This window comes from Pseudomonas kairouanensis (genome assembly GCF_004682055.1).
GTDB classification, from domain to species: Bacteria; Pseudomonadota; Gammaproteobacteria; order Pseudomonadales; family Pseudomonadaceae; genus Aquipseudomonas; species Aquipseudomonas kairouanensis.
The window spans coordinates 288,358-344,694 of sequence record NZ_QUZU01000001.1 but is presented as its reverse complement, the minus strand read 5'-3'; the positions used below and the strand labels follow the sequence as shown (position 1 = coordinate 344,694).

General features: G+C 61.1%; 55 protein-coding genes (2 of these 55 cut by a window edge). 27 read left to right on the top strand and 28 right to left on the bottom strand.

The window, feature by feature from the left end; genetic code table 11:
* Both lptG and lptF read right to left on the bottom strand, forming a co-directional pair.
* A protein-coding gene (gene lptG / locus DYL59_RS01595; protein WP_135287577.1) for an LPS export ABC transporter permease LptG crosses the window boundary here: on the bottom strand, window positions 1-91 show its beginning. It extends 989 nt beyond the left edge of the window; only the first 91 of its 1,080 coding nucleotides appear in the window; the start codon lies at window positions 89-91; its stop codon lies beyond the left edge, outside the window.
* Window positions 84-1,202, bottom strand: a complete 1,119-nt coding sequence (gene lptF, locus DYL59_RS01590) for an LPS export ABC transporter permease LptF (protein ID WP_135287576.1) — start codon at window positions 1,200-1,202, stop codon at window positions 84-86. Before lptF ends, lptG begins: the two co-directional genes overlap by 8 nt.
* A gap of 284 nt (window positions 1,203-1,486) precedes the next feature.
* Here lptF and DYL59_RS01585 point away from each other — a divergent pair, with 284 nt between their 5' ends.
* From DYL59_RS01585 to rlmF, 5 genes are all read left to right on the top strand, one after another.
* Window positions 1,487-2,977 (top strand): leucyl aminopeptidase, encoded by a 1,491-nt coding sequence (locus DYL59_RS01585; protein WP_135287575.1) that lies wholly within the window; start codon window positions 1,487-1,489, stop codon window positions 2,975-2,977.
* Window positions 2,978-3,106: 129 nt separating this feature from the next.
* Window positions 3,107-3,535, top strand: a complete 429-nt coding sequence (locus DYL59_RS01580; protein WP_135287574.1) for a DNA polymerase III subunit chi — start codon at window positions 3,107-3,109, stop codon at window positions 3,533-3,535.
* A gap of 7 nt (window positions 3,536-3,542) precedes the next feature.
* Window positions 3,543-3,896: a DNA polymerase III subunit chi gene (locus DYL59_RS01575; protein ID WP_135287573.1), complete on the top strand. Its 354-nt coding sequence runs from the start codon at window positions 3,543-3,545 to the stop codon at window positions 3,894-3,896.
* A 212-nt stretch (window positions 3,897-4,108) separates the two neighbouring features.
* On the top strand, window positions 4,109-6,955 hold the full coding sequence (locus DYL59_RS01570; protein ID WP_135287572.1) for a valine--tRNA ligase: 2,847 nt from the start codon (window positions 4,109-4,111) through the stop codon (window positions 6,953-6,955).
* 157 nt (window positions 6,956-7,112) lie between these two features.
* On the top strand, window positions 7,113-8,132 hold the full coding sequence (gene rlmF / locus DYL59_RS01565) for a 23S rRNA (adenine(1618)-N(6))-methyltransferase RlmF (RefSeq protein ID WP_135287571.1): 1,020 nt from the start codon (window positions 7,113-7,115) through the stop codon (window positions 8,130-8,132).
* 178 nt (window positions 8,133-8,310) lie between these two features.
* Here the strand turns inward: rlmF and DYL59_RS01555 are convergent, their stop codons facing one another.
* Window positions 8,311-8,592, bottom strand: coding sequence for an HU family DNA-binding protein (locus tag DYL59_RS01555; protein WP_135287570.1), 282 nt, complete (start codon window positions 8,590-8,592; stop codon window positions 8,311-8,313).
* 396 nt (window positions 8,593-8,988) lie between these two features.
* Here DYL59_RS01555 and yejK point away from each other — a divergent pair, with 396 nt between their 5' ends.
* Both yejK and DYL59_RS01545 read left to right on the top strand, forming a co-directional pair.
* Window positions 8,989-9,993: a nucleoid-associated protein YejK gene (gene yejK, locus DYL59_RS01550; protein ID WP_003171997.1), complete on the top strand. Its 1,005-nt coding sequence runs from the start codon at window positions 8,989-8,991 to the stop codon at window positions 9,991-9,993.
* Window positions 9,993-10,343, top strand: coding sequence for a glutaredoxin family protein (locus DYL59_RS01545; protein WP_135287569.1), 351 nt, complete (start codon window positions 9,993-9,995; stop codon window positions 10,341-10,343). Before yejK ends, DYL59_RS01545 begins: the two co-directional genes overlap by 1 nt.
* Before the next feature lies 1 nt (window position 10,344).
* Here the strand turns inward: DYL59_RS01545 and DYL59_RS01540 are convergent, their stop codons facing one another.
* The 5 genes from DYL59_RS01540 to DYL59_RS01520 are packed head-to-tail and all read right to left on the bottom strand — an operon-like array spanning window position 10,345 to window position 14,107.
* Entirely contained in the window at window positions 10,345-11,322 is a 978-nt protein-coding gene (locus tag DYL59_RS01540) for a FecR family protein (protein ID WP_135287568.1), read from the bottom strand.
* Window positions 11,319-11,897: an RNA polymerase sigma factor gene (locus tag DYL59_RS01535; RefSeq protein WP_135287567.1), complete on the bottom strand. Its 579-nt coding sequence runs from the start codon at window positions 11,895-11,897 to the stop codon at window positions 11,319-11,321. Before DYL59_RS01535 ends, DYL59_RS01540 begins: the two co-directional genes overlap by 4 nt.
* A gap of 9 nt (window positions 11,898-11,906) precedes the next feature.
* Window positions 11,907-12,233 (bottom strand): DUF3325 domain-containing protein, encoded by a 327-nt coding sequence (locus DYL59_RS01530; RefSeq protein ID WP_135287566.1) that lies wholly within the window; start codon window positions 12,231-12,233, stop codon window positions 11,907-11,909.
* Entirely contained in the window at window positions 12,234-13,808 is a 1,575-nt protein-coding gene (locus DYL59_RS01525) for a PepSY-associated TM helix domain-containing protein (RefSeq protein ID WP_135287565.1), read from the bottom strand.
* Window positions 13,805-14,107: a DUF3649 domain-containing protein gene (locus DYL59_RS01520; RefSeq protein ID WP_135287564.1), complete on the bottom strand. Its 303-nt coding sequence runs from the start codon at window positions 14,105-14,107 to the stop codon at window positions 13,805-13,807. Before DYL59_RS01520 ends, DYL59_RS01525 begins: the two co-directional genes overlap by 4 nt.
* Window positions 14,108-14,277: 170 nt before the next feature.
* Here DYL59_RS01520 and DYL59_RS01515 point away from each other — a divergent pair, with 170 nt between their 5' ends.
* The 3 genes from DYL59_RS01515 (at window position 14,278) to fecA (ending at window position 18,131) form a co-directional block, all read left to right on the top strand.
* Window positions 14,278-14,766 carry a sigma-70 family RNA polymerase sigma factor gene (locus tag DYL59_RS01515; protein WP_135287726.1) on the top strand — a complete coding sequence of 163 codons (489 nt, stop codon included), beginning with the start codon at window positions 14,278-14,280 and terminating at the stop codon, window positions 14,764-14,766.
* Window positions 14,763-15,704, top strand: a complete 942-nt coding sequence (locus DYL59_RS01510) for a FecR domain-containing protein (protein ID WP_135287563.1) — start codon at window positions 14,763-14,765, stop codon at window positions 15,702-15,704. Before DYL59_RS01515 ends, DYL59_RS01510 begins: the two co-directional genes overlap by 4 nt.
* Before the next feature lie 90 nt (window positions 15,705-15,794).
* Window positions 15,795-18,131, top strand: a complete 2,337-nt coding sequence (gene fecA, locus DYL59_RS01505; protein ID WP_135287562.1) for a TonB-dependent Fe(3+) dicitrate receptor FecA — start codon at window positions 15,795-15,797, stop codon at window positions 18,129-18,131.
* On the opposite strand, the gene DYL59_RS01500 is transcribed toward fecA, so the two are convergent.
* Window positions 18,128-19,000 carry a LysR family transcriptional regulator gene (locus DYL59_RS01500; protein ID WP_135287561.1) on the bottom strand — a complete coding sequence of 291 codons (873 nt, stop codon included), beginning with the start codon at window positions 18,998-19,000 and terminating at the stop codon, window positions 18,128-18,130. The genes fecA and DYL59_RS01500 overlap by 4 nt on opposite strands.
* 104 nt (window positions 19,001-19,104) lie before the next feature.
* On the opposite strand from DYL59_RS01500, the gene DYL59_RS01495 reads away from it, so the two are divergent.
* Window positions 19,105-20,616: an MFS transporter gene (locus DYL59_RS01495; protein WP_135287560.1), complete on the top strand. Its 1,512-nt coding sequence runs from the start codon at window positions 19,105-19,107 to the stop codon at window positions 20,614-20,616.
* A gap of 59 nt (window positions 20,617-20,675) precedes the next feature.
* Here the strand turns inward: DYL59_RS01495 and DYL59_RS01490 are convergent, their stop codons facing one another.
* Both DYL59_RS01490 and DYL59_RS01485 read right to left on the bottom strand, forming a co-directional pair.
* Complete coding sequence (locus DYL59_RS01490) at window positions 20,676-21,086, bottom strand: HPF/RaiA family ribosome-associated protein (protein WP_012722380.1); 411 nt, start codon at window positions 21,084-21,086, stop codon at window positions 20,676-20,678.
* 211 nt (window positions 21,087-21,297) lie between these two features.
* Window positions 21,298-22,245 carry a LysR substrate-binding domain-containing protein gene (locus DYL59_RS01485; protein ID WP_071494031.1) on the bottom strand — a complete coding sequence of 316 codons (948 nt, stop codon included), beginning with the start codon at window positions 22,243-22,245 and terminating at the stop codon, window positions 21,298-21,300.
* Between the two features lie 137 nt (window positions 22,246-22,382).
* Between DYL59_RS01485 and DYL59_RS01480 the strand changes: the two genes are divergently transcribed.
* From DYL59_RS01480 to DYL59_RS01455, 6 genes are all read left to right on the top strand, one after another.
* Complete coding sequence (locus tag DYL59_RS01480) at window positions 22,383-23,759, top strand: L-serine ammonia-lyase (RefSeq protein WP_135287559.1); 1,377 nt, start codon at window positions 22,383-22,385, stop codon at window positions 23,757-23,759.
* Window positions 23,760-23,819: 60 nt separating this feature from the next.
* On the top strand, window positions 23,820-25,106 hold the full coding sequence (locus DYL59_RS01475; protein WP_135287558.1) for a serine/threonine transporter: 1,287 nt from the start codon (window positions 23,820-23,822) through the stop codon (window positions 25,104-25,106).
* 262 nt (window positions 25,107-25,368) lie between these two features.
* Window positions 25,369-25,683, top strand: coding sequence for a DUF3509 domain-containing protein (locus DYL59_RS01470; protein WP_135287557.1), 315 nt, complete (start codon window positions 25,369-25,371; stop codon window positions 25,681-25,683).
* Between the two features lie 68 nt (window positions 25,684-25,751).
* Window positions 25,752-26,267, top strand: a complete 516-nt coding sequence (locus tag DYL59_RS01465) for a sigma-70 family RNA polymerase sigma factor (protein WP_135287556.1) — start codon at window positions 25,752-25,754, stop codon at window positions 26,265-26,267.
* Window positions 26,264-27,235, top strand: coding sequence for a FecR domain-containing protein (locus tag DYL59_RS01460; RefSeq protein WP_135287555.1), 972 nt, complete (start codon window positions 26,264-26,266; stop codon window positions 27,233-27,235). The genes DYL59_RS01465 and DYL59_RS01460 overlap by 4 nt, the downstream gene beginning before the upstream one ends.
* A 100-nt stretch (window positions 27,236-27,335) precedes the next feature.
* A complete protein-coding gene (locus DYL59_RS01455; RefSeq protein ID WP_135287554.1) occupies window positions 27,336-29,741 on the top strand; it encodes a TonB-dependent siderophore receptor in 2,406 nt (801 codons plus the stop codon).
* A 12-nt stretch (window positions 29,742-29,753) separates the two neighbouring features.
* Here the strand turns inward: DYL59_RS01455 and DYL59_RS01450 are convergent, their stop codons facing one another.
* The 3 genes from DYL59_RS01450 to DYL59_RS01435 all read right to left on the bottom strand — a co-directional run bounded on the left by DYL59_RS01450 (window position 29,754) and on the right by DYL59_RS01435 (window position 31,168).
* Window positions 29,754-30,203, bottom strand: coding sequence for a phosphate-starvation-inducible protein PsiE (locus DYL59_RS01450; protein ID WP_135287553.1), 450 nt, complete (start codon window positions 30,201-30,203; stop codon window positions 29,754-29,756).
* Between the two features lie 377 nt (window positions 30,204-30,580).
* The gene (relB, locus tag DYL59_RS01440; protein WP_135287551.1) at window positions 30,581-30,769 is read right to left on the bottom strand and encodes a type II toxin-antitoxin system RelB family antitoxin; all 189 of its coding nucleotides are present in this window, start codon (window positions 30,767-30,769) and stop codon (window positions 30,581-30,583) included.
* Between the two features lie 153 nt (window positions 30,770-30,922).
* Window positions 30,923-31,168, bottom strand: a complete 246-nt coding sequence (locus tag DYL59_RS01435) for a DUF6124 family protein (RefSeq protein ID WP_135287550.1) — start codon at window positions 31,166-31,168, stop codon at window positions 30,923-30,925.
* 480 nt (window positions 31,169-31,648) lie between these two features.
* Here DYL59_RS01435 and DYL59_RS01430 point away from each other — a divergent pair, with 480 nt between their 5' ends.
* A complete protein-coding gene (locus DYL59_RS01430) occupies window positions 31,649-31,900 on the top strand; it encodes a YebG family protein (protein ID WP_135287549.1) in 252 nt (83 codons plus the stop codon).
* A gap of 84 nt (window positions 31,901-31,984) precedes the next feature.
* Here DYL59_RS01430 and DYL59_RS01425 read toward each other — a convergent pair whose 3' ends face one another.
* The 3 genes from DYL59_RS01425 to DYL59_RS01410 all read right to left on the bottom strand — a co-directional run bounded on the left by DYL59_RS01425 (window position 31,985) and on the right by DYL59_RS01410 (window position 37,222).
* Window positions 31,985-34,363, bottom strand: coding sequence for a membrane-bound PQQ-dependent dehydrogenase, glucose/quinate/shikimate family (locus tag DYL59_RS01425; protein ID WP_135287548.1), 2,379 nt, complete (start codon window positions 34,361-34,363; stop codon window positions 31,985-31,987).
* Between the two features lie 790 nt (window positions 34,364-35,153).
* Complete coding sequence (locus DYL59_RS01415; protein ID WP_135287547.1) at window positions 35,154-36,155, bottom strand: LacI family DNA-binding transcriptional regulator; 1,002 nt, start codon at window positions 36,153-36,155, stop codon at window positions 35,154-35,156.
* 47 nt (window positions 36,156-36,202) lie between these two features.
* Window positions 36,203-37,222: a Leu/Phe/Val dehydrogenase gene (locus DYL59_RS01410; RefSeq protein WP_135287546.1), complete on the bottom strand. Its 1,020-nt coding sequence runs from the start codon at window positions 37,220-37,222 to the stop codon at window positions 36,203-36,205.
* Between the two features lie 188 nt (window positions 37,223-37,410).
* Here DYL59_RS01410 and DYL59_RS01405 point away from each other — a divergent pair, with 188 nt between their 5' ends.
* Window positions 37,411-38,214: a SirB1 family protein gene (locus tag DYL59_RS01405; RefSeq protein ID WP_135287545.1), complete on the top strand. Its 804-nt coding sequence runs from the start codon at window positions 37,411-37,413 to the stop codon at window positions 38,212-38,214.
* Between the two features lie 99 nt (window positions 38,215-38,313).
* Here DYL59_RS01405 and maiA read toward each other — a convergent pair whose 3' ends face one another.
* From maiA to hmgA, 3 genes are read right to left on the bottom strand one after another with little or no spacing between them, the layout of a single operon-like run.
* Complete coding sequence (gene maiA / locus DYL59_RS01400) at window positions 38,314-38,949, bottom strand: maleylacetoacetate isomerase (protein WP_135287544.1); 636 nt, start codon at window positions 38,947-38,949, stop codon at window positions 38,314-38,316.
* Window positions 38,950-38,962: 13 nt separating this feature from the next.
* Window positions 38,963-40,249, bottom strand: coding sequence for a fumarylacetoacetase (gene fahA, locus DYL59_RS01395; protein ID WP_135287543.1), 1,287 nt, complete (start codon window positions 40,247-40,249; stop codon window positions 38,963-38,965).
* A 3-nt stretch (window positions 40,250-40,252) separates the two neighbouring features.
* Window positions 40,253-41,536: a homogentisate 1,2-dioxygenase gene (gene hmgA / locus DYL59_RS01390; RefSeq protein ID WP_135287542.1), complete on the bottom strand. Its 1,284-nt coding sequence runs from the start codon at window positions 41,534-41,536 to the stop codon at window positions 40,253-40,255.
* 120 nt (window positions 41,537-41,656) lie between these two features.
* Here hmgA and DYL59_RS01385 point away from each other — a divergent pair, with 120 nt between their 5' ends.
* A complete protein-coding gene (locus DYL59_RS01385; RefSeq protein ID WP_135287541.1) occupies window positions 41,657-42,436 on the top strand; it encodes an IclR family transcriptional regulator in 780 nt (259 codons plus the stop codon).
* Between the two features lies 1 nt (window position 42,437).
* Here DYL59_RS01385 and dacB read toward each other — a convergent pair whose 3' ends face one another.
* The 8 genes from dacB to DYL59_RS01345 form a co-directional block, all read right to left on the bottom strand.
* Window positions 42,438-43,880, bottom strand: a complete 1,443-nt coding sequence (gene dacB, locus DYL59_RS01380) for a D-alanyl-D-alanine carboxypeptidase/D-alanyl-D-alanine endopeptidase (RefSeq protein WP_135287540.1) — start codon at window positions 43,878-43,880, stop codon at window positions 42,438-42,440.
* A gap of 149 nt (window positions 43,881-44,029) precedes the next feature.
* The gene (locus DYL59_RS01375) at window positions 44,030-46,453 is read right to left on the bottom strand and encodes a TonB-dependent siderophore receptor (RefSeq protein ID WP_135287539.1); all 2,424 of its coding nucleotides are present in this window, start codon (window positions 46,451-46,453) and stop codon (window positions 44,030-44,032) included.
* Between the two features lie 109 nt (window positions 46,454-46,562).
* Window positions 46,563-47,498, bottom strand: a complete 936-nt coding sequence (locus tag DYL59_RS01370) for a glutathione S-transferase family protein (RefSeq protein ID WP_135287538.1) — start codon at window positions 47,496-47,498, stop codon at window positions 46,563-46,565.
* Between the two features lie 75 nt (window positions 47,499-47,573).
* Window positions 47,574-47,849, bottom strand: a complete 276-nt coding sequence (locus tag DYL59_RS01365) for a GIY-YIG nuclease family protein (RefSeq protein WP_135287537.1) — start codon at window positions 47,847-47,849, stop codon at window positions 47,574-47,576.
* A 37-nt stretch (window positions 47,850-47,886) separates the two neighbouring features.
* A complete protein-coding gene (locus DYL59_RS01360; RefSeq protein WP_135287536.1) occupies window positions 47,887-48,357 on the bottom strand; it encodes a nuclear transport factor 2 family protein in 471 nt (156 codons plus the stop codon).
* Window positions 48,358-48,454: 97 nt separating this feature from the next.
* Window positions 48,455-49,099, bottom strand: coding sequence for a DUF1120 domain-containing protein (locus DYL59_RS01355; RefSeq protein WP_135287535.1), 645 nt, complete (start codon window positions 49,097-49,099; stop codon window positions 48,455-48,457).
* Between the two features lie 191 nt (window positions 49,100-49,290).
* Window positions 49,291-49,926 (bottom strand): response regulator, encoded by a 636-nt coding sequence (locus DYL59_RS01350; RefSeq protein ID WP_135287534.1) that lies wholly within the window; start codon window positions 49,924-49,926, stop codon window positions 49,291-49,293.
* A 179-nt stretch (window positions 49,927-50,105) separates the two neighbouring features.
* Complete coding sequence (locus DYL59_RS01345; RefSeq protein WP_238340586.1) at window positions 50,106-50,840, bottom strand: response regulator; 735 nt, start codon at window positions 50,838-50,840, stop codon at window positions 50,106-50,108.
* Window positions 50,841-51,283: 443 nt separating this feature from the next.
* Here DYL59_RS01345 and DYL59_RS01340 point away from each other — a divergent pair, with 443 nt between their 5' ends.
* From DYL59_RS01340 to DYL59_RS01310, 7 genes are all read left to right on the top strand, one after another.
* Complete coding sequence (locus tag DYL59_RS01340; protein WP_135287532.1) at window positions 51,284-51,913, top strand: DUF1120 domain-containing protein; 630 nt, start codon at window positions 51,284-51,286, stop codon at window positions 51,911-51,913.
* A complete protein-coding gene (locus DYL59_RS01335) occupies window positions 51,910-52,551 on the top strand; it encodes a DUF1120 domain-containing protein (protein ID WP_135287531.1) in 642 nt (213 codons plus the stop codon). The genes DYL59_RS01340 and DYL59_RS01335 overlap by 4 nt, the downstream gene beginning before the upstream one ends.
* 26 nt (window positions 52,552-52,577) lie before the next feature.
* Entirely contained in the window at window positions 52,578-53,201 is a 624-nt protein-coding gene (locus DYL59_RS01330; RefSeq protein ID WP_135287530.1) for a DUF1120 domain-containing protein, read from the top strand.
* A 38-nt stretch (window positions 53,202-53,239) separates the two neighbouring features.
* Window positions 53,240-53,863 (top strand): DUF1120 domain-containing protein, encoded by a 624-nt coding sequence (locus tag DYL59_RS01325; RefSeq protein ID WP_135287529.1) that lies wholly within the window; start codon window positions 53,240-53,242, stop codon window positions 53,861-53,863.
* An 84-nt stretch (window positions 53,864-53,947) separates the two neighbouring features.
* Entirely contained in the window at window positions 53,948-54,574 is a 627-nt protein-coding gene (locus DYL59_RS01320) for a DUF1120 domain-containing protein (RefSeq protein ID WP_135287528.1), read from the top strand.
* Window positions 54,575-54,603: 29 nt separating this feature from the next.
* Window positions 54,604-55,323, top strand: coding sequence for a fimbria/pilus chaperone family protein (locus DYL59_RS01315; protein WP_135287725.1), 720 nt, complete (start codon window positions 54,604-54,606; stop codon window positions 55,321-55,323).
* 135 nt (window positions 55,324-55,458) lie between these two features.
* Window positions 55,459-56,337: the 5' portion of a fimbria/pilus outer membrane usher protein gene (locus DYL59_RS01310; protein WP_135287527.1), read on the top strand. The gene runs 1,557 nt beyond the window's last position; only the first 879 of its 2,436 coding nucleotides appear in the window; its start codon is at window positions 55,459-55,461; its stop codon lies beyond the right edge, outside the window.

Genomic DNA, 56,337 nt, shown 5'->3' with positions numbered 1-56,337 from the left:
CAAACAACGAGGCAAGCCCCAGGATGATGCCCAATACCGCCAGGATGGCGATCAGTACGCTGCTACCAATGTAGCGATCGAGCTTAGCCACGAGCCAACTCCTTCTGGCCACGACGGCTCATCATTTTCAAACGGATCGGTTCCCAATAGAGCAGCCCCAGGCCAATCACCAGGAAGATCCCGTGCACCCACCACAGGCCCAGGGTCGGCGACAGCTTGCCCTTCTCAAGGGACCCACGGGCGGAAATCAGGATGGTGAGGTAGGCCATGTACAGCAGGATGGCCGGCAACAGCTTGAGGAAGCGGCCCTGGCGCGGGTTGACGCGAGACAGTGGCACCGCCATCAGGGTCACGATAAACACCAGCAGCGGCAGGGAAATACGCCATTGCAGCTCGGCCACGGAGCGCCGGTCATCGCTGCCCAGCAACTGCGACGTAGGAATGGCGTCGCGATCGGTGACTTCGTCGCTCACATCCGGACGGGCCAGCATCACACCGTAGGTGTCGTACTGGATGGCGCGGTAGTCGGCCTGGCCGGGGCTGCCGTCGTAGCGGTAGCCGTTTTCCAGGATCAGGTAGCGGCTGCCGTCGGGGCGCACTTCCTGGCGGCCCGAATCGGCCACCAGCACGGAAATGCCACGGTCTTTCTTGTCTTGCCCCAGGCGTTTTTCGGAGATGAACACGCCGCCGAGGTTGGCGCGGTCTTCGGTGAGGGTCTCGGTATAGGTCACGCGGGTGCCGTCATTGAGCGCCTGGAAGCGGCCCGGTTCGAGGGTGTCGAACTCGGTCATCGCGTCCTGCTTGTTCAGCACCAGCTGGAACTGCATGGCACCTTGCGGCGCCAGGCTCAGGCTCAGCCAGGCCACGATCAGCGCCACGCCGGCGGCCGGGATCATGGTCATGCCCAGCAGGCGCTGCTGGCTCATGCCGGTGGCCGAAAGCACGGTCATTTCGCTTTCCAGGTACAGGCGACCGTAGGCCAGCAGGATCCCGAGGAACAGGCCCAGCGGCAAGATCAGCTGCAAGAAGCCCGGCAGGCGAAAGCCCATGATCAGGAACAACGAGCCTGGGTCCAGAGCGCCGGAGGCAGCCTGGGCCAGGTATTTGACGAAACGACCACTCATGATGATGACCAGCAGCACCGCACTCACGGCACTCAGGGTCAACAGGACTTCGCGGGACAGATAACGGAAGACGATCAAACCAGACACTCCAGGGTTGTCAGGCTAAGGCGGCCAAACAAGCAAGCATACCGAGTCAGCCCGTTTGAAGGGGCCGGCTAAAAAGATGGCGCATTATCCTGTGATTGACCGCGCCTGTCACGGAGCTTGCTCGTGCACGCGCACAAAGCGTGCGCCAAGGGTTGTCAGGCTCCGCCGCCGGGGTTCAAACTGCGGCCTTTGTCGCGGGCGGTTTACACAGCTGCCCTGCATTAAAGCCTGGGTACAGACGCCAGGCTCTCAAGACCTTTATAAGGGACCCGAAAATGGAATTGGTTGTAAAAAGCGTTAGCCCCGAAACGTTGAAAACCGCCACCCTCGTGGTCGCCATTGGCGAAGGCCGCAAACTCGGCGTGGCCGCCAAGCAACTCGACGAACTGAGCGGCGGCGCCATCAGCGCAGTGCTCAAGCGCGGCGACCTGGCGGGCAAAGTCGGCCAGAGCCTGCTGCTGCAAAGCCTGCCCAACCTGAAGGCCGACCGCGTATTGCTGGTGGGCGTGGGCAAGGACGCCGAACTGGGCGACCGCCCTTTCCGCAAGATCATCAGCGGCATCCTCAACACCCTCAAGGGCCTGGGCGGCAGCGATGCCACCCTGGCGCTGGATGAAATCGTCGTAAAAGGCCGTGACAGCTACGGCAAGACCCGCCTGCTGGCCGAAACCCTGGTGGACGGCGGCTATATCTTCGACCAGTTCAAGAGCACCAAGGCCGAACCCCGCGCCCTGAAGAAAATCACCCTGCTGACCATCAAGGCCGCCCAGGCTGAAGTGCAGCGCGCCGCTACCCACGCCACGGCCATCGCCAACGGCATGTCCTTCACCCGCGACCTGGGCAACCTGCCACCGAACATCTGCCACCCAACGTTCCTGGGCGAGCAAGCCAAGGCACTGGGCAAGGAATTCAAAGGCCTCAAGGTTGAAGTGCTGGATGAAAAGAAGATCAAGGAACTGGGCATGGGCTCGTTCTATGCCGTGGGCCAGGGCAGCGACCAGCCGCCACGCCTGATCGTGATGCAATACAACGGCGGCAAGAAGTCCGAGAAGCCTTACGCCCTGGTGGGTAAAGGCATTACCTTCGACACCGGCGGCATCAGCCTCAAGCCGGGCGCGGGCATGGACGAGATGAAGTACGACATGGGCGGCGCTGCCAGCGTGTTCGGCACCCTGCGTGCCGTGCTGGAGTTGAAGCTGCCGATCAACCTGGTGTGCATCCTGGCGTGCGCCGAGAACATGCCAAGTGGCGGCGCGGCACGTCCGGGCGATATCGTCACGACCATGAGCGGCCAGACTGTCGAGATCCTCAACACCGACGCCGAAGGCCGCCTGGTGCTGTGCGATGCCCTGACCTACGCCGAGCGTTTCAAGCCCCAGGCCGTGATCGACATCGCCACCCTGACCGGCGCCTGCATCGTCGCCCTGGGCTCCCACACCTCGGGCCTGCTGGGCAACAGCGACGAGCTGATCGAGCAACTGCTCAGCGCCGGCAAGGCAGCCGACGACCGCGCCTGGCAACTGCCGCTGTTCGATGAGTACCAAGAGCAGCTGGACAGCCCGTTCGCCGACATCGCCAACATCGGCGGCCCGAAAGCCGGCACCATCACCGCGGCCTGCTTCCTGTCGCGCTTTGCCAAGAACTTCAACTGGGCCCACCTGGACATCGCCGGCACGGCCTGGACCAGCGGCGGCAAGGACAAGGGCGCAACCGGCCGTCCGGTTCCCCTGCTGACCCAATACCTGCTGGATCGCGCCAAGGCCTGACCCTGTAGGAGCGAGCTTGCTCGCGAAAAACGTGAGGACGACGCGTTAACCCTGATTAAACGCGTCATCGTTGACGATCTTCGCGAGCAAGCTCGCTCCTACCGTTTTAGAGGTGTTCCAGGAACCGCAATGACCCAAGTCGACTTCTATATATTGCCCAGCGCCGACCCGCTCGCGCGCCTGGACTTTGCCTGCAAGCTCACCGAAAAAGCCTGGCGCATGGGCCACCGTATCTACCTGCATTGCAGCGATACTGCCCAACGCGACGAGCTCGATGCCCGCCTGTGGCGCTTCAAGGGTGAAAGCTTTGTACCTCACGGCCCTGCCGAATCTGAACCCGAAGGCCTGGTCGTACTGGGCTTGGGCGACAGTTGCGGCGACCACCACGACCTGCTGGTCAACCTGGACCTGAAAGTGCCGCCCTTTGCCAAGGCATTTGCCCGTGTGGCAGAGGTAGTAATAGAGGACCCGGCTATTCGTCAGGCCGCGCGGGAGAGTTTCCGTTTCTATCGCGAACAGGGCTATCCTTTGCAGGATCACCGGCTACAACGACTTTGAGTAAATGATGGACACTCCCAACCTTAAAAAAGACGACCACCTGCTGGATGACCTTGAGTCGATCCGTCAGTTGCTCGGTGATGATGATTTGCAACCGCCGCTGCTGACCGAAACGGTCGAGGCCGAGCCGCAGATCCCGATGTTGTTCGATTTGGCGGATGGAAAACCCGCTGCACCAGAGCCCGCGGCTGTCGAAAAAGGCCCCGACGCCCTGCTGCTGCACCTGGACAACGAGCTGCGCGCCGCTGCGCAGTTGATCATGCAAGACGTGATCGACGACTTTGCCCCGCATATCGAAACCGAGATCAAGCGGCGGATGGATGCGCGGATGGAGCGGTTGCTGAGCCAGTATCAATCCTGAGCCATACATAAATCCCCTGTGGGAGGGGGCTTGCCCCCGATAGCGCTGGGTCAGCCAGCTCATCTATAGCTGACACGCCGCCATCGGGGGCAAGCCCCCTCCCACATTTGCTCCCCATACATTTCAAGCCTGTCTTCACCTCGCCCTGCGCCCTATCCCCCGTTATACTTGCCGGCTTTCCTGAATTAATGCCAACTAGGGTCCCGCCGCGCATGGATAAGACCTACCAGCCGCACGCCATCGAAACTTCCTGGTACAACACCTGGGAATCCGAGAATTATTTCGCCCCGCAAGGCGCGGGCGATTCCTACACCATCATGATTCCGCCACCGAACGTCACTGGCAGCCTGCACATGGGCCATGGCTTCAACAATGCGATCATGGATGCGTTGATCCGTTTCCGCCGCATGCAGGGCCGCAACACCCTGTGGCAACCGGGTACCGACCACGCCGGTATCGCCACGCAGATGCTGGTGGAACGCCAACTCGAAGCCACCGGCCAGAGCCGTCACGACCTGGGTCGCGAGAAGTTCCTGGAAAAGATCTGGGAATGGAAAGACCAGTCCGGCGGCAACATCAGCCGTCAGATCCGTCGCCTGGGTTCGTCCGTAGACTGGAGCCGCGAGCGCTTCACCATGGACGACGGCCTGTCCGAAGCCGTGAAAGAAGCCTTCGTGCGCCTGCATGAAGACGGCCTGATCTACCGCGGCAAGCGCCTGGTCAACTGGGACACCAAGCTGCACACGGCAATCTCCGACCTCGAAGTGGAAAACCACGACGAAAAAGGCTTCCTGTGGAACCTCAAGTACCCACTGGCTGACGGCGCCAAGACCGCCGAGGGCAACGACTACCTGATCGTCGCCACCACCCGTCCGGAAACCATGCTCGGCGACGCCGCCGTAGCCGTTAACCCGAACGACGAACGCTACCAGGCCCTGATCGGCAAGTTCGTCGAACTGCCGTTGGTTGGCCGTCGTATCCCGATCATCGCGGACGACTACTGCGACCCCGAATTCGGCACCGGCTGCGTGAAAATCACCCCGGCCCACGATTTCAACGACTACGAAGTCGGCAAGCGCCACAACCTGCCGCTGCTGAACATCTTCGACAAAAATGCTGCCGTGTTGCCGGCCTGCCAGGTATTCAACCTGGATGGCACGCTGAACGACAGCATCGACGGCAAGATCCCGGCCGAATACGCCGGCCTCGACCGTTTCGAAGCACGCAAGCAGATCGTTGCCGCCTTCGACGCTGCCGGCCTGCTGGTGAGCGTTGATGACCACGGCCTGAAAGTGCCGAAGGGCGACCGCTCCGGCACCGTGATCGAGCCATGGCTGACCGACCAGTGGTACGTGTCCACCAAGCCGTTGGCTGAACCTGCCATTGCTGCCGTGGAAGATGGCCGCATCCAGTTCGTGCCAAAACAGTACGAAAACATGTACTTCTCGTGGATGCGCGACATCCAGGACTGGTGCATCAGCCGTCAGCTGTGGTGGGGCCACCGCATTCCGGCCTGGTACGACGAGTCCGGCAAGGTCTACGTAGGCCGCGATGAAGCCGAAGTGCGTGCCAAGCACAACCTCGGCGCCGACATCGCACTGCAACAGGACAACGACGTACTGGACACCTGGTTCAGCTCGGGCCTGTGGACGTTCTCCACCCTGGGCTGGCCGCAGCAAACCGAGTTCCTGAAGAAATTCCACTCCACCGACGTGCTGGTCACCGGCTTCGACATCATTTTCTTCTGGGTTGCCCGGATGATCATGCTGACCATGCACCTGGTGAAGAACGAAGACGGCACGCCTCAGGTACCGTTCAAGACCGTGTACGTACACGGTCTGGTGCGCGATGGCCAGGGCCAGAAGATGTCCAAGTCCAAGGGCAACGTGCTGGACCCGCTGGACATCATCGACGGCATCGACCTGGAAACCCTGGTGCAAAAGCGCACCTCGGGCCTGATGCAGCCGAAACTGGCGAAGAAGATCGAGAAGCAGACCCGCGACGAGTTCGCCGACGGCATCGCCAGCTACGGCACCGACGCCCTGCGTTTCACCTTCTGTTCGCTGGCGTCCACCGGTCGCGACATCAAGTTCGACATGGGCCGCGTCGAAGGCTATCGCAACTTCTGCAACAAAATCTGGAACGCGGCGCGCTACGTGCTGGACAAGGGCGAAGACTGCGGCCAGAACGGCGAAGCCTACGAGCTGAGCCTGGCTGATCGCTGGATCATCTCGCAGCTGCAACGCACCGAAGCCGAAGTGACCCGCCAACTCGACCAGTTCCGTTTCGATCTGGCCGCCCAGGCCCTGTACGAGTTCATCTGGAACCAGTACTGCGACTGGTACCTGGAACTGTCCAAGCCTGTGCTGTGGGACGAAAACGCGCCGGTCGAACGCCAGCGTGGCACCCGTCGCACCCTGGTGCGCGTACTGGAAGTGGCCCTGCGCCTGGCGCATCCGTTCATGCCGTTCATCACCGAAGAAATCTGGCAGCGCCTGGCGCCGCTGGCCGGTATCGAAGGCAAGACCATCATGCTGCAGCCTTGGCCAGTGGCCAATGAAGCGCGCATCGATGAAGCGGCCGAAAGCGATATCGAATGGCTCAAGACCCTGATGCTCGGCACGCGCAACATCCGCGCCGAGATGAACATCGGGCCAGGCAAGCCATTGGCAGTGTTTGTGAAGAACGCCAGTGCCGAAGACCAGCGCCGTCTCGCCGAGAACGATGCGTTGCTCAAGAAACTGGCCAAGCTGGAGTCCATCACTGTATTGGCCGCTGAAGCCGAAGCACCGCTGTCTGCTACCGCACTGGTTGGCGAGATGGAAGTGCTGGTGCCGATGGCTGGCCTGATCGACAAGGGCGCGGAACTGGCTCGCCTCGACAAGGAAATTGCCCGCCTGCAAGGCGAAGTGCAGCGCGTGGGCGGCAAGCTGTCCAACGCCGCGTTCGTCGACAAGGCACCGGCTGAGGTGATCGACAAAGAGCGCGCCAAACTGGCCGAGGCCGAACAGGCCCTGGGCAAGCTGGCGGAGCAACATGCGCGGATTTCCAGCCTGTAAGGTGGAACCTGTGTAAAAAAAGAGACCTTCGGGTCTCTTTTTTTTGCCCGAAACTCCCCGGTACCAGGCTGGCAATACAGCCCCCTCCCACATTTGACCGAGACAGGCTCAGGATGTGTGACAATACCCGCCACATTGAGCCAACCCCAGAATCATCATGACCGCCCCCAGCACACCCAAGCCTCCCCGCAAGAAGCCTAAAACCGCCGCCACGGCCAAGCCCGTCGCGCCGCGCAAAGAGGCTACCTTGCACCCGCGCAACCGCCACACAGGCCGTTACGACTTCCCGGCGCTGATCAAGACAACGCCGGAACTGGCGAAATTCGTAATCATCAACCCCTATGGCAAAGAGAGCATCGACTTCGCCAGCCCGGATGCGGTGCGGGTGTTCAACCGGGCGTTGCTCAAGTCGTTCTATGGCATCCAGCACTGGGATATCCCGGCCGACTACCTGTGCCCACCGGTGCCAGGGCGTGCGGACTATGTGCACTTCCTCGCCGACCTGCTGGCCAGCAACAACGATGGCAAGGTTCCACGCGGTTCCATCGTCAAGGTGTTGGACATCGGCATGGGCGCCAACTGCGTCTACCCGCTGATTGGCTACATGGAGTACCGCTGGAACTTCCTCGGCTCGGAAGTCGACCCGATCGCCGTGGCTGCGGCCAAGGCCATCGTGCAATCCAATGACCTGAGCAAAGTCATCCAGCTGCGCCAGCAACCCAACCCCAAGCAGATCCTGCTGGGCCTGTTGGAGCCGGGCGAGCGTTTTGACCTGACCATGTGCAACCCGCCGTTCCATGCCTCCATGGACGAAGCTACCAAGGGCAGCGAACGCAAGTGGCGCGCCTTGGGCAAGGCTGATCCCAAGCGCAAATTGCCGGTGCTGAACTTCGGTGGCCAATCGGCCGAGCTGTGGTGTGAAGGCGGTGAAGCGCGCTTTGTGACGCAGTTGATTGCCGAGAGCGCGCATTTTGCCCACAAGGTGTTGTGGTTCAGCACGCTGGTGTCGAAAGCGTCGAATTTGCCCGCGATCGAGACAGCACTGAAAAAGGCTGGCGTGCTGGAAAGCCAGGTGGTGGAGATGTCCCAGGGCCAAAAACAAAGCCGCTTCGTGGCCTGGACCTTCCAGACCAAGAACGAACAGCAGATCTGGCGCCAGCGCTGGGTTCGCGACTAATACAGGCCCGCTTCACTGTAGGAGCGAGCTTGCTCGCGAAAAACGCAAGGAGACCGCGGGAAGCCAGGCAGCCCACGGAATCATTGACGATTTTCGCGGGCAAGCGCGCTCCTACAAATCGCAGGCAACAAAAAACCGTGCCCGGATCGCTCCGAGGCACGGTTTTTTTTGCTGCGTCTTACTTGTTAACAGCGTCGGTCAGGGCTTTGGCCACAACCAGCTTGATAACTTTCTTGGCAGCGATTTCGATGGCAGCGCCAGTCGAAGGGTTACGGCCAGTACGGGCAGGACGCTCGGTCACTTTCAGTTTGCCAACGCCTGGCAGAGTGATTTCGCCGCCGTTTTCCAGCTGATCAGCAACAACTTGAGCCAGTTGGTCCAGCAGAGCGCGCACGGTAGTTTTCGGTGCGTCTACGGCTTCAGCCAGGTCAGCGATCAGTTGGTCTTTAGTAATAGCCATTGTGGTGTTCCTTCCCTATCAAATTCATATGGATTGCAGAGTGCAGTGTCAGCCATCGAGCCCGACCGTCAAGGCCTGGCACCCCCGACCATAACCACGAAGTTCGGGGTTATAGATGCTTGAAACGGGGATTGGTTCGACCTGACAGATGCTGAATGCACGCTTAACGCCGAGACTTGGCGTAAGACGGGGCAAAACTAGCACAGAGACGGGGAAATATCCGCTTCTACCTAGCCATTTGGTCAGCTTTATCGCTCTAAACCGTGAAAAAAAGGCATATGCCCCGTCGGACAGCGCCCAAAACACCCTTCAAAGCACGTTAAGGCCAATGGGTGCGGTACACTGGGCGACTTTTTGGGGAGGCCAACCGCTCCCCGTCAACCAGCCGAGAAGCCTATGCCGATCCGTCATTGCATTGTCCACCTGATCGACAAAAAACCCGACGGCACACCCGCAGTTCTTCACGCCCGTGATTCGGAATTGTCCGAATCGGCCGCTATCGAGAACATGCTTGCCGACCTCAACGAGAGCTACAACGCCAAACAAGGCAAGGCCTGGGGTTTCTTCCATGCCGAGTCCGGCGCGCACCCGTTCAGCGGCTGGTTGAAGGAATATTTCGACGGTGGCCAGGACTTCACCACCTTCAGCCGTACGGCGGTGGAGCACCTGCAAAAGCTGATGGAAGAGTCCAACCTCTCCACCGGCGGCCATGTGCTGTTTGCCCACTACCAACAAGGCATGACCGACTACCTGGCCATCGCCCTGCTGCACCACAGCGAAGGCGTGGCGGTGACCGACGAGCTGGACGTAACCCCGTCGCGCCACCTGGACCTGGGCCAACTGCACCTGGCGGCGCGCATCAACGTCTCTGAGTGGCAGAACAACAAGCAGTCCAAGCAGTACATTTCGTTTATCAAGGGCAAGAATGGCAAGAAGGTCTCGGAGTACTTCCGCGACTTCATCGGCTGCCAGGAAGGTGTCGACGGCCCGGGCGAAACGCGCACTTTGCTCAAGGCGTTCAGCGATTTCGTCGAAAGCGAAGACCTGCCGGACGAATCTGCCCGTGAAAAAACCAAGACCCTGGTGGACTACGCCAGCAGCCAGGCCAAGCTTGGTGAACCCATGGGCCTGGAAGAACTGTCCGGCTTGATCGATGAAGATCGACCTAAAGCCTTCTACGACCACATCCGCAACAAGGACTACGGCCTGTCACCGGAGATTCCGGCAGATAAGCGTACCCTCAACCAGTTCCGCCGCTTCACCGGCCGCGCCGAAGGCTTGTCCATCAGCTTTGAAGCCCACCTGTTGGGCGACAAGATCGAATACGACGAAGCCGCTGGCACCCTGATCATCAAGGGGTTGCCGACTCAACTGACCGACCAGCTCAAGCGCCGCAACTGATGCTGGGTGGGGTGCTCAAGAAAGTCCTGCTGGTGCTCTTGGTTGTGGTGGTGATCCAGAACTGGGGCAAGATCGAGCGGGTGCTCAACCCGTCGCAGGTGGTGTCAGAGCAGGTGCGCGCTTCGGCGCGCGTGGTGCTCTACTCCACCGAGTGGTGCGGGTACTGCAAGCAGATCCGCCGCTTCCTGGACCAGAAGGGTATTCCCTACCAGACGTTTGATATCGAGAAGGACGCCCAGGCGCGCAAGGCGTATGAGGGGTTGGGGGGTGGCGGTATTCCGTTCGTGGATGTGAACGGGACGTTGATTCGCGAATACAGCCCCGAGAAGATCATGACCGCATTGAAGTAATTCAACGCACCACGATCATGCGTCCCAGTACGTTGTGCTGTTCAAACCCCAATACTGCCTGCAATGCATTCAACACCGCTTGCGGGTCTTGGCTCGGAAAGCTGCCGCTGACGCGCTTGGCGCCCATCTCTTCGTTGAGCAACAGGATGCGGCCTGGGTAGTAGCGGCTGAGGTCCTGGATGACATCGGCCAGCGGTGCCTTGTAATAGTTGAGCCACCCGTCACGCCACGCCAGCCGCGATTCACTGTCCACCGTGTGCATGGCATCTGCCACACCCTCGGTGTATGCCACTTGCTGGCCCGCGGTAAGAACCTGCTGCTGCCCCTGCTTGGAAGGCGTCACCCCTACCCGCCCGGACAACACCGTCACCTCAGCGCCCGCCGGTTGCAGGCGCACTTCAAACTGCGTGCCGAGCACCCGCGCTTCGCCACTGCCCGCCTCTACCACGAACGACTGGCCGGTGTGAGTCACGTTGAAAAAACCCGCGCCGCGACGCAGCTGGATATGCCGCTCGCCGTGGCTGAAATCCACGGCTATCGCACTGTCAGCATCCAGGGTGACCTGGGATTGGTCGGCCAGGGTGACGGTTTTCACCTCCCCCGGTGCGCTCACATAGTCGGCGCCAAAGTCATCGACCCAACGCGACGGCTGCCAACCGGCGCCCATCGACACCATCACCAACAGGCATGCAGCCATCGCCAACGCGCCCGACCAGCGCACCACCCGCGAACGCTTGGAGGTGTTCATCGCATCGAGGTAGCCCTGCAACCCCAGTGCCTCTTCGTCCGCCAGTTTTCGCGCAGGTACTTCACTCAATTCCCACAACACTTGGGCCCGGGAGTAAGCCTCGACATGCGCCGGATCGGCCCGCAGCCACTGGCTGAAGGTGGCTTGGTCGCCGCTGCTGGGTTGGTCGTGCAGCAGGCTCAGCCAGGCCAGTGCGGCGTGTTCCTGCTCGGGCGTGGGGGTGAGGTTCACGGTGCTTTCCCTGGCGTACGTGGGGGCGATGGTTCGCGAAGACTGGCCTTGCAGGCTTCGAGGGCACGCATCATATGTTTTTCCACGGCGCTTTGGGACAGGCCCATGGCCTTGGCGATTTCGGCGTACTTGCGCCCGTGGATGCGGTTGAGCAGGAAGATCTGCCGCGTGCGCTCCGGCAAGCTGCGCAAGGCGGCTTCGACGTGGCGCAAATCGTTGCCCGCCTCAAGCGCGGCCTGGGGCTCGGAAGCCTGGTTGCCCTGTTGCTCCGGCATCCAGCCTTCGCTGTGACGCACCCGTGCGCCTTCGCTGCGCAGGTGGTCGATGGCGATGTTCCCGGCGCAGCGCAGCAGGTAGGTGCTGAGTTCTTCGACCTGCACCAACGGCCTGCGCCAAAAGCGCAGGAACAGGTCCTGCACCAGATCGGCCGCCGTGGCGCGGCAACCCACACGCCGGCTGACCAGGGCTTCCATCTGCGAGCGCTGGGACAGGAACACCTGCAAAAAATGCGCACGCCCGCCCGCCGCGTCAGCGTGCTGGCTTTCCTGCGGTTCGGGCGGCGTACGGATCATCATCGACGGGGCTCAGAGGGTGGCGAAGGCCGCGACAGGGCTGGCCAGCAGGCCGATGCCCGCCAGGATCAAGGCCAGCCTTGGCCGATACGGCAACAACAGCACCAACAGCAGTGCGCTGAGCATCAACACCGCGCACCACTCCACCAGGCCTTGGCCCCAACCGGCAACGGTCACGGCTGGCCAGATCGAGACGGTGAGCAGCAACCAACCGACAACGCGCAGCCCCAACCGTCGACGTGCAGAGAGCTTGCTGTGCAGCAATTCGCCGTGGTGACGGTCGGTGGCAAGGCACAGCGCCGTGAACCCGGCGTAGCACATCAAGAGTGCAAGCAGCATTCAGTTCGCTTCCTGCTTGAGCGTCAACGGGCGGGCCCGTTCGGCCTTGGGTTGGGGCACCGTGCGATGCTGCATCTTCCAGGCGGCCCAGCCCAGGAACACGCCACTGGCCAGGCACGTGAGGTCAAAGCCAGCCATGGCCCAGTCGCCCGTCGCCAATGAGACGCCCAGGTGGTGCGATGTGGTCAGTGCATTGAGCAGTGGAATGGCCACGAACAACAGTGCCCCGAAGCTCAGTTGTTCGACCCAACCCTGACGACCGCGACGCAGGATGGCGTGCAACAGGCTCAAGCCCCAGGCGATGAAAAAGGTTTGCACTTCCCAATCGGAGCGCTCGGCAACGCTCACCGGCAGCAGGCGGTTGGCCCAGAAGAATGCCGCGATGGCGATCATCAACCCGGACATGCTGGCGATGTTCAGCACTTCCACCAGGCGCAATTCAAACGGCATCACGCCGGTCTTGGCGTGCTTGAGTTGGCGCTTGCCCAGCCAAATCACCAGGCCGGTGCCGATCATCGCCGTGCCAGCCAGGCCGCAGATAAAGTACAGCCAACGCAACACCGGGCCGGCGAAGTGGCCCATGTGCAAGCCGTAGAAACTGCCGCCGATCACCGCTGGCAGTGACTGCCCGCCACTGACCCGCAACAGCTCGCCAGTGGCGCCGTTGAACGACACGGTGCTGCCAAAATCATGCACCACGCTGTCTGAACCGGCGCGAAACACATTCACCGAGGCGTTCACATCGCTGGGGTTGTTCACCGCCACGCGCCCCACATGCCCACCCGCCCATTGCGCCCGAGCTTGTTCGTACATGGGCACCAACGACCGCAACTGGCCCGGCTGACCCAACGCGGGGGCATTGTTGGTATTGGGGAACACTTCGGTGAAGAAGGCCCGGGTGTCGTTGCCATAGGAGGCCACGATGGGCGCCGGCATCACCATGCTCATGAAGATCACCAGGCTGCTGTAGGTGATCATCAAGTGGAACGGCAACACCAGCACGCCCACCGCGTTATGCCCGTCGAGCCAGGAGCGCTGGCCCTTGCGGGGGCGGAAGGTGAAGAAGTCCTTGAAGATTTTCTTGTGGGTGATGATGCCGGTGATCAAGGCGACGAACATCACCATCGCGGCAATCGTCGATAGCCAGCGGCCCCAGGGATGGGGCATTTGCAGTTGGAAGTGAAAACGATAGAAGAAGTCGCCGCCCATGCTTTCACGGGCCTGCACCACCTGGCCGGTGAGCGGATCGAGGGTTTTGCGGATGAAATCACCCCGCTTGCCAGGGTCGACTTTGTCTTGCCACATCACCGACAGGCCGGGGTCACGGTTATCCGGCAAGCTGATGAACCAACGCGCGGCAGTAGGCGCCACTTGCTGCAGGTAGGTTTGGGCGACAGTCAGGCTGCGCGCGTCATCCAGTGGGCGGGCCTGCATTTCGGGCTGCATCCAATGGCTGATCTCGTCCTTGAAATACGACAAGGTGCCCGTCAGGAAAATCGCAAACAACAGCCAGCCAAAGATCAGCCCGGCCCAGGTGTGCAACCAGGCCATTGCCTGGCGAAAGCCCTCTTTCATGTGCGTGCCATCCATAGGCCTACGCCCGCCAGGGTGGCAAAGGCTGCGCTTGGCAGCAGTACGCCGAACCAGGCGCGCCAGGCGGTGCGGCAGGCAAAACACCAGAGCACCGCCAGCAGATAGAACACAAACGAACTCATCATCCCGGTAATCACCGCGTCGGCGCGGGAGCTAGGCATCCATAGCGCCAGGCAGATGGCAGCCAGGGAAGCCATCAGGTAGCCACCGACCACGGCCGCGAGCACACGGGATGTGACAGCCAGACGGTAACGCGCGGGGAGTGAGGTTTTGCTTTTCATGCGGGAGGCGCCAGGTTCATCAGCCAGCAATATTAATGATAAATATTCTCACAAGCAAAACAGAACGTTTAAAACACCTGCCCACACGCATTGCCGAACCCCACCTAGCCGCCTACAATGCGAACAATTCTTGTTCTCTAACGTATGCCGATACGTATGGAGTGATCGTGCTGCAGCCGTCCAACCCCGTCGAAGTTCTGTACAACGACCATCACCACTGGCTCACCGGCTGGTTGCGACGCAAGCTCGGCTGCCCGGAAAGCGCGGCCGACCTGGCGCAAGACACCTTTATTCGCGTACTCACCGCCCGTGAAACGCCCACGCTGGTCGAACCCCGCGCGTTCCTCACCACCGTGGCCAAGCGCGTGTTGTTCAATTTCTACCGCCGCCAGGACCTGGAACGCGCCTATCTCGATGCCTTGGCGCAAATGCCCGAGCACGTAGCACCGTCCGAAGAAGAACGCGCAATCATCCTGCAAACCCTGGTAGAGCTGGACCAACTGCTCGACGGCCTGCCTGTCCAGGTCAAGCGTGCGTTCCTATTGGCCCAACTCGATGGCCTGACCTACGCGCAGATCGGCGCCGAACTGGGCATTTCCATCGCCACCGTCAAACGCCACCTGACCAAAGCCGCCATGCGCTGCTACTTCGCCCTATGAATTTCTCGACCCACGTTGCCGAACAAGCCGTGCACTGGCTGATGCAAATGCAGCAAGGCGCCCTCAACCCGCGCCAGCAAGCCGCCTGGCAGCAATGGCTCAACGCCCACAGCGAGCACCAGCGGGCGTGGGATCACATGCAGCGCGTCAACCAACGCCTACGTGGCCTGCCCTCGCCGCTCGCCCACGCCGCCTTGAATGCGCCAACCTCCACCAGCCGTCGCCAGGCCCTCAAGCTGTTGCTGATCCTCGGCGCCGGTTCGGCCGCTGCCTGGGGCTTGCGCCAGCAACATGTGCTGCCGCCGCTGACCGCCGACTACCGCAGCCCAGTCGGCCAACGCCGCAACGTGCAGTTGGCGGACGGCAGCCAGTTGCAACTCAACACCGGCAGCGCCGTGGATGTGCATTTCGATGGCCAGCAACGGCTGATCCGCCTGCTCGAAGGCGAGATCCTGCTGACCGCCGCCAAGGGCAGCACGCCCCTCAATGTCTTGACCGGCCAAGGACTGCTCACCAGCCAGACAGCGCGCTTCAACGTACGGCAATTCAACGATCACGCCCAACTGGCGGTGTTCGAGGGCCAGGTCGAGGTGATGCCCAACACCTACAGCGGCCTGCCACTGACAGTGCAGGCTGCGCATCAGGTCAATTTCACCCGCAAGGGTTGGGACACCCCGCGCCCTACCGACGCCAACAGCGGGGCCTGGGCCGACGGGATGTTGATGGCGGCGCACATGCGCCTGCAAGACTTCCTCGGCGAACTGGGCCGCTATCGTCGTGGCCAGCTCAATTGCGACCCGCAGGTGGCCAACTTGCTGATCTCCGGCAGCTACCCGCTGGATGACAGCGAACGCATTCTCGACCTGCTGGAAGTGAGCCTGCCGATCAAAGTGCGGCGTTTTACCCGTTACTGGGTGACGGTGCAGGCACGCGTCTGAATATTTTTAAAAACCTGTGAGCCGTTTTCCACACCTCGCGTGACAGAGAAGGAAAGCCACCTTGATCCTTCCTTCTCAGGACCGCTCTTCATGCCCCAGCAACCGACGCTTCTTGCCCGCACACTGCGCCAACTCCTACTGGGCGCCAGCCTGAGCCTGACGGTGCTGCCTACCGTGATGGCGGCCGAAGCCAAGCCTTATCACATCGCCCCCACCTCGCTGGAAGCGGCACTGAATCAATTTGGTCGCGAAGCCGGTGTGCTGATTTCCTTCGGCTCCGAAGTGACGGCAGGCATGCAGAGCCGTGGGCTGTCGGGCAATTTCAGCGCCGCTGAAGGCCTGCAAAAACTGCTGGAAGGCACCGGTCTGCAAGCCCGCGCCGAAGGTGAAAATGCCTATAGCCTGCAACCGGCCCATGCGCCGGCGACGATTGAGCTGGGCACCTCCAGCGTGGTCGGCGACTGGCTCGGCGATGCGGCGCAGACCAACGTGTTCGAACACCCCGGCGCCCGTGACGTGATCCGCCGCGAAGAGTTCGAACGCCAGGGCGCCACCCAGGCCCGCGACGTGCTCAACCGCATCCCCGGCGTCAACGCCCCCGAAAACAACGGCACCGGCAGCCACGACATGGCGCTCAACTTCGGTATTCGGGGGCTCAACCCGCGCCTGGCGTCGCGCTCCACGGTGTTGATGGACGGCATCCCGGTGCCCTTCGCGCCCTACGGCCAACCGCAGCTGTCGTTCGCCCCTATCAGCATGGGCAACATGGACGCGGTGGACGTGGTGCGCGGCGGCGGCGCGGTGCGCTACGGCCCGCAGAACGTCGGCGGCGTGGTCAACTTCGTGACCCGCGCGATCCCGGATGCGCCCACGGTCAAAGGTGGCTTGCAGACCGAAACCAGCCCGTCTTCCAGCCATGATGGCTTCAAGACCACCGCCAACTTGCTGGCCGGCGGCACCGCCGACAACGGCCTGGGCGGCGCGATTTTGTACTCCGGCACCCGTGGCGGCGACTGGCGCGAAAACAGCAACACGCGCATCGACGACCTGATCCTCAAGGGCAAATATCAACTGGATGAAGCCAACAGCTTCAACGCCATGGCTCAGTACTACGAAGGCCAGGCAGATATGCCTGGGGGGTTGAACGTGGCGGACTACAAGGCAGACCCCTATCAGTCCACCCGTCCCTACGACAAATTCTGGGGCCGCCGTACGATGTTCAACGCCGGTTATCGCTACCAGGAAGACCGCCGCGAATTCACCGTAAACACCTTCTTCACCACCACCCTGCGCAACGGCTATCTGGACCAGACCCGCTTCCTGTCCCTGTCGCCCCGCGAATACTGGGTGCGCGGCCTGGAGACCCGTTTTGCCCAAGGCTTCGACCTTGCCAACACCAGCCACGAAGTCGGCGTGGGCTACCGTTATATCAACGAAGCCGGGCACGAACTGCGCTACACCACGCCGATTACGGCCAACCAGCAGATCCCGACCACCAATAGCAAAAACGACCGCGACACCCGTGGTAGCACCGAAGCCAATGCGTTCTTCATCGACGACCGCATTGATATCGGCAAGTGGACCATCACCCCCGGCGTGCGCTACGAAATGATCAAGTCCGAGCAGACCGACCACATCAACAACCTCAACTACAAAGGCGACTACAACACCGCATTGCCGGCGCTGAACGTGCTGTACCACCTCACCGACAGCTGGAACCTCTACGCCAACACCGAGGGTTCGTTCGGCAGCGTGCAGTACAGCCAGATGGCCAAGCGCGTGCCCAGCGGGCAAGTCAAACCGGAAAAAGCCCGCACCTGGGAAATCGGCACCCGCTACGACGACGGCACCTTGCGTGCAGAAATCGGCGCGTTCCTGATCAACTTCGACAACCAGTACGAAAGCAACCAGACCGACGACTCGGTGATCGCCCGTGGCGAAACTCGCCACCAGGGCATCGAAACCAGCGTCAACTATGCCCTCGATGGCTTGAGCCCGGCCCTGGCAGGGTTTGATGTGTACGCCAGCTACGCCTACGTCGATGCCACCATCCGCGAAGACGGCCCGAACAAGGGCAACCGCGTGCCCTTCTCGTCCAAGCACAAAGGCACGATGGGCGTGGGTTACACCGAAGGGCGCTGGAAGCTGAACCTGGACAGCAGCTTCCAGAGCAGCCAGTTCGCCAACAACGCCAACACCCAGCAGGAAAGCGCCGACGGCAGTACCGGACGTATACCCGGCTACATGTTGTTCAGTAGCCGAGCGGCGTACGACTTTGGCCCGCAACTATCGGACCTGAACGTGGCGGTGGGTGTGAAAAACATCTTCAACACCCAGTACTTCACCCGCTCGTTCGATGACAACAACAAGGGCAAGTACGTCGGTGAGCCACGCACGGTGTACGTGCAGACCTCCATCGCGTTCTAACTGCCCGCCAGGCAGCTGGGGGTCGCCGCAACCAACGCGTCGATGGCACAGCGGGTCTTGGCCGGCATATGGGGTGCGGTCGGCCAAACCACATGGATCGGCGCGGGTTGCTCGCGGTAGCCCGGCAGGACTGCTTCGAGTTGGCCGCGCAGCGCGTAATGGGCGATCAACCAACTCGGCAACCAGGCCAGGCCGACGCCTGCGATAGCGGCATCGGCCACGGCCTGGAGGTCATCCAATACCAAGGGCGACATCAACCGTGAACGGTGGGGGGTGTTGGTTCTGTAGGCGATACCTCGATGGCCTGTCAGATCATCGATTACGTCGATTCGCCCCACACGTTGCAGATAAGCCGGTGACGCCGCCAGGCCCATGGATTGTGCGCCCAGGCGGCGGGCGTTCAGGCGGTCGGTATCAGGCAGCTCGCCAATGCGTATGGCGATGTCGAAGCCTTCCTGCACCAGGTCGGTCATGCGGTCAGAGAAGCTGATCTCGATCTCCAATTGCGGATAACGGTCCATCAACCCCCACAACGCAGGCGCCGCATAGTGATGCCCGAATGCCAACGGCACGCTGGCCCTCAACCGCCCGCGAGGCTGCTGGCGGCCGCTTTCCAGCACCGATTCGGCCGCCTCCAATTCCGCCAGGGCACGTAGACAATGCTCGTAGTACGCCTGCCCATCTTCCGTCAGATGCTGGCGACGGGTAGAGCGCTGTAACAGGCGCGTCCCCAACCGCGCCTCCAACCGCGCCAAGCCCTTGCCCACTGCGGAGCGCGTGAGGTTCAGGCGTTCGGCGGCTTCGGTAAGGTTGCCGCTTTCCACGACTTGGAGGAACAGTTCAACACCATCAAAACGCGGAGTAGCCATGGCCTGATTGTCGCCCTTAATTCCCATATCCACGGAAAACTTATCACGAATAAGGCGCCTGATTCCCCTGAAAATAGCCTGACTTCATCTTTCAGGAGAATCCCATGCCACCCGCCGCCACGTTATCGGCCCGCCGTACACCTCACACCGCCAGGAATGGCCTGGCCCTCACCGCCGTCTGCCTGGTGGCCCTGATGTTCGGCCTGGAAATCTCCAGTGTGCCGGTCATCCTGCCCACCCTCGAACAGCAACTGGGCACCGGTTTCCAGGATGCCCAATGGATCATGAATGCCTACACCCTGGCCTGTACCAGCGTGCTGATGGCCGCCGGAACGCTGGCGGATCGCTTCGGCCGCCGACGCATGCTGGTGTTGTGCCTGTGGCTGTTTGGCCTGGCATCGCTGGCGTGTGGGTTGGCCAATGACGCTTCCACTTTGATCGCGGCACGTTTCGTACAGGGTGTGGGTGCTGGCGCGATGATGATCTGTCAGTTCGCGATCCTGTCGCACCAGTTTCGCGAACCAGCAGCGCGGGCGCGGGCTTTCGCAGTGTGGGGCGTGATCGCAGGCATAGGCCTGGGCTTTGGGCCAATGGTGGGGGCGTTGATCCTGGCCGTGGCAGACTGGCGCTGGGTATTTCTCGTACATGTGCCGCTGGCCTTGCTCACACTATGGCTGCTGCATATCAGCGTGCAGGAGTCCCGCGATCCCGCCGGGCATCGCCTTGACCTCGCCGGCATGTTTACCCTGACGCTGGCCGTGTTCGCCCTCGTTTATTTCATCACCCAAGGCAGCGAGTACGGGTTCGGCACACCAGCCATGCTTGGTTGGGCGGCTTTGTCGCTGGTCGGCATGTGGCTGTTCATCTTCATTGAGCGGCGCAGCGCCCACCCGATGTTCGATTTTTCGGTGTTTCGCATCCGACGTTTCAACGGCGCATTGATGGGCTCGATCGGCATGAATTTCAGCTTCTGGCCGTTCATGATCTACCTGCCGCTCTACTTCCAGGCCGGCCTGGGCTACGACACCCTGACCACCGGCGGCGCCCTGCTCGCCTATACCTTGCCGACCTTGCTGATCCCGCCGCTGGCCGAACGCCTGGCCCTGCGCTATGGCGCCGAGCGCGTCATTCCATTGGGCCTTGGATTGATGGGCGCAGGCTTCTTGAGCATGGCCGCCGTGAACAGTACCGCTCAACCGAGCATCGTGCTGGTACTGGCCAGTTGCGTAGTTGCCGGGGTTGGCCTGGCGCTGACCAACTCACCCACCACCAACACCACCACCGGGGCCGTCTCGGCAGACCGTGCGGGCATGGCCTCGGGTATCGACTTGAGTGCGCGGCTGATTACCCTGGCACTCAACATCGCGTTGATGGGCTTGGTATTGCTGCTGGGGATCACTCATCAACTGTCCGCTGTATTGCCCGAAACCACCGCGCTGGATTGGCCAGCGATCAGCCAGAACATTGCAGCGGGCAAACTGGACTCGCCAGGACTTACGTTTACCGATGCCCAGGCAGCATTACGCCACGGCGCGGGCTGGGCCATGTTATTCGCGGGTTCGGGGGCGTGTGGGGTGGCGCTGTTGAGCGGGTACTTCTTCCGACGTAATCGCTAAACGCAAACGGGCCTGCAAATGCAGGCCCGTTCTGTTGGGAATGTAAGAACTGTCAGCTATCAGCTATTAAACACGGCGCGTTCTTTTTCCAGAAACTCCTGTTCAAGCTCATCTTCATTGACCTTGGTGTCCGACAGACTTTTACCGGCAGCGCGTGGCTTGCCCTGCAGTCGGCCAAACAAATGTTCCAATGCGTGATCCAGCTTGGTGGCTGCACCGTCAATCGCCTGCTCCAGGGTATCGGCTTTGTGCAGTACCGAAAGTGGCTGATGGCCTTTTGGCCGCGCTTCCAGACGGCAACTCAGATCATGGGGACCGGGCTTGTCGCCATTCTCATCCCGCAGGTAGACCTCCACTCGGGTCAGGTCTTCTTCGTAACGTTCGAGCGTGCTCTCAATGGTAGTTCGTACCCACTCCTCCAGTCGGATGCTGCTTTCAATATGGTTATCGCTATTGACTTGGATTTGCATAGTTCTTCCCTTATTTCAGCTAGCTCGCGAGAGGTCACAACTGCAACACCGATGCGGTGAAACCATGACCTCTTGACTACACAATTGAGCAGTCAGCGTAACAATTCAACCCCTTTGAAAAGATAAATCCCACATTACAAATTAAGTCTGACTACAAGCAAAAACACTGTTAGGGTGGGGAGTTAGTTACAACTTCTTACGCCTAGCCACCTCACAATTGCCCCTCTCCCAACGGGTGCAATCCGCGAAAAATCTCCGCCTCCTCCACCAGCCAATCATGCACCGCCCGCACGCCCGGATGGCTCAGCGCGCCCGGCGCATACAGCAACACGTAGCGTTTGTGATTGGGCACCGCCAGACCGAACGGCACGATCAAGGTGCCGCGCTCCAACTCATCGTTCAACAAGGTGCGCCGCGCGATCGCCACGCCCATCCCGGCGATGGCCGCTTCGATGGTCAGGTGGTTGCGGTTGAAGGTGTGGCCACGGCGCACATCGGCGTCGTGATAGCCGATGGCATTCAGGTAGAACTCCCACTCTGCGTACTCATAACTCCCACGCCAGGCGGTAATGTCATGCAGCAGGGGGAAATGCACCAGGTCGGCCGGGCCATGCAACGGCGGGCGACCGCGCAGCAGGCTTGGTGCGCACACCGGGAAAATCTGCTCATCCAACAGGGCTGTGGATAACAGGCCGGGGTAGCTGCCATCGTTGAGGTCGATGGCCAGGTCGAAGTCGCCCTCATGCAAGGCGATGCTGCTGTCTTCGGCAACCATGCGCAGTTGTATGTCCGGAAAACGTTGCTGCAAGCGCGGCAAACGCGGGGTCAGCCACTTGCCGAGAAACGAAGGAATCGAGCGCAGGCGCAACGTACCGCTGATCATCCCTGCATCCAGCCGCTGCAATTCGGCATCGATGCTGCCGTAAGCCTCCCCCACCGTCGCCGCCAGCCGCTGCCCCTCAGCGCTCAGTTCCACGCCGCGTGCCCGCCGATGAAACAACCGAAAGCCCAGACGCTCCTCCAACTGCCGGATCTGCTGGCTCACCGCCCCCGGCGTGATGTGCAGTTCTTCAGCGCAGCGGGTGAACGAAAGATGCCGCGCAGCACAGGAGAAAACGTGCAGCCAGACGTAGGTCTGGCCATGGAGGGGCCGGGTCATAGGGTTTAGTCCTGCTAAAGGGTGTCTTAGGATAATTCGTTGGTCAGTGCCGATCCAGAGGCTCAGTATCGCGCCAATTGCGCTCGTCCTACAAAAAATGGCAGCGATTCCTACTCCATTGCTTGTAAGGGTTTAGCATGGCTATCAGTGTTTTTGATCTATTCAAGGTGGGCATCGGCCCGTCCAGCTCCCACACCGTCGGCCCCATGCGGGCGGCGGCGACCTTTGCCCAGGCCCTGATCAACCAACAACTACTGAGCGCCACCCGCCGCGTCGAAGTGCGCCTGTACGGCTCGCTGTCCGCCACCGGCGTCGGCCATGCCACCGACCGCGCCTGTGTGATGGGGCTGATGGGCGAATGGCCGGACAAGGTCGACCCCACCACGATCAACACGCGCATCCAGCACCTTCGAGAGTCCGGCCGGCTAATGCTCGCAGGCCAGCAAGACATTGCCTTCAACTGGCACACCGACCTCCTGCTGCTGGACGAGAGCCTGCCCTACCACCCCAACGCCATGTCCCTGCACGCCTATGGCGACAGCGGCTTGCTGAGCGAGCAAACCTATTACTCGGTGGGCGGCGGCTTCATCATCGAAGCGGCTGAGGCAGCATCGGGCATTGCGCCGACCAGCGATGTGGAATTGCCCTACGACTTTTCCAGCGCCGTCGAACTGCTGGCCTTGTGCAACAAGCACGGCCTGCGGGTTTCGGAACTGATGATGGCCAACGAGCGCGCCTGGCGTAGCGATGAAGACATCCGCAGCGGCCTGCTGCACATTTGGTCGGTGATGCGCGAATGCGTGGAGCAAGGCCTGCGCGATGAAGGCATCTTGCCCGGCGGCCTGGATGTACCGCGTCGCGCGGCGAAACTGCACCGCAGTCTGTTGGAAATCGGCAAGCCGAATGTGATCACGTCAACCTTGTCGGCGATGGAATGGGTCAACCTGTTCGCCCTCGCCGTCAACGAAGAAAACGCCGCCGGCGGGCGCATGGTCACCGCGCCCACCAACGGCGCGGCGGGGATCATCCCGGCGGTGCTGCATTACTACATGAAATTCAACGCCGACGCGTCTGACGACGATGTGGTCAATTTCTTCCTGGCCGCCGCCGCTGTCGGCATCCTGTGCAAGAAAAACGCCTCGATCTCCGGCGCCGAAGTCGGCTGCCAGGGTGAAGTCGGCTCGGCCTGCGCCATGGCCGCCGCCGGGCTGGCCGATGTGCTCGGCGCCACCCCGGAGCAACTGGAAAACGCCGCCGAAATCGGCCTGGAACACAACCTTGGCCTCACCTGCGACCCGGTGGGCGGCCTGGTGCAAGTGCCCTGCATCGAGCGCAACGCCATCGCTGCCGTCAAGGCGATCAATGCCACGCAAATGGCCCTGCGCGGTGACGGCAAACACTTCATTTCCCTGGACCGGGTGATCCGCACCATGCGCGATACCGGCGCCGATATGCATGACAAATACAAAGAAACTTCACGGGGCGGCCTGGCCGTGAACTGGGTGGAGTGCTGAGGAGCATTCCCTGACCGCCCCAACGTGAGCCCGCGCAAAAATAATAACGAGGCAATAACGATGACCGATGTACGTACACCTGCTGCCGAAAATCCTGCTGTAGAGAGCACCGTTACAACTGGCTGGACCAAACACGACACCACCTGGATGCTCGGCCTCTACGGCACCGCCATCGGCGCCGGCACGCTGTTCCTGCCGATCAACGCCGGCGTCGGTGGCTTCTGGCCACTGATCGTGCTGGCGCTGCTGGCCTTTCCGATGACCTTCTTCGCCCACCGTGGGCTGACGCGCTTTGTGTTGTCGGGCAAATCCGGCGATATCACCGAAGTGGTCGAGGAACACTTCGGCGTCGGCGCGGGCAAGCTGATCACCCTGCTGTACTTCTTTGCGATCTTCCCGATCCTGCTGGTGTACAGCGTGGCGCTGACCAACACCCTGGGCAGCTTTATGGAACACCAACTGCATATCGCACCGCCGCCCCGGGCGATCCTGTCGCTGGTGCTGATTCTCGGCCTGATGGCCATCGTCCGTTGCGGCCAAGGCGTGATCGTCAAGGCCATGAGCGTGCTGGTCTACCCGTTCGTCGCGGCCCTGCTGTTGCTGGCATTCAGCCTGATCCCCAACTGGAACGGCGCATTCTTCGCCTCCGCCGGTGATGGCATGCCAATGCCACTGTTCTTCAAGACCCTGTGGCTGGCGATCCCGGTGATGGTGTTTTCCTTCAACCACTCGCCGATCATCTCCGCGTTCGCCGTCGACCAAAAACGCGTGTACGGCCCACAGGCCGAGCGCAAAAGCAGCGGCATCCTCGCCACCGCCCACGGCATGATGGTGCTGACGGTGATGTTCTTCTGCTTCAGCTGCGTGTTGGCACTGTCGCCGGCTGACCTGGCCGCCGCCAAGGCGCAGAACATCTCAATCCTGTCGTACCTGGCCAACCACTTCCAAACCCCGGTGATCGCCTACGCCGCGCCGTTGATTGCGCTGGTGGCGATTACCAAATCGTTCCTGGGCCACTACATCGGCGCCAGCGAAGGCTTCCAGGGCTTGATCGTCAAATCCCTGCGCGGACGTAACCGTTCGATGTCGGCCAAATGGCTGGAACGCAGCACCGCGCTGTTCATGGTGCTCACCTGCTGGGCCGTGGCCACCTTCAACCCGAGCATCCTGGGCATGATCGAAACCATGGGCGGGCCGATCATCGCGTGCCTGTTGTTCCTGATGCCGATGTACGCGATCCGCCGCGTGCCATCGCTGCGCCAGTATTCGGGCCAGGTATCCAATGTCTTTGTAGTGGTGATCGGGCTGATTGCGCTGTCTGCGATCGTTTTCTCAGTGCTGCCCTGAAACAGGTCACCGGCTTCAAGAACAAGGTGGGCAACTGTGGGAGGGGGCTTGCCCCCGATAGCAATCTTTCAGCCAAGCATTCATTGGCTGATACACCGCTATCGGGGGCAAGCCCCCTCCCACATTGGTCTGTACGGCACGGCCCTTGCTGTACAGCTCTGGAGGGAAATGGATTTTAGTGAATGGCCGGTGGTCAGGAAACGCGAACTAATCCCGACACCGGTCGTCAATGACTGCATGTTCTTATCAGGCGGTACGCACCATGGACAATCCTTTTCAGATCATCACCGACACCTTCACCCCTGAATACCGCGTCAATTTGAGCATCCAACGGCTGGACGGCAGCATCATGCTCACCCTCTCCAACGACGCGGGCGTGGTGGCCAAGCGCATGATCAGCGCCGAACAACGCAACGACCCGGCGCGTCTCAAGCGCCTGGTGCAAAGCATTCAATTCGGCATCGCCATCGAACAGGGCCACAGCGCCATGGAGATTCTGGCGGTGATGACCGATGGCGATCACAAACTGTTGCAGCGCCCGCCGGCGCGGGCGCTGCCGTTCAGTGTCGGGCTTTGACACACACGCTTGCAAATAAGCGATCAAACGACAAGAATGCGAACAATTACCATTAGTGTACTTGTCGCATGTCCGATCTGCGCCGTCCCTTGCAGGACCCCTTCCATCTGCTTTACGCCGAAAACCATCACTGGCTCCAGGGATGGTTGCGTCGGCGTCTGGATTGTCAGGCCGATGCCGCTGATCTGACCCACGACACGTTCCTGCGTACCCTCAAATCGCCGCACTTGGGCCATATCAACGAGCCGCGGGCCTTTTTATGCCTGATTGCCAAGCGCGTACTGTGCACATTCTGGCGTCGCCATGAGTTGGAACGGGCCTACATGGATGCGCTGGCCAGCCTGCCTGGCGAGTTCATCCCCTCCGAAGAAGAATTCGCCCTGCTGCGCGAAGCCCTGGAAACCATCGACGCCATGCTCGACGGTCTGCCGGAGCGAATACGCCACGCCTTTTTGCTCAACCGCCTGGAAGGCCTGACCCACCGCCAAATTGCCGCGCAGCTGGATGTCTCCCTGGCCACGGTCGAACGCTGGATCAAACAAGCCATCACCCAGTGTTACCTGGCGCAAGTGATGCGCGGATGAACCCCAGCCCTGCGCAACTGACCCCGCCATTAAAAGAAGCCATCGACTGGATGGTGACCCTCGACTCCGGCAACGCCGACGCCCAGGTCCACAGTGCTTTCGAACACTGGTTGGCCGCCGATCCCCGAAACCAGCACGCCTGGCAAGCCCTGCAAAATGTGCTGGTCTCGCCCTTCAATCAACTGGCCCAAGGTGAGCACACCGCAAAGGCTGCGAGCCGTGCACTGCGCTCATCGCGCCTGTCACCGGAGCGCCGCAAATTGTTGCGCGATGGCACCGCGTTAGCGCTGTTTCTCGGCCTGGGCGGCTCGCTGGCGGTTCAACGGCGCCTGCCAATCGAAGGCCTGTTCAGCGATTTCTACAGCGGTACCGCCGAACGCAAGCGCTTCACCCTGCCCGATGGGAGTGTGCTGATCCTCAACGCGCGCAGCATCGTAGACGTGCAATTGAGTGCCACTCTGCGCCGAGTGCAATTGAAGCAGGGTGAACTGAGCATTGAAGTCGCCAGCGACCCGACACGCCCGCTCGAAGTGTGGACCGCCCAAGGCCGTGTGCGCGCCTTGGGCACACGCTTCAACGTGCGGCAAATGGACGGCCAAACCCTGGTGGGCGTGCAACAACACAGCGTGCAGGTGCAGACCCAGTTTGGCCCCCATGCCGTGGTGCAGGAAGGCTGCGCATTGCGCTTCACTCAAGCGCAGGTGTTCCCACTCGCCGGTGACCAGTCGCGTGCGGATGCCTGGATCAACGGATTACTGGATGTTGAAGACGAATCCCTCGGTACCGTCATCGATGCCTTACGCCCTTATCGCTACGGCCTGCTGCGGGTTTCTCCAGCCGCGGCAAAACTGCGCGTATTTGGTGTTTTCAGCCTGGATGACAGCGACCGGGCCCTGCAATCCCTCGCCGAAGTCCTGCCCATTGGCATCAATCGCTACGGCCAGGTGACACTGATCGACGTGCAATAGCGTCTGTGTGCAAAAAAATCTCGATGGAGTGAGGGCTTTTTCCAACTCGCTGGACATACCCGCAAATGCCCAACACATTTCAGCGAGGAAACCCTTCACCATGCGTTCCCCTTCTCTGCGTCCCGCAAACCTGGCCATGGCCGTCGCACTGGCTTTCACGGCGGGTGCTGCAACCTTCACCGCAGACGTCTCCTGCGCAGCCGAAGCCGTTGGCCGCTACGACATCGCCCCCGGCCCATTGGAACAAGCCCTCCGCCAGATCGCCCGCCAAAGTGGACGCGGCGTGGTCGCCGACCCGGCCCTGGTGCGCGGCAAGTCCAGCGCACCGGTGGTGGGCAGCTATAGCCCCGAAGCCGCCGTGCAACAGGCGCTGGTAGGCAGTGGATTGCAATTGCGCGTCACCCCCAACGGCACCTTGACCCTGGAGCCCGTTCCCAACGGTGATGCCCTGCAACTGGGCGCCACCAGCATTACCGGCCAGGCGCTGGGCGAGACCACGGAGAACACCGGTTCCTACACCACCGGCAGCATGAGCAGCGCCACCAAGTTCCAGGCTTCGGCGCGGGAAACGCCGCAGTCCGTGACCGTGGTCACCCGCCAGCGCATGGACGACCAGAACATGCAGAGCCTGGAGGACATATCCACCAACACCCCCGGCCTGACCCTGCGCAAAACCGGCGGCGAGCGCCCGGAGTTCTACTCACGCGGCAGCGCCATCGACAACATCATGATCGACGGCCTGCCCATCGGTTATGACAGCGACACACTGGGTACCTCGACATTGGCGATGTTTGACCGCGTGGAAGTGGTGCGCGGTGCCTCCGGGCTGATGGTCGGCTCCGGCAACCCGTCCGGCACGCTGAACCTGGTGCGCAAACGCCCTACGGTCGAACCACAGGTTTCCGTCACCGTGGGCGCCGGCACCTGGGACAACTACCGCACCGAGATCGACGCCAGCAGCAAGCTCAACCAGGCCGGCACCCTACGCGGGCGCGTGGTTGCGGCGTATCAGGATAAAAACAGCTTCACCGATGCCTACAGCAGCAAGCGCCAATTGTTGTACGGGATCAGCGAATTCGACCTTTCGCAGGCCACGACCCTGACACTGGGCGGCTACTACAATCGCGAAGACAACCCCGGCGCCGACTGGAACGGCATGCCCACCGCCGCCAACGGCGCGTTCCTGCCCCTGTCGCGCTCCACCCGCCTCACCCCCGCGTGGACCTACTGGAACAAAGAAAACCAAAGCGTCTTCGCCGAAATCGAACACCGCTTCGACAACGCTTGGTCCCTGCGCCTCAACACCACCTGGCTCAAAAGCAATTTGGAGATGCTCGGCGGCAGCTTCTACCGCGATGCCGACAACAACCTGATCAGCAATGCCGGGCGCTATTCCTACGAACACACGCAAAAAAGCGTCGACGCTTATGCCAAAGGGCCGTTCAGCCTGTTTGGTGCGACCCATGAGTTGGTGGTCGGCGCCAGTTATCGCCGCGAAGACGACAACGATGGCCCTGGTGGTGGCCCGGGCGAAAGCTACAACCAAATCGTCGACCCGTTCAGCTTTGACTACAACGCCATCGCCAAGCCCGAAATCAACTATAACTGGTCGCGCAAGGGCTTTATCGACCAGTCCAGCGTGTACGGTGCGTTCCGCTTCAGCCTGCGTGACGACCTCAAGCTGATTCTGGGCTCACGCCTGGATTGGTATGAAAACGACATCCACACCCAGTCCGGTACCTACGGGTTTGGCGAGCCCTACAAAGCCACGCGGGAAGTGACGCCCTATGCCGGGTTGATCTACGACCTCAACGACACCTATTCGGTGTACGCCAGTTGGACACGGATCTTCCAGCCGCAAAACTACGAAGGCGCCTCCGGCAGTGTGCTCAACCCGGTTACTGGTACCAACTTTGAAGTCGGGCTCAAAGCCGAGTACTTCGACGGCGCACTCAACGCCAGCGCTGCACTGTTCCAGCTCAATCAGGAAAACCTGCCCAAATCCCTGCTGGCCAGCCAGTGCCAGCCCAATCAGGACGTGTGCTATGAAGCCAGCGGCGAAGTGCGTACTCGCGGGGTCGAATTTGAACTGTCGGGCGAATTGGCCGAAGGCTGGCAAGCCTCGGCGGGCTACACCTACGCCGCCGCCGAATACGTCAAGGCCACCGACAGCGCCAGCAAAGGCGCACGCTACGACAGCGACACGCCGTACAACCTGTTCAAGTTGGCCACCAGCTACCAACTGCCTGGCGACCTGAACAAATGGTCGATCGGCGGCGCCTTTCGAACCCAAAGCCAGACCTACACCAGCTTCAACGTGCAGCAAGGCGGGTACAGCATCGTGGACCTGATGAGCAACTATCGCCTGAGTGACAACATCAAGGTCCAGGCCAACATGAACAACGTCTTCGACAAGCGCTACTACCAGAGCATCAGCAACAATGCCGGCGCCAACCTGTTCGGCGAACCGCGCAACCTGATGTTCATGGTGAAGTGGTCGCTGTAGGAGATCAGCGAATTACCCTTCGGACTTTTCTTTGACCGAAGGGTATTTCGAGGAGGCAAACCGCACGACCAGAATCGCGAAAGCCAGCAGCAGGATCCCGCCACACAAATAAATGATGCCCAGGTCTGGGGCGTTGTGGTGGGAGACGTCGCCGATCAACAAGCGCGTCAGCGCCGTGATGGCCACGTAGAGCAGAAAGCGAATGGGCATGTGGTTGGTCTTGAAATAAATCCCCACCATCGCACCCAATTCGAGATAGATGAACAACAACAAAATGTCATCCACATTGATACTGCCCTTGTGGAGCATGTCGATAAAGGTCAGCACCGCAGCATAGGCAGTAATAGCGCCAATGCCGAACAACGCTAGGTAGTGAAACGCCTCGACTGCCAGGTTACCCAACGAGTCTGCATTGGCGTGCAGGCCCTTGCGCAGCTTTTCTGCCCATTTCAGTTCTGTCATTGCTCCCCCACCACTGTATAAAAAACGATCAATTGCTACGTCAGGACTGCGCCTGTTATGCAGGCGGATGATCCCGCACGGACGTGACGCTTTCATCTGCATGCAGAAAAAAGGCCAGACACTGCTAGGTGAGATGATGGCGGGGTGATATGAGGCACGTGCTCGGTTGAGCAGAGAACAAATTTTGCTCATCCGAACAGGCTTGCTAGGGATACCGCTGGCGCGCATGTAATACCGAGAGAACCCGAATAGGTCTACGAGAGAGAGCCAGTACCGAGGTTTCGATTGCTCGGTTTGGTTCAAGAGCGGCTACCGGGTTGAGGTCGCTGAGGTAATCAATAATTTGCCGGAGTTGCACACGCGCTGCGGGGGCCAACTCAATCAGCATCGCCTTTTTTGCGTTTGGATTCGATCAGCGCCCGCATCTCAGCCATTACCTGGTCATGAGGAATGCCGGGGCTTAGGTCATCAAGAGCGGCTTGCACCTTGGCGCGAAACCGACGGTCGTAGCTGTCGGCGTGCTCGTCGGGATCCAGGGGGAAACCAGAGGGAAAGGAATTGTCCATGAAAGCCTTCGATGTCGATGATCAAGAAGTTCAGTCGCTGTCGTTTTTACTGTCGAGCTTCAAGCGATGAAGTGAGTAACGGGAAAAAACGAAGCTGCTGCGACTATCTTTTTGACCATTCCCACAGGGTGGGAACGGTCATCGGGCAAGGAATCAAGCTGGGGCGACTTGCTCCAGAGCTTGATCGACTAACAAACTGCCCATTTCCACCAGTTGGTGGATGGCCAACACCAAACTTCGCTGCGGGCCTTCAAGGTCGAATGCCAGCGTACTAGCCATTTCTCGGGCACTACCTAAGGTCTCGCTGGCGTTTGCCAGCAAGGTTTCGACATCTGCATTAGATGTAACGCTGAATAGAACCGAATCACTCGACGGAGGGTTGGGGGTGATTTTTTTCATGGTGCATAGCCTCGTAATGGGACCATCACCGTCTGCCGCCAAGCAGGTTGGGTGACGGATTACACAAGGTTGGCGGACCGGTTACGGGCAACCCGGCACCCCGAAGGGTCCCTGTGCAACCCGTCATGAAACATGAATGAAAGCAAAAAATACCGCCTGCAATCATGTTGGGTGCGCTGTAGCGCCATCGTACACCGGGCCGCCAAGCCCGCTCGCTGCAAATGCAGCGCCCGAGGAAGGTAAGCCAACGAACAATTTCAACGCAACCCCGGCAAGTTGTCAGAAATTTCCCTTGTAGCAAACCCCCACATCCCAACTACATTAAATTCCTACCACCCCATCACCAAGGTTGACTTATCCTTTTTACTGTATATAAATACAGCATCTTTCAGGCGCCACCCCGCTGGATAACTGGCCAGTTTCACCCCTGGGCCAGCATGCGACACTCCGACCAACACTGGACAAAACGACGAGGCCACTATGGCTGTTGAAACCCTTTACCGCAGTACCCGCGATTTGGAGACTACGTTCGTGGACCGCAAACTTGCCGATGCGCATGATCAGATGCTGGAACTGGCCGAAGAGCTCGCCAAGGTGCTGATGGCCAACGTGCCGGATCTGTCCGAAGAGCAGGCAGAGAATGCCAGTATCTTCATGGCGAAGAACCGCACCGTCTTCGCGGCCGCATTCAAGAGCAATGCGTCGGCCTTGAGCGAGCTGTCTGGGGAGTAGGAAGGGATTGGAAGCCGACGCCGCGAATGCGGCGTCGCTTGTTTCCAGGCCGTTCTCAGCAGGTTGTGAGAGCGGCCTGACGCATTATTTTGCCGCGTCGGGCAATGCGTACGCGATGACGTAGTCGCCGCGGTTGTCGTTGCTGTTGGTGCGCGTTGCACCGCCAACGGTGATGACCACGTATTGCTTGCCATCACGGCCTACGTAGGACATCGGAGCGCCCTGCCCGCCAACCGGCAGGCGACCGCGCCACAGCTCTTTGCCGCTGTCGTTGTCCAGGGCGCGGATGTAGTAATCCAGGGTGCCGTGGAAGAACGTCAGGCCGCCACCGGTCACCAGTGGGCCACCCATGGTCGGCATGCCCAGCGGCATGTTCACGCCCGGGACGATGCCGTGTACGGGTGCGTCCTGGATGCTGCCCATCGGCACCTGCCACTTGGTCTTGCCGGTGTTCAGGTCGATGGCGGTCATGGTGCCGAATGGCGGCTTGAAGCACGGAACGCCCAGAGGCGAAACGAACATCGAGCGCTCAACGCCCCATGGCGTACCCAGTTGCTCGGAGTACTCGCCTTCGGTGCTTGGCTTGAGGCCGATTGCCTTGGCCTTTTCGCGTTTAATGAAGGTGCCCCACTGGGCCATGCGGATATCGTTGACGATCAGCGTGCCGGTGGACGCGTCAATCGCGCCGCCACCCCAGTTGATACCACCGTAGTAGCCTGGGTAGATCAGCGTGCGCTGGCCTTCGACGATGGGGGTGAACTCACCTTCCCAACGCATTTCCTTGAAGTCGATGCGGCACATCAACTGGTCGAAGACCGTTGCGCCCCACATGTCCGACTCTTTGAGTTTCTCTGCGCCAACAGACAATTGCGAGTACGGCTGGGTTGGCGAAATACGCATGCCCGGCACGCCATCGGTGGCGACTTTGCGTTGTTCAACCGGGAACACCGGCTTGCCGTCACGACGGTCGAGCACGAAGATCTGGCCGCGCTTGGTCATGGCGATGATGACCGGCGTGGTGCCGCCTTCTTTGTTCGGCAGGTCGTACAGGATCGGTTGGGCCGACACGTCGTAGTCGAACATGTCGTTGTTGGCGGTACGGAAGTGCCAGGCGTCTACACCGGTTTTAACGTCGATGGCGACGATGGAGTCGTTGTATTCGTCCGAACCTTCGTGGCGGTTACCGTTCCAGAAGTCTGGAGTCTGGTTGCCAGTCGGGATGTAGACCAGGCCGAGTTTTTCATCAAAGGCAGCAGTGCCCCAGAAGTTCGGCGACTCTTTGGGGTACAACTCGCCTTCCGGCAACGGCACGCCACGCTTGGGGTTACGTGCATCCCAGGCCCACAGCAGCTCGCCGGTGCGCACGTCAAAGCCACGGGTCACGCCGGACGGCTCGTCGGTCTTGAGGTTGTCGTTGATCTTGCCGCCCACCACGATCACATCACCGGCCACCAGGGGCGCGGAGGTGAGGTAGTAGGAACCGTCGGTGTTCGGGCCAATGCCTTTGAGCAGGTCGACAACACCTTTGTCACCGAAGGACTCGCAGAGCTTGCCGGTCTTGGCATCCAGCTCCATCAGGCGCGCGTCGACGGTGGTGGTGACGATGCGCTGACGGCATTCACCGCCCGCGGCCGGCGCTGCAGGTGCCGCACTGGCGGTGGCTTTATCAGCGTCAAAATAGCCGAGGCCACGGCAGCGTTTCCAACCAGCGTTGGCCGGGGTTTCCTTGATGTGCGCGTCGAACTTCCACTTCTGCACGCCCGTGATCGGGTCCAGTGCGAAGACGTTGTTCAAAGGCGAGCACAGGTACACGGTGTCATCGACTTTCAGCGGCGTGCCTTGGTACTCGGCGCCGTTGATGGCCATGTCGCCGGTGTGGAAGGTCCACGCCACTTGCAGGTCTTTGACGTTGGCTTTGTTGATCTGGTCGAACTGGGCAAAACGCTCGCCATGGGTGTTACGCCCATACGCTGTCCAGTCATTGCCATCGGCCTGGCCGGCCTGGGGCGCGATCACCTTGGCACTGGCGCCGGCTTCGGCCACCACGGTCGGGTGCGGCTGGAACATGCCGTAGCCAATGCCCGCAATGCTCGCCACCAACACCAGGCACACCACTGCACGAGGTGCAGCGCCGAGCAGACGGCGGTTGCCTTGCAGCGCGGGCGCCAACAGGGTCAACACCAGCGCGATGACGATAAAGGTCATCAGGCGCGGCACCAACTGCCAGAAGTCAAAACCCACTTCCCACAGCGACCACACCAGGGTGAAGGCCAACAGCGCCAAGGCCAGCCAGGTAGCGGCGATCTTGCGGCGCACCAGGCACACGCCACTGGCAACCATCAACGCACCGGCCACCACGTAGTAAAGGCTGCCCCCCAACCAGGCGAGCTTTACGCCCAACCCGGCCACAGCCATGCCGATCAACGCCAGTACGGCCCCGATCAGGAGTGTCAGTATTCTCATTTTTCATCCCGTTGAGTTAAGTGAAGCAACGGCCGGGTTTTCCCGACTCAATAAGAGAGCGCTCTCATAAAACAAAAGAGAGCGCTCTCTTATTGAGCCAAAAAAAAGCCCTTACATCGCTTAGGGCCTTGATCTAGACGCTTGCGTGCGTATTTGACGAGGGCGCGCAATGGTAAGGACGGATGAGAATCACGTCAATTTAAAGTGCGGCAATCGGCCACACCTTTAGGACATGGGTCGATTTCAATGTGGGAGGAGCGGTGCGACGATTCGACTTGCCCCCGATAGGCTTAGGTATCTACACCACGATTGGACCTGACCAACCCGAAGCTCTCGCTCTCGCTCTCGCTCTGGCTCTGGCTCTGGCTTTTGATCTTGATCTTAGGCGCCCCGTTAACCACGCTGGCCGAACGCAGGCTTGAATCCGTGGGTAACCCGGCAGGACGCCGGGTTAGCCGCACTGGGCCATGGATGGCCCATTGCGGCGGCCCACGGATTCAAGCCGGAGTGAGGGCACACCGAGCCTAGGCGAGGTGCCGAGTGGTGGGGCAAGAGCCCTTTTGGTTACTTTTGGGGCTCTTTTCCAAAAGTGACCCGCCGTAAGGGCGGAACCCATATCAGCCATCACTCAAATAACGGATATGCACTCCGACCAAAAAGCTCCAGCGCCCAACATACAGTTCTCGCAGGCAAGCCAGATCCCAAATAAAACCGGTGTACATCCAAGAAAACCTAGTCGCAGGATAGGCCGTCTTCGCGAGCAAGCCCGCTCCCACATTTTGAATTGCCGTTAGCCGGGCGCAGCCGTAGAACGCCGCACAATCAACTCCACCGGCATCAACAGCCGGCGTGATGGCTTGTTGACCCCGGCGAGCAGCACCTTGAGTGCACCGACCGCCACTCGCGCCTGCTCCACGGTGTCCTGTTTCAGGGTAGATAACGAAAACAACTCATTCGCCGCACTGGGAATGTCATCAAACCCCACCACCGACACATCCCCCGGCACCGACAAACCCATGCCCTTGAGCCGGTCCAGCACCCCCAGCGCGATAAAGTCGTTGGACGCCAGAATCGCTGTCGGCTTGCGCGCCCCCTCAAACAACACATCCACGCCACGACGACCAAAGGTGGCATCGTGGGAGCCTTCGACGAACAGCGGCTCCAATTGCGCCTCTTCCATCACCGTAAAGTAGGTTTTCGCCCGCTCACGGGCCGACGCTTCGCGGCCGCCGCCCAGGTGCGCAATGGCGCGATGCCCCAGGCCAATCAGATGCGCCATGGCCTGGCGGATGCCCGACTCGTCATCCACCGCGACGGTGGTGACACGCGGATGGGGGATGCGCTTGCTGCCGATATACACACAAGGCAACTTGTCGGCGATTTCGCTGATAGTGCGCGCGGTATGCGGCGTGCCGATCATGATCACCCCAGCCGGGCGCAGGCGCAGCAAGCGCTCGATGTCTTGCAACTCGCAGCCCTGCTCCACCGGACGCAACGAAGTGACCGGGTCAAACCCCGCCTTGATCAGCTCACGGTCCACCGCCTGGGCGAGTTGGATATGAAAGGAGTTGTTCGGGTCGCCCAACACCAGCCCCACGATGGACGACTGCGCGAACACCAGGCTGCGTGCCGCCAGGTTCGGTCGGTATTCCAATTGAGCGGCAATACCACGGATGCGCTCGCGGGTTTCTTCCCGTACCCCAGGATCGCCGCGCAACGCCCGCGACACCTGGGCGCGCGACATGCCAGCCGCTTTCGCGACGTCATCAAGGGTGGTGAACGGCTTGGTCATAACAACAAGGGCCTTGGGGAGTCGGCGCCAATTGTAGGGTAAACCCCTCAGCGGTACAGCAGGCGTTCGGCCAATTCGTCCGCCACCCGTGCAGGGCTGCGTTTTTCAGCCTGGGCATGGGCGAAGATTTCGGTGAGGCGGGTGCCGATATTCGACAGATGGGCCGTGATGTCCGGCAGCTCTGCGCCGTTGTGCTTGAGGGCGACGTAGATCAGGCCCCCGGAGTTGATCACGTAGTCGGGGGCATAGAGGATTCCGCGGCCTTCCAGTTGATCGGCGACGTCCAGGTTGGTCAGCTGTGCACTGGCGGAACCGGCGACAGCGGCGCACCGCAACTGGCCGACGCTCTGGCGATTGAACACGGCGCCCAGGCCGCACGGGGCGAGGATGTCGCAAGGGGTACTGAGCAAGGCATCGTTGGCGATGGGGTGTGCGCCCAGTTGCTCCATGGCCAGTTGTACCTTGCCGTGGTCGATGTCACTCACCAGCAATTCGGCCCCCGCCGCATGCAGCTGTTCGGCCAAGGCGTAACCCACGTTACCCAAGCCCTGCACCGCCACGCGCAAGCCTTCGAGGTTATCGCTGCCCAAGCGGGCCATGGCGGTGGTGCGTATGCCTGCGAACACGCCCATGGCGGTATGGGACGACGGATCGCCAGTTACCGTGGTGCTGGTGACGAAACGGGTTTGCTGGGCGATGCAGTCCATGTCGGCCACCGAGGTGCCGCTGTCGAGGGCGATAATGAAGCGGCCGTCGAGCTTTTCGATGCACCGACCAAAGGCTTCAAACAACGCAGCACGACTCTCGACATGCACCGGGCGGACAATCACCGCCGTGCCCCCGCCCACCGGCAAACCGGCCAGGGCGGCCTTGTAGCTCATGCCTTGGGCCAGGCGCGCGGCATCGGCCACGGCACTTTCGTCGTCGGGGTAAGAGAGATAGCGGCAGCCACCAAGGGCGGGCCCGAGGCGGCTGTTATGGATGGCGATGACCGCCTTCAGCCCGGTGACCGGGTCGACGCTCAGGTGCAGCGATTCAAGGCGGGTGCTGTGCATGAGAGCAAACATCGTCAAGCTCCCGAATCACATCTGGTTAGTGGGCCAAGTATAGGCTTGCGGTAGAAAGTTGCCGGAATACGCTGGAATAAGGCGCGTGGTTTTGCAGGATCCAAGACATAAGAGCATGGGATATTTCGCAAGCCACTGGACGAAAATTCCCAGCAAGGCTAAAACGGGGGCATCCGCCGGAGAATGCAATGAATCCCCGCAAAGCCTTTTTCGCCTGCCTGGAACGTTCCCCCCCTGCGCTGTTTGAAGCGGCGCTGTGGATTGCCGCCGAGCATGACGCGGCGGTGCAACCGTTGGTGATCCTGCAGGAGCTGAACGTATTGCAACAACAGGTGGCACGTAGCCTGCCCCTCTTGCCGGCGGATGAGCTGGGCCAACCCTTGCTGCGCTGCCTGAATGACCTGGGATTTGCCCAGGATGACTTCACCCCCCTGCGCCCCGCCGCTGCCTTGTTGGACAAGGTATTGCAACGCAAGCGCGGGCAACCCCTGGCCATGGGGCTGATCGCCCTGGAACTGGCTCGGCGCCTGCATATTCCGATGGTCGGCGTGAATTTCCCGGGGCACTTCCTGCTGCGGGTACCCGGCGCCGATCATCTGCTCGACCCTTGCGGTGGGCGGCGCCTGTACCCCAACGATTGCCGCGAGCTGCTGCACCGCCAATATGGCCCCAACCTCAAGTTGCAGGCCGAGCACCTGCACGCCGCCGACCCCCGCTCGATGCTGCAGCGACTGTCGCGCAACCTGCGCCAACTGCACCTCTCCAACGACGCGCCGCTCGACGCCCTGGTGGACGCTGAACGCGTACTGGAACTGGGCAATGCCAACGCCGCCGATTACTTGGCGCGAGCCAGCTTGTACCAGCGCCTGGATTGCCCCAATGCCGAACGCTTCGACCTGGAGCACGCCTTGCTGCTCAGCGAAGACCCGATCCAGCGCCTGCGCCTGACCGAACGATTAGGCCACTTGCCCCCCAACTCAGTCGTGCACTGAACCCTGTAGGAGCGAGCGTGCTCGCGAAAAACCCGAAAGCGCCGCGTGCATTCAGTCAGCCCGCGTGATCGTTAACGTTTTTCGCGAGCACGCTCGCTCCTACTGGGTATCCGGTTGATTAGCCGGGTGAGCCTGGATAAACGCCGGATGCTGCGCCGCCAACGCCGCCACCCGTCCGATGCGCGGGTATGCCCCCAATGGCACCTTGAAGCGCTGCGCTGCATACAGCTGGGGGATTAGGAACGCGTCCGCCATGCCCGGCTGCTGGCCAAAGCAAAACCCCTGATCGCCAATCAACTGCTCTACAGCGTTCAGTCCCAGGCTGATCCAATGGCCAATCCACTCCAGCACCTGCGCCTCATCGTGCCCCCACTGGCGCAAAAGGTTCTGGGTGCTGGAATTGTGCAGCGGGTGGATATCGCAAGCGATGATCGACGCCACCGCACGCTCATGGGCGCGGGTGGCCAGGTCGTTGGAGAGCAATGGCGCCTGTGGATAACGTTCCTCCAGGTATTCGACGATCGCCGACGATTGGATCAACACCTCGCCATCATCAACCCTCAAGGCCGGTACCCGCCCTTGCGGGTTGATCGCCAGGTATTCGGGTTGGCGATTGGCACCGCCCGGCGGCACCAGCAGGTGGATCGGCACCGCGTTGAAATCCAAGCCCTTGAGCGCCAGGGCAATCCGCACCCGGTAGGACGCAGTGGAACGGTAGTAGGTATAGAGCTCCATCGCCTAAGTCCTCTTAACGCGCCGCAACCACGGTGCCACGGCACTCGCCGAAACCGATGCAAGCATAGCCTTCGCGATTGCAGCGAGCGCGCAGGATGACTTCATCACCATCCTCAAGGAACTTGCGCACCTCACCAGACGGCAACTCGACCCCCTTCTTGCCACCCTCGGTCATTTCCAACAGGCTGCCGAACTGCCCCGCTTCGGGCCCGGACAAGGTGCCCGAGCCAAACAGGTCACCGGCCTGCAACTGGCAACCGTTGACGCTGTGGTGCGCCACCAACTGCGCCACGGTCCAGTACATGTGCAGGCTGTTGCTCAGGGCCAGGCGATGAGCCGGTAGGTTCTGCTCGCGCATGGCGGCGGTGGTCAGCAGCACTTCCAGTTCGATGTCCAGGGCGCCGGCGGCCTGGTCGCGTTGATCCAGCAGGTACGGCAGCGGTTGTGGATCGCCTTCGGGGCGTGCCGGTTGGGCTTTGCGGAACGGTTCCAGGGCTTCGGCAGTGACGACCCACGGCGAGATCGTGGTGATAAAGCTCTTCGACAGGAACGGCCCCAGCGGTTGGTATTCCCAGGCCTGGATATCCCGCGCCGACCAGTCGTTGAGCAGGCAGAAACCGGCGATGTGGTCGGCGGCGTCGCCAATGCCAATCGAGTCGCCCATGGCATTGCCCTGGCCGATCCAGATGCCCAGTTCCAGTTCGTAGTCCAGCCGCGCGCAAGGGCCGAAAGTCGGCTCGGTGGCTCCAGCGGGCAAGGTCTGGCCTTTGGGGCGGCGCACATCGGCCCCCGAAGGACGAATGGTCGAGGCGCGGCCGTGATAGCCGATGGGCACGTATTTGTAGTTGGGCAGCAACGGGTTGTCGGGGCGGAACAGTTTGCCGACGTTCTGCGCGTGTTCGATGCCGACGTAGAAGTCGGTGTAGTCGTTGATGCGCGCCGGGACGTGCATCTGGCAATCGGCGGCGCGGTGCAGCACCTGGGCTTCGCGGGTTTGCAGCTTGCTGCCTTCGGCCAGCAGTACCAACAGACGTTCGCGCAGGGCCACACGCGGGCCACGGCCAAGCTCAAAAAATGCGTTCAGTTGGCCACCGGCAGTGGCCTCGACGGCGCGGCGGGCCTCACCCTCGAACTCATCGATTGCAGCGTGCAGGTCGAGGATCGAATCACCAATCGCCACGCCACTGCGCGGCGCCGAACCGTTGATGCTGAACACCCCCAGTGGCAGGTTTTGCAGGGGAAAGTCAGTGTGACCGTTAGCGGAGGTCACCCAGCTGCGGGTTGTTGTGGGCTGAGTCATGGGTTATCTCCGGTTCGGGTTGAAGGTGACGGGCAGCGAGGCCCAGCACGCGTCGTAAGCAGGTTGCAGTTGCGGGCAGTCCAGGGCGAACTGTGTGGGACGCAGCACCTGGCTGGTCTCGAACATGAAGGCCATGGTGTTATCGATCTTGTGCGGTGCCAGTTCGGCGTTGATCGCCTTGGTGCAGGTCTCGCCGTCCGGGCCGTGGGCGCTCATGCAACTGTGCAGCGACGCGCCGCCGGGCAGGAAGCCTTCGGCCTTGGCATCGTAGGCGCCCTGGATCAGGCCCATGTATTCGTTCATCAGGTTGCGGTGGAACCACGGCGGGCGGAAGGTGTTCTCGGCCACCATCCAGCGCGGCGGGAAGATCACGAAGTCGAGGTTGGCCAGGCCGTGCACGCTGGTGGGCGAGGTCAACACGGTGAAGATCGACGGGTCCGGGTGATCGAAACTCACGGTGCCGATGGTGTTGAAACGGCGCAGGTCGTATTTGTACGGCACGTTGTTGCCGTGCCAGGCGACCACGTTGAGCGGCGAATGGTCGAGTTCGCAGGCCCAGAGTTCACCGAGGAATTTCTGTACCAGGGTGGTCGGTTGTTTCAGGTCTTCGTAGTGGGCCACCGGGGTGAGAAAGTCACGGGGGTTGGCCAGGCCGTTGCTGCCGATGGGGCCGAGGTCCGGCAGGCGCAGTGGCGCGCCGTGATTCTCGGCGACGTAGCCGCGCGCCTGGGCGTCCAGCAGTTCGATGCGAAATTTCAGGCCCCGTGGCAACACAACGATTTCCAGCGGCTCTACTTCCAGCACGCCCAACTCGGTGGCAATGCGCAAACGGCCCTGCTCGGGAACGATCAACAATTCGCCATCGGCGTTGAAAAATACGCGCTCCATCGAGCGGTTGGCGCGGTAGGTGTAGATGCTGATGCCTGAGGGTTTTTCCGACCCAGAGTTGGCCACCATGCCCACCAGGCCATCGATAAAATCCGTTGGCTCTTTGGGAATATCCAGCGGGTTCCAGCGCAGCCGGTTCGGCGTCACCGGCCCCAGCGGCCCACCGGCCAATTGGCGCTCCAGCTGGGTGAACGCCGGATGGTTGGCCGACGGCTGGATGCGATACAGCCAGGTGCGCCGGGCTTCGCTGCGCGCCATGGTGAAGGCCGTGCCGGAAAAGAGTTCGGTGTACAGCCCATAGGGCGCTTTTTGCGGGGCGTTCTGGCCGACAGGCAGTGCGCCGGGCAGGGCTTCGCTGGCGAATTCATTGCCGAAGCCCGACAGGTATTCGAGGTCCATGGAACATCCTCTGTACGGAAATTGTTTTTATCGTAATCGAGTTACGCTTAACGTAATTTGATCACTATCGACCGTCAAGCTATAAAGACGCCCATTCATCTCTCGGATTCCCGCCCCTCCATGGAAAAGCCCCGCGACACCGGTAAACAGAAAGTCCGCTCGGCCGAAGTGGGCACCGATATCCTCAAGGCCCTGGCCGAACTGTCACCGGCCACTTCGCTGTCGCGCCTGGCCGAACATGTGCAGATGCCGGCGAGCAAGGTGCACCGCTATCTACAAGCATTGATTGCTTCAGGCTTTGCCGAACAGAACACCGCCACCAACCATTACGGCCTTGGCCGCGAAGCGTTGCGTGTGGGCCTGGCCGCACTGGGCAGCATGGACGTGTTGAAAGTCGGCGCCCTGCCCCTGGCGCAACTGCGCGATGAACTGAATGAAACCTGCTTTCTGGCGGTGTGGGGCAACCAGGGCGCGACCGTGGTGCATATCGAACCGGCGGTGCGCGCGGTCACGGTGGTGACGCAGTTGGGCTCGGTGTTGCCGCTGCTCAGCTCGTCCACCGGGCTGGTGTTCAGCGCTTATTTGCCATCGCGGGAGACCGTGGACTTGCGCGAGCGGGAGATTCAAGCCGGCATCGCTCACGCCCTGGCAGACGACCAGGCCTACGCCACCCTGTGCGAACAGATCCGCAGCCGTGGCCTGCACTTTGTGCATGGTTTGCTGATGCCGGGGGTGGATGCGCTGTCGGCGCCGGTGTTCAACGCGGTCGGGCAGGTGGCGGCGGTGATGACCGTGGTCGGCCCCACCTCGTTGTTCCACGCCGATGAAGACGGCCCGGCGGCGCAGCACTTGCTGGCGGCGACCCGGGCCGTGAGTTGGCGCATGGGCTATCAGCCCTGAGCTAGTCGTGCCATTGGGCCAGGGCCAGGGCCGTGCGGTTTTCCAGGCTGCGGATAGGTGCGGCGTCGCTCACATAGTTGTTGCTGATCATTGAAAACACCAGGCGCCGGCCCTTGGCGTCGGTGATGTAGCCACTCAAGGAAGACACCCCGGCCATGGAGCCGGTCTTGGCGTGCAGGTTGTTTTCGGCGACGGTTCCCCGCAGCCGGTAACGCAGGCTACCGCCGGTCATACGCTGCGCGTTGCCGGCAATCGGCAAGGCGTTGTACCAGGCGTCGAACCAAGGTTGCTTGGCCGTTGCCAGCAACAGGTCCGTAAGGTTCTGCGACGACACCAGGTTACGCCGTGACAACCCGGAGCCGTCCACCTGGCTCAGTGCCGTCGGGTCCAGCCCCTGGCGTCGCATAAACTGCGCCACGGCCGCCACTCCGGCCTGTGCCGTGCCCGCGTTGGACACCTTGCGACCCATGGCCTTGAGCAGGGCTTCGGACATGTTGTTGTTCGAGAGTTTGAGCAGCGGCGTGATCAATTCCTGCAGCGGTGCCGACTGATGCTGCGCCAGAACCCTGGCCGCGCCTGGGCTTGCGCCGCCAATCACCCGCCGCCCCAGCACCTGGATGCCCTGCTGCGCCAAGGCTTGTTCAAACAGATTGGCCACCAACTGCGTGGGCTCCCACACGCTCACCCACTGCCGACTCTGCTTGCCCGGCGCCAGCGCGCCGGTCAGTTGCAGCAGGTTGGTGCCGTGCTGGCGAGTGATGCCATAGCTGTTGCCGGGGCCACTGACCGCGCGGTTGCTCAGTTGCACGTAGTCGGTGGACGGGCTGACCACCACGCTCACTGGCTGGCCGAGGGCAATGGGCGCCTTCGCCGTGACCAACAAGGTGCCCGCGTCGAAGTCCGTATTGGGCGAGACGGTCAGCGCGGAAATCTGCGCGCCGTAGTAGGTGCTTTCGTCATCCTGGGCCCAGTCCACGCCCAGGCGTTCGGCGTCGAAAAAGGTATCGTCGAACACCAGGTCACCCTGTACTTGGCCAATGCCTTGGCTGGCCAGTTGTGCAGCCAGCGCTTGGTAGTCGGCAAACTGCAGGGTCGGATCGCCCAGGCCGCGCAAGTAAAGGTTGCCGCTCAAACGCTCGCCCTGCTGCGTGCCGTCGGTCAATAACTGCGTGGCAAACCGGTATTGCGGCCCCAGCACGTCCATGGCCGCTGCGGTGGTGAGCAATTTGAGGTTGGAGGCCGGCACCAGGCGCGTGCGTGGGTTGTGTTGGTAGAGGGTGTTGCCGCGATCGTCGCGCACCATCAGCGAGACGGTTGCGCCTTGCAGCGCCGGGTCGGCCAGGAGCTTGTCGAGAGTGGCTTGGCTGGAAGTCTGCGAAACGCTCGCGCAGCCCCCCAGCAAAAACAGAAGTGCGCTGGTGGATATCAGCTTTGCAAAGGGCATCGATGTCGGGTTCCCGCAATAAAGAGTGCGGCAACGCTAACACTGTAGGAGCGAGCGTGCTCGCGAAGAACGCCAGCGCGGCGCGTTAATCCAGGCGGCCCGCGTCATCGTTGGCGATTTTCGCGAGCACCCTCGCTCCTACAGGTGCTCTAGAACGCCAGGGTGCTGGAGACCGACACCTGCCGCGCGTCCCCTATCGACACAAACAGCCGGCTGGCTGCCGAGGTGTAGTAGGTGCGGTCGAACAGGTTCTTCACGTTGAGTTGGAACTTGACCTTCTGCCCCTCGATCTTGGTGTCGTAGGTGGCGAACGCATCCGCCACGGTGTAGCCCGGCAGGGTGAAGTCGTTGGCGGCGTCGCCTGCGCGCTCGCCGACGTAGCGGGCGCCGGTGCCCACACGCAATTGGTCGCCACCGAAAATGCTACCGAAGTCATAGGCCACCGACAGCGAGCCGGTGTGCTTGGCGACGTTTTGCAGGCGGTTGCCTTCCAGGGTCGGGTCCTTGTCCTTGATATCCTCGGCGTCGGTGTAGGCGTAGCTGCCGATCACACTCCACTGGTCGGTCAGTTGGCCAGTGGCGTCCAGTTCCAGGCCACGGGAGCGGACTTGGCCGGCCAGGCTGTAAATGGTGCTTCCAGCCACTTCCGACGACACCAGCACGTTGCGCTTGTCGATGTTGAATAACGCAGCACTGGCCGTGATACGCCCCGGAATATCGAGCTTGGCCCCCAGTTCCCAGGACTTGGATCTCTCTGGCGTCAGGTCACCCGTCAAGGTGCTGCCATCGGCCAGTGCGGCGATGGTGGAGTTGGGCTTGAACGATTCGGTGTAGCTGCCATAGAACGACAGCTCATCGGTGTAGCGATACACCAGGCCCGCACGCGGCACCCACGCCTGGCCGTTGCCGTTGGTGTTGGCCTTGAATGGCACGCCTTTGCCAGCGTACTGGTCGTACATCTGGTAGCGCGCACCGGCGACGAAAATCCACTGGTCGGTGAGGTGGATCGCGTCCTGGAAGAACAACGAGTCGCTGCGCAGCAGATCGGTCTGGGCACTGTCGGCAGCACTGACGGTGGTGCCTGCGACTTCATTGCCATACACCGGATTGTTGTAGTTGAACGTGCTGCGTGAATTCTGGCGAATCAGGTCGGCACGATAGATCTTGCGGTATTCGTCATCCAGGCCGAACACCAGGTCGTTCTGCAGGCCAAACACATTGACCTTGCCTTCCAGGCTGGCCGTGGCGAAGCGGTCGGTGGTGATCGCTCCCTTGGTCCCGTCCATTTTGCGGGTCAGGGTGCCATTGCTGTTCACCGCACTCACACGCACTTGACTGGCGTCGTAGGTTTCACGGTTCCAGCTGTAGCCAAAGTGGGCTTTCCAGTCGTCGTTCAGGTCGTGATCGGCCTCGAAGCGGTACAGGTCGGAGCGGCCTTCCATGTTGTTGAAGGGCTCATCCAGGCGGCGGGTGGACGGGATATCCAGCGGGTGGTTGGTCTTGGGGTCGATAGCGGTACCCCGGTCGAACGGCGAGAGAAATTCGCGGTGCTCATAAGCGAGCAGCAACTGGGTGTCGTCCCCATACCAGGCCAGGGACGGTGCCACCAAGGTTTCGCGGTGGGTGCCGAAGTTGCGCCAGTAGTCTTCGTCTTCATGGTCGACGATCAAGCGATACGCCAGGCCGCTGTCGCCAATCGGGCCGGTGGTGTCGAGGCTGCCACCGCTGCCGTTCTTGCCGTCGCCGAACGTGGAGCCACGTACGGTCAGGGCGGTGGACTGCACCAGCTCAGGCTTTTTGCTGACGATATTCACCACGCCACCCGGATCCTGGATACCGTAGAGCAACGACGCCGGGCCCTTGAGCACTTCGACGCGTTCGGCCGTGGCGTTCAGCGCACGGCCCTGCACCACCGGCATGCCGTCGCGCATGATCGAGCCGTTACGGTTATCGCCAAAGCCGCGCAGCATCACCGCGTCCTGGGTGCTGGCCAAGGTGTTGGCCTGGGTGATGCCGCTGATATTGCCCAGGGCGTCATCCAGGTTGCGTGGCAACTGGTCGCGCAGCACCTGGGCCGGAACCACGTTGACGGTTTGCGGGGTTTCCAGCAGCAGGGCCTTGGAGCGCATCACCGAGCTGGTGGGCGGCGGCTGGTAGCTGGTGGTGTCCTGGGCCTGTTGGCTGGCGCCGCTGATGGTGGTGGCACCGAGGTTCACCGCGCCTTCGGTGGGCACGGGTTCCAGGGCCAGGGTGCGGGCGTCGATCTGGCGGAAGGTAAAGCCCGAGTTACCCAGCAGGCGTTGCAGGGCTTGGGTGGCGCTCATCTGGCCACTGACCGCCGGGGCGCTAAGGCCGTAGGGCGCTTCATCGGTGTAGATCACGCTGATCCCAGTGACCCGGCTGAAATCGCTCAAGGCCTGGGGCAGTGGCTTGGCTGCCAGGGCAAAGTTGAACTGGGCACTTTGTTGCTCTTGCGCCTGGGCCACGCACAGGGGCAGCAAGGCCAGCCCCGACACCGCCAATACCGAGGCTCCCAGCCACTGTTTAACCAAACCGCCCGCCGTCGACTTCATGCTGTGAGAACCCGTGTAGAAAACCCGTTAATGCGAATAGATCGCAGTTTCAAAGCACTACACGAGTGGGCGCGCGGTTTACCTCACCTCTGTTTGCAAAATATTTTATTTATTGCGCCTGGATGCGAAACCCCATGCGCGGGAAGTGCACATGCACGGTACCCGCGAGTGCGTCGCTGCGGCGAAGGATCAACTCTTCGCGTCCGGCAAACAGCAACTCACCCGCCACGGGGTCGGTGCCGTAGTCGGTGGCGCTGATGGTCACCTGCTGGCCCGCCTTGAAACCGTTCAAGTCCTCGAACACTTCTTCAGGCAAGACGGCCGGTGCCGAGTTGCGCGCCACTTCCAGGGCCTGCTCGGCCGTCATCTGGGTGGACGTGCCATGGCCGAAGCTCAACACCCGGTCCAGCCATGCCGAAACTGCGGGATACGCATCCACCAGCGGCGCGGTAACCGAAGAACCTTTGAGGAACCACAGCGGATGGGCCAGGGAGAAATCGGCAATCGACGGCTCCCCAAACAGGAAATCCCCGGCCTGGTGCTGCAATTGCTGATCGATGCGGCTGACAATCGCCGGCCATTGATGCAGCGCCTGGTCCAATTGCACGCGGGTGGCGCTACCGCCGCTGAACAGCTTGCTGCGGTCGGCCACCAGTACCTGGAGCATCTCGGGAGGCACTTTGGCGAACTTGACCGCCAGGGATTCGGGCTGGAACACCAGCGCCACCGCATGGGAAAACACCACCGAATCGGCCCAGGCGGCGAAGCCTTGGGTGACCAGTTCCAAACCTTGGGGAAGCAGTGCTGGAGCGGATTTTTCCTGCTCCAGCCGGCGGGCGATCAAGGCGGTGTCGCAATAAATATCGGCGCCCACTTGCAGCACCGGCGTCTTGCGGTAACCACCGGTGAGCGCGCTCAGGTTCGGCTTGGGCATCACCGGCGGGATCAGCACCGAGTGCCAGGACAAGCCCTTGAAACCCAGCAGCAGCCGGGCTTTTTCAGCGAAGGGGGACTGCGGGTAGTGGTGCAGGATCAACTCAGACATGCCAGGCTCCGCTCTAGAAGTGAGCGGCTAGCTTAGCCTGCAACCACGCCAAACGGAGCGATGGGAACCCATCAGTCAAATCAATGGGCCACTCGCCGCCAGGCACTCCTTGGCGCTCTTCTTCAACTTCTTGATCAACCGTTCCTGGCGCAACGCCTCGCCCTTGCTCGCGCATTGCTCGGTGTACACCAGCGCCACCGCCGGGCTGGACAGGAAGAACCGTGCGCCCTTGCCGCTTTGGTGCATGGCAAACCGGCGCACCGGGTCATTGCTGATGCCGCAGTACAACGCGCCATTGGCGGCGCGTATCAGGTAGACGAACCAGGGTTTGGGTTCAGAAGGATCAGTCACGGGTCGATTCGGCAAAACCAGAGGAGCGCCAAGCTTATCAACGACTGGCCTGGAATGCCTTCAAACCACGCAGTGCCTGGGTACGCACGGCGTTTTTCACCAAGGGTGTCCACCCCAGCAACAAGCCTTTGGTGCCCAGGGCCTGACGCGACCAGCGCCACAGGTCGAAGCTGTCGTGGTGCTCGCTGATCTTGCCATCGCGGAACACAAACCGTGCCTGGATATCGTTGACCACCGTGTTGCCAGTGGCGCTGAACAAATAGGTGGCGACCCAATGCGCGCTGCCGCCGCGCTCATCGCTGCGCACGCTGTCGAAGGTCAGGGAGAAATCCTTGGCGCGGGTGGTGAGCATGCGCCACATGTCGCCGGCATCGCGCCCGCGCAGTTCGCCGAAGGCCGGGTCGCTGAACACCACGTCATCGGTATAGCAGGCGGCCATGGCCTCGGCGTCCAGGCGCTGGAAGGCCTGGTAGAAACGGGTGATCAGGGCGTCGTTGGCATCACTCATGGGCAGGCTCCGCAGTTCTGGTTATCAGGGCTGCACGATAGTCTGCACATGAGCGGAACGCTATGCCCATTTACCCTGTAAATGGGAGGGGTACTGTTTATAGATAGACGACGTCCAAGGTCGCATTACCGTCGATGGGAATTTCCTGGGAAGCGGGCAAACCTGCCTTGTCGCGAATCATTGTCTGCACCCTCACATCGGTTTGCATAGCCTGGACCGGCATTGGTGCGATGTTGCCACCTGAAGCCAGCTTGAACGAACGCATCCAGCCGGGTTGCCAGGCTTGTTGATCATCGAGCGCGTCAAACCATACTTGCCCATCCACTGATTCAATGACCGGCTGAGGGGCACCGTCCGCCATGGATTTACTCATCATCAGCGAGTAATAACCTACCGCAACATTGCCGTTGACGAACCCCAGCCCAAACGCCGAGGGGCCTCCATTCCACTCCCCTGAACTGCCCAGTCGATTGTCAGTGACCTTCACGGCAAATAACGTAGACGCGTCGCAATTGACTGCCAATTGCAGGGTTTGCTCCGGCAGCGCAGTCTCGCCGGTGCGATTCAAATCCTTAAACGAAATCTTGCCATGATCCACCACCCCGCCACCGGACAACGCCGGCACACACGCCGCTGGCGTGATACTTCCCTTGACGCTCAAATCCACACTGGAGGCTGCCATGGAGTGACTGGCACTCATCATTGCAATGGCAGCAGCCGTTAAACTCAGTAATTGCTTCATCAATAAGTGCTCGCAAGCGTCCGTCGTTATTACTGAACATCAGGCGCACTGGTGCGCCAGACACATTAATAAATACGACTGTTTTATTAGACCAGGGATTATTGCTCCAGAACTAACCGTTACCAGAGCACGCACTTACCTTATCGCCTGACTGCGGCGCACCCAATACAAGTAATACGAATACCCAGCAACTAAGGCACCATGCCGCTATCGCGCGCATAGGCAAAAAGATCAACATCCGTTGAAATACACAAGCGATGCATGGCGGTACTCTTTTGCTTACTGATGGTAGAAATACTGCGGTTGACCCGTGCGGCGATCTGGCTCACGGTCATGCCGCTGGCCAACATGCGTACCACCTCCCGTTCCTTGCCGGACAACTGGGGAGGGTCGGTCGGTTGCGCCACGCAGGTCAGATCCAGTTGCACGCGCAGGCATTCGCTGACGAACTGGCGTCCCTGCACCACGGCCTGCAAGGCCTGGGGCAGTTCCCGGGCGGAGGCGCTCTTGGCGATAACGCCACGGGCGCCATGACTGAAGGCCGCACGTAAGGTGGCGATATTCGCGAACATGGTCACCAGAATCACCGGCAAATCGGGGTACTGGCGGTTCAACAAGCCCAGTAATCCATACCCGTCGGCTTGATGATTACCAGGCATGGCGAAATCGGTCACGATCACGTCACAGGGTATGCGGCTGATCAACTCAAGAAGTTGATCCGGGCCATCAGCCTCGCCCACTACTTTGCACTTGCCACTCGCCTCGATCACGACTTTCTGGCCCACTCGAACAATCGGGTGATCGTCAGCAATAATAATGCGGATCATCGTTTCTCCCATGATGGCAGTTTGAGACTGGCAAAATAGCGCGAACTTGTTTCTGCAACAACAGGAAATAAATAGCCCTTCAGGGTTTACCCCCCGGCCTAAAGCGCTCCTCGCAACAACCTACATAATTAAGAGAAATTACATACAGAAAAGTACTACATACAGAAAGAACAATTCCTTCAAAGATGAGCCAGATAATTCAGGTAGCGCTCCACATCCCTAAAAAAATCATCCAAGGCTGACTGGTTTAACTCCACCCCAGTCAATTGCACGCGTTTGATCAGATCAACCGTGTGCGCCTCAAGGCTCGTTTCCCCCAGGAACGCCACACTGCCGATCAAGCGATGTAAACACTGTGCGGCCGACTTCGCATCCCGCACGGTTTGCGCGTGCAGCAGCACGCCCAGGTCCGCGTGGGCCTCCTGGATCAGGCTGAACAGCATGGGCTCCACCACTTCCCAGGAGCCGAAAGCGTCAATCAGGCTTGCGCGTGTCGGCAGCGGGCCTTTACCCACGCCAGATAGACCGGCACGCCCGTTGGCAGAGGCCGAGGTTTGAGGCGGTGGCAGCCAGAACCGCAACACCTCGCGCAATTGTGCAAACCCGATGGGCTTGATCAGCCAGCCGTCCATGCCGCACGCCACGCATTGGCGAATATCTTCAGGCTGCAAACTGCCCGTCAGCCCCAGCACGGTAATCGGCTCGCGCCTCTCGGCCTGCTCGCGCCGGCGCAATTCACGGGTCAGGGTGTAGCCGTCCATCACCGGCATGCGGCAGTCACTGATGACCAGGTCGAAATGCTCGTGAGATAAGGCACGCAATGCCTGTTCACCGTCGCTGCAACATCGATGAGCCACACCGAGCTTTTTCAGCAGCGAGCCCAGTAACAGGCGATAGGTGCAGTGGTCGTCCACGACCAGTACATGAGCGTGAGGCCAGGAAATGTCAGGCGATGCACCCAGCGAACCTTGGAGTGGAGAGTGGCCAGGCATGGTGCCCTCAAAGAGAGCGATCAGCTCACCGGTTTTTTCGCAAAAGGACGATTACTTAAACCCATTTGAATGAGATACGGGTAATCAAAGAGCGCGGAAAATACCCGAATGAATATTCCGCATCGATACAACAACTACGACAACGCAACTTCCAAATGAATTAAACCGGGCTTTCTCACTAAACAACCCCCTTTTGTCATTGCCACCCTGTCATTCGTAATAGTTGCATTTCCGCCTCGGCCTTCCGGCGATAAATTCCCTCCCGCTTTCCCTGAAGCAGCGCGTGCCCACCACAACCATAAAACCCTGGGCAATGTCACCGCGCACCTCTGTCCCGAAGCCCTTGCATAGGAATACCTGAAGTGATGAAAGACTCTCTCGCCGCCCTGGCCGGTGTGTTGCTAACCGTCCAAGGCGCGGTGGCGCTGGCCGCCAGCTCAGTGGATCTGTCAGTTAAAGGTGCCATCACCCCGAGCGCGTGCACCTCAAGCCTGAGCAACGACGGGCTCGTGGATTACGGCAAGATCTCGGCACAAGACCTCAACCCCACCGGAATCACCGAACTGCCCAAGTCCACCTTCAAATTGGCCGTCAATTGCGAGGGGGCGAGCTTGTTCGGACTGGCCTCCCTGGACAATCGATCGTCAGTGGCAGGCCCCAGCGACTCCTTCGTGCTTGGGCGAATCAGTGCGACAAACTGGATTGGCACCTATTTCCTGAGCATGGAAAACGTCGTCACTGACAACCCCGCCGCCTATCCGATCTATTCCTTCGACAATGGATCGACCTGGCTATTCAACCCCGAAAAAGCGCTACCCGCCAATACGCTCAACGCGTTCGGCAATCAGTCGTCAGGTACACGCTCGCCGGTTCCTCTCACAGACGTATCTCTAGACCTGGTGGTCGCGCCCCTCATCTTTCCCAAAAGCCATCTTCCGGTGGGTGAAACCATTGCCCTGGACGGTTCCGCCACCTTCGAGTTGCGCTACCTATGAATCACTTGGCGCTGCGTCTGCATGGCGCGTTGGGTTTATTGATTGGCCTGGCCCCCGTCGCCTTCGCCGCGAGCAGCGTTGATTTGACGGTGCACGGCAGCATCACCCCCAGCGCCTGTTCCATAGGCCTGGACAACGAGGGTCGGATCGACTTCGGCAAAATCGCCGCCCGCAGCCTCAACCCTGAGACCTTCACGCCACTGCCGCCTGCGGCTTTATCCCTGGGCGTCAATTGCGATGCGGCGGCGATATTCGCCTTGAGGCTCACCGACTACCGCGCCGACTCAAATGCCACGCCGCCGATAGGGTTTGGGTTGGGATTGATCAACGGCATCGAGCGCCTGGGGGTTTACCACGTTGGCTTGCATACACCGCTGGCAGACAACGGCCCGATCACCCAATTGCAGTCGCTGAACAACGGGCAGAGCTGGTCGGTGGTCGACAGCGGCGTGGCACTGCCGGCCCTGCGCCTGGCTGCCTTCGGTGACGCCTCTTCCGGGGTCTGGGCACCAGTGCCGATCAAGGATCTGCGTGTGGCGATGAGGGTGACCACCTACATCGCTCCCGCGCAGGGCCTGACCCTGGACAAAGAGGTTCCCTTGGACGGTTCAGCTCTGCTGGAACTGATTTACCTGTAACCCCCAACCCACAAGGACTTGTGCCCATGGACAAAATCACCCCTGCAACCCTTGCGCTAGTGCTGGCAGCCTGTGCGCCGGGCGCCTTTGCCGCCAGCAGTACCGACGTGAGTCTCTCCGGGAGCATCACCCCCAGCGCCTGTGATACCCGCTTGACCGACGGCGGAGTGGTCGATTACGGAAAATTGGCCGCCAGGGACCTCGAACCGAACAAACCCCACCAACTGCCCCTCGCTGACATGCAGGTGGAGGTGAATTGCGAAGGCCAGACCTTCTTCACACTGACCACCGTGGACAACCGCGCAGGCACCTCCGCCATCAACCCGGCGCACCATGGTCTGGGCGTAGTCGGTAACGATCAGAAGCTGGGCAGCGTTGCGCTTGTGCTGCTCGATCCGGTTGCCGACGGCGTGACCGTCAACGTGATCAATTCCAGCAATGGCGGTGCCACCTGGTTCCCTTCTGCCTACCTGGGGCACGAGCGGCTGGCGTCGTTCGCCACCGCCGGTGGCCCGAACACACCCGTTGCCATAAAGGACCTGAGCGCCCGGTTACGGGCGTTCAGCATCCTCGTACCGGCGGCACAGCTGCCCCTGCTCGATGAAGTGCCCATCGACGGCTCGGCCACGCTGGTCGTGAAGTACCTGTAATCCCCCCTATTCCATTTATTCGAGCCAGGAGCAATACCATGAACAAGACCCTAAACACGCTGTGCGCCGCCCTGCTGATCAGCAGCACCAGCAATGCTTTCGCGGCCTCCAGCGTCGACCTGACCGTGCGCGGGCTGATCACACCAAGCTCGTGTGAGCCGAGCCTGCCCAGCGGCGGCAATGTCGACATCGGCAAGATCTCCGCCAAAGACCTCAATACCGACCGCCCCACCTTTTTGGCCAGCCATGCCATGCAAATCACCGTCACATGCGATGCCGCAACACTCTTGGCCATCGAAGCCAAGGACAACCGTGACGGTACTGATTACGACAACAACACCATGATGTTCGGCCTGGGCTTGATCAATGGCAGCGAAAAGCTCGGGGGCATGGAGTTACGCCTGACGAATGCGATCGCCGATGGAGTCGCCTCCCGCACCATCGCCTCCCTGGACAACGGCTTGACCTGGTTTACCGAGCGCAACCTGATGCGCACCAACATCGTTTCAGTGGCCGACGCCACCACCGATGCGCCCATTGCGGTGCAGTCGCTCACTTCAGACCTGAGTATCCACCCCGTCATCGCCCCCGCCAGCGGCCTGACCCTGAACAACGAAGTCGCGATCGATGGCTCCGTCACCCTGACCGTCAAGTACCTCTAACGCTCAGTCGCGCCGCGTCGGGCCATATTGGCGTGGCGCGGTAAATACGGATGTTCCCTTAAATCACGGTTCCCACACCTGACCATGAACACGTTCTCACGCCGCCTGGTGACGCTCTGTCTCTGCCTGACCGCCACACCCGCCTTTTGTGCTTCGACGGTCGATGTGACCTTGACCGGACGCATCACGCCCAGTGCCTGCACACCGACCCTGTCACCCAGCGGCATCGTCGATCACGGGCGGGTGCCGGCCCGAACGCTCAATCAGTACGAATTCACGCAACTGCCCAGCAAAAACCTGGCGTTGAACGTGAGCTGCAATGAGCCGGTGCTGTTTGTACTGGTCGGTGTGGACAACCGCGCCGAGTCGTCGGTAGGTCCCGGTTTCTACTACGGCCTGGGCACCAACATTCACGCGCCCAGAGAGCGCCTGGGTTCGGTGTCGCTGGCCATCCGCGAAGCCTCCGGCGACAACCAGGGCGTGCTGGTGCTGGCCTCTAGCAACAAGGGCGAGACCTGGTTTCCAGAATCCAATGCCTACCCGAACAACTTCATGGGCTTTGCCCGCCCCGGCACCCTTGTCCCGGAACCCCACCGACTGATCAGCGCGACCCTGCAGATCAACACGTCCATCAACGCCGCCGCCTACCTGACCCTCGACCAAGAGGTGCCGCTGGACGGTTCCATCGTGCTAGACCTTAGGTACCTGTAGCCATGTTCCCTATCCCTCGCTTTGCCTTCATGACACGGGCGTTCAACCTGGTTCGCTATGCGTGTCTTTACCTCGCCGCCCTGGCTCTGACGCTCTGGGGGCCAACGCTGGTACTCGCCGACGGCATGGTGCCGGATACCTCGGTAGTCATCGTCCACGAAGCCGAGGGCGAAGCCTCGGTGTCGGTCACCAATACCGATGCCAAGCTGGCCCTGCTGCATGTGACCCTGGAGGACATCCCCGAAGACACCGCGCCGTTGTTGTTCGTCACTCCACCCTTGACCCGTGTGGAGCCGTCCAAGAGCCAATTGATCCGCTTTATCCTGCAAGCCTCCGAACCCCTGACCACCCAACGCCTGAAACGGGTGATCTTCGAAGGCATGCCCCAGGGACGACCGGCAGGCGAAGCAGGCCATGCGCGAGTGGGCGTGACCGTGCGCCAGAACCTGCCCGTGATCCTGCACCCCAAGGGCCTTGCGCCAAATCGCGAGCCCTGGACCGGCCTGACCTGGCGCCTTAAAGACCAACAGCTCAGCGTGCACAACCCCACGCCCTACGTGGTACGCCTGGCCCAGGAACTCACGCTGCTGCCGGGCAAAGGCTCGGCCTTGTTGCCACGCACTTACGTGCTGCCGGGTGAAACCTTGAGTGTCGCGGCCAGCCAGGCCCACGCCACCACCGTGCAGTTGCAACCGGCCACGGTCTACGGCTTTGCGGTGAAACCTTACCAAGCACCGATCACCCTTTGATCGCAGCGCCGGCGGGACTGGTACCGGCGCCCCAATAACGAAGTGGCCTCCCATTGAAGGCCACCAGGAGCCTCGCCGCACCAGGGTCGGAGCGGCCATGCGTCCATCACTTGAGTACCCCTTGTGAGCACAGTAATGACTGATCGCGACGGCGAAGCCGTGCCCGGTTTTTCACCCCGCAGGCGACGCACGCTCCTGGCGAGCCTGGCGCTGAGCCTCGGCGCCACGCTGCCATCGAACGAACCGTTGGCCGACGAAAGCGCAGGTTCGTTCGACCCGCAAACCTTGTCCCAACGCGGTATTGACCCGCAATTGGCCAACCTGCTGCTGGAGGCACCGCGCTTCCCTGCCGGGCGCCATGCCCTCAACCTGAACGTAAATGGCCAGCGGCGTGGCCGGGTGGATGTGGTGTTTGATCAACAGGGCGCGCTGTGTTTCAACCAGGCGCTGCTGGATGCGGGCAACTTGCGCATACCGACAGACGATGCCGACTGCCATGGGTTTCTCGACGCCTACCCGCAGACCGTGATCGAGCAAGACCCCGCAAGCCTGAGCCTGGCGCTGGTGGTGCCCACCGACGCCCTGCGCCCGGCTGTGCAGGACGTTTCCGGCTACCAGACCGGCGGCTTCGCCGGCCTGCTCAACTACGACGTGAGCGGCCTGTACAACGAATTCGGCGAAGACAACAGCCGCTTCGCATCGGCCAACACCGAGGTCGGTTTCAATGCCGGTGACTGGATTGTGCGCAGCCGCCAAGTGCGCACCTGGCAAGACAAAGTGGCCCGCACCACGCACCTGGACGCCTATGCCCAACGCACCTTCGCCGAACAGCAGGCGGTGTTCCAGGCCGGGCAGATCAACCTCTACAACCCGGTGCTGGCCGGCGCACAGATCACCGGCGCCCAGGTGCTGACCGAGACCGCACTGCAGGACCAGAACCAGGGCGCGACCATTACCGGCATCGCCAACAGCCCTGCCCAGGTGGAAATCCGCCAGAACGGCACCCTGATTCAT

Bases quoted from the DNA above. Each gene is read 5' to 3' on its own strand.
- maiA (WP_135287544.1), bottom strand. From the start codon at position 38,949: ATGGAGCTCTATACCTACTACCGTTCCACTGCGTCCTACCGGGTGCGG.
- DYL59_RS01325 (WP_135287529.1), top strand. From the start codon at position 53,240: ATGAACAAGACCCTAAACACGCTGTGCGCCGCCCTGCTGATCAGCAGC.
- DYL59_RS01340 (WP_135287532.1), top strand. From the start codon at position 51,284: ATGAAAGACTCTCTCGCCGCCCTGGCCGGTGTGTTGCTAACCGTCCAA.
- relB (WP_135287551.1), bottom strand. From the start codon at position 30,769: ATGGACAATTCCTTTCCCTCTGGTTTCCCCCTGGATCCCGACGAGCAC.
- DYL59_RS01315 (WP_135287725.1), top strand. From the start codon at position 54,604: ATGACACGGGCGTTCAACCTGGTTCGCTATGCGTGTCTTTACCTCGCC.
- DYL59_RS01320 (WP_135287528.1), top strand. From the start codon at position 53,948: ATGAACACGTTCTCACGCCGCCTGGTGACGCTCTGTCTCTGCCTGACC.
- DYL59_RS01510 (WP_135287563.1), top strand. From the start codon at position 14,763: ATGAATTTCTCGACCCACGTTGCCGAACAAGCCGTGCACTGGCTGATG.
- DYL59_RS01330 (WP_135287530.1), top strand. From the start codon at position 52,578: ATGGACAAAATCACCCCTGCAACCCTTGCGCTAGTGCTGGCAGCCTGT.
- DYL59_RS01500 (WP_135287561.1), bottom strand. From the start codon at position 19,000: ATGGCTACTCCGCGTTTTGATGGTGTTGAACTGTTCCTCCAAGTCGTG.
- DYL59_RS01570 (WP_135287572.1), top strand. From the start codon at position 4,109: ATGGATAAGACCTACCAGCCGCACGCCATCGAAACTTCCTGGTACAAC.
- DYL59_RS01430 (WP_135287549.1), top strand. From the start codon at position 31,649: ATGGCTGTTGAAACCCTTTACCGCAGTACCCGCGATTTGGAGACTACG.
- fecA (WP_135287562.1), top strand. From the start codon at position 15,795: ATGCCCCAGCAACCGACGCTTCTTGCCCGCACACTGCGCCAACTCCTA.
- DYL59_RS01405 (WP_135287545.1), top strand. From the start codon at position 37,411: ATGAATCCCCGCAAAGCCTTTTTCGCCTGCCTGGAACGTTCCCCCCCT.
- DYL59_RS01355 (WP_135287535.1), bottom strand. From the start codon at position 49,099: ATGAAGCAATTACTGAGTTTAACGGCTGCTGCCATTGCAATGATGAGT.
- DYL59_RS01480 (WP_135287559.1), top strand. From the start codon at position 22,383: ATGGCTATCAGTGTTTTTGATCTATTCAAGGTGGGCATCGGCCCGTCC.
- DYL59_RS01385 (WP_135287541.1), top strand. From the start codon at position 41,657: ATGGAAAAGCCCCGCGACACCGGTAAACAGAAAGTCCGCTCGGCCGAA.
- DYL59_RS01525 (WP_135287565.1), bottom strand. From the start codon at position 13,808: ATGAAAGAGGGCTTTCGCCAGGCAATGGCCTGGTTGCACACCTGGGCC.
- DYL59_RS01485 (WP_071494031.1), bottom strand. From the start codon at position 22,245: ATGACCCGGCCCCTCCATGGCCAGACCTACGTCTGGCTGCACGTTTTC.
- DYL59_RS01465 (WP_135287556.1), top strand. From the start codon at position 25,752: ATGTCCGATCTGCGCCGTCCCTTGCAGGACCCCTTCCATCTGCTTTAC.
- DYL59_RS01425 (WP_135287548.1), bottom strand. From the start codon at position 34,363: ATGAGAATACTGACACTCCTGATCGGGGCCGTACTGGCGTTGATCGGC.
- DYL59_RS01350 (WP_135287534.1), bottom strand. From the start codon at position 49,926: ATGATCCGCATTATTATTGCTGACGATCACCCGATTGTTCGAGTGGGC.
- DYL59_RS01435 (WP_135287550.1), bottom strand. From the start codon at position 31,168: ATGAAAAAAATCACCCCCAACCCTCCGTCGAGTGATTCGGTTCTATTC.
- DYL59_RS01375 (WP_135287539.1), bottom strand. From the start codon at position 46,453: ATGAAGTCGACGGCGGGCGGTTTGGTTAAACAGTGGCTGGGAGCCTCG.
- DYL59_RS01360 (WP_135287536.1), bottom strand. From the start codon at position 48,357: ATGAGTGATGCCAACGACGCCCTGATCACCCGTTTCTACCAGGCCTTC.
- DYL59_RS01580 (WP_135287574.1), top strand. From the start codon at position 3,107: ATGACCCAAGTCGACTTCTATATATTGCCCAGCGCCGACCCGCTCGCG.
- DYL59_RS01545 (WP_135287569.1), top strand. From the start codon at position 9,993: ATGCTGGGTGGGGTGCTCAAGAAAGTCCTGCTGGTGCTCTTGGTTGTG.
- DYL59_RS01335 (WP_135287531.1), top strand. From the start codon at position 51,910: ATGAATCACTTGGCGCTGCGTCTGCATGGCGCGTTGGGTTTATTGATT.
- DYL59_RS01415 (WP_135287547.1), bottom strand. From the start codon at position 36,155: ATGACCAAGCCGTTCACCACCCTTGATGACGTCGCGAAAGCGGCTGGC.
- DYL59_RS01450 (WP_135287553.1), bottom strand. From the start codon at position 30,203: ATGACAGAACTGAAATGGGCAGAAAAGCTGCGCAAGGGCCTGCACGCC.
- DYL59_RS01495 (WP_135287560.1), top strand. From the start codon at position 19,105: ATGCCACCCGCCGCCACGTTATCGGCCCGCCGTACACCTCACACCGCC.
- dacB (WP_135287540.1), bottom strand. From the start codon at position 43,880: ATGCCCTTTGCAAAGCTGATATCCACCAGCGCACTTCTGTTTTTGCTG.
- DYL59_RS01575 (WP_135287573.1), top strand. From the start codon at position 3,543: ATGGACACTCCCAACCTTAAAAAAGACGACCACCTGCTGGATGACCTT.
- DYL59_RS01585 (WP_135287575.1), top strand. From the start codon at position 1,487: ATGGAATTGGTTGTAAAAAGCGTTAGCCCCGAAACGTTGAAAACCGCC.
- DYL59_RS01535 (WP_135287567.1), bottom strand. From the start codon at position 11,897: ATGATGATCCGTACGCCGCCCGAACCGCAGGAAAGCCAGCACGCTGAC.
- rlmF (WP_135287571.1), top strand. From the start codon at position 7,113: ATGACCGCCCCCAGCACACCCAAGCCTCCCCGCAAGAAGCCTAAAACC.
- DYL59_RS01490 (WP_012722380.1), bottom strand. From the start codon at position 21,086: ATGCAAATCCAAGTCAATAGCGATAACCATATTGAAAGCAGCATCCGA.
- DYL59_RS01455 (WP_135287554.1), top strand. From the start codon at position 27,336: ATGCGTTCCCCTTCTCTGCGTCCCGCAAACCTGGCCATGGCCGTCGCA.
- DYL59_RS01370 (WP_135287538.1), bottom strand. From the start codon at position 47,498: ATGTCTGAGTTGATCCTGCACCACTACCCGCAGTCCCCCTTCGCTGAA.
- yejK (WP_003171997.1), top strand. From the start codon at position 8,989: ATGCCGATCCGTCATTGCATTGTCCACCTGATCGACAAAAAACCCGAC.
- fahA (WP_135287543.1), bottom strand. From the start codon at position 40,249: ATGACTCAGCCCACAACAACCCGCAGCTGGGTGACCTCCGCTAACGGT.
- DYL59_RS01520 (WP_135287564.1), bottom strand. From the start codon at position 14,107: ATGAAAAGCAAAACCTCACTCCCCGCGCGTTACCGTCTGGCTGTCACA.
- DYL59_RS01460 (WP_135287555.1), top strand. From the start codon at position 26,264: ATGAACCCCAGCCCTGCGCAACTGACCCCGCCATTAAAAGAAGCCATC.
- DYL59_RS01555 (WP_135287570.1), bottom strand. From the start codon at position 8,592: ATGGCTATTACTAAAGACCAACTGATCGCTGACCTGGCTGAAGCCGTA.
- DYL59_RS01530 (WP_135287566.1), bottom strand. From the start codon at position 12,233: ATGCTGCTTGCACTCTTGATGTGCTACGCCGGGTTCACGGCGCTGTGC.
- hmgA (WP_135287542.1), bottom strand. From the start codon at position 41,536: ATGGACCTCGAATACCTGTCGGGCTTCGGCAATGAATTCGCCAGCGAA.
- DYL59_RS01475 (WP_135287558.1), top strand. From the start codon at position 23,820: ATGACCGATGTACGTACACCTGCTGCCGAAAATCCTGCTGTAGAGAGC.
- DYL59_RS01410 (WP_135287546.1), bottom strand. From the start codon at position 37,222: ATGTTTGCTCTCATGCACAGCACCCGCCTTGAATCGCTGCACCTGAGC.
- DYL59_RS01470 (WP_135287557.1), top strand. From the start codon at position 25,369: ATGGACAATCCTTTTCAGATCATCACCGACACCTTCACCCCTGAATAC.